Here is a 57,671-nt window from a genome sequence, read left to right as displayed (position 1 = left end):
AAAAGGTAATAGTATTAGTGTTGATGATTGGCTTCAATATGCTCCTGTTGAAAGTATGGCATTATTTATGTATCAAAATCCGACTAGAGCTAAGCGTTTGTTTTTTGATGTAATTCCTAAAAATGTTGATAAATATATTACTTTTAACCAGAAATATCATTTAGAAGAGGATAGGGCAAAGCGTTTTGCAAATCCCGTTTATCACATCCATCACGGAAATGTATCGCAAATTGAGACTTTTGGAATTACCTATTCGTTGCTTTTAAATCTTACTTCTGTGTGTAATCCTTCCGATAAATCGGTGCTTTGGGGATTTATTAGCAAATATGAGCCAAAAGCAACTCCAAATACTAGCCCTTATCTTGATCATTTAGCAGAATTTGCTATAAGATATTATAATGACTTTATTAAAGCACATAAATCATATTTATCTCCTTCTGAAAAGCATAAGGTTATTTTGCAGGATATATTAGATATGTTATCTGATATAGCTGATCAAACCGAAGCTGAAGCAATTCAGAAAGCAATATATGATATAGGAATGAAAGCAGGATATGAAAATCTGCGTGATTACTTCAAAGATTTATATCAAATATTGCTTGGACAGAATGAAGGTCCAAGACTTGGGACTTTTATAAAGCTTTACGGGGTGCAGGAAATGAAAAAGCTGGTTGAAAGGCAGTTGTAGCCTATATATTATTCCCCCATGGGTATCTAAGCGTCATTGCGAACGAACGAAGTGAGTGTGGCAATCTCAGGAACTTTGACAAGATTGCCAAGTCGCTTCGCTCCTTGCAATGACGTTAAAATAAAAACTATTAACAAATGAATGAAATTTTTTGTAGTACGTTACCTATTTTTTTAATTACGCTGCTTGGTAGTATTATCAAAAATAAATGGTTAACTTCAGAAGAATTTTGGCGTGGTATTGAGAAGTTATCGTATTTTGTACTATTTCCTGCCATGCTGTTTAATTACGTATCTACTGCCGATTTAAGTGTTGTATCCATAAGTAAATTAGTAGCAGCTCTTATTATATCCACTATTCTTGTATCAATCGGTCTTATAATTTACCAAAAAAAATACAACATAGATAAAGTCCAATTTACTTCCATTTTTCAAGGATCGATTCGTTATAATAGCTACATTTTTTTTGGCGTAAGTAGCCCCTTGCTTGGTCCTAGCGGGCTTTCAATCGTTGCCGTTATTTCTTCTTATATGATTATTTTTACCAATATTTTATCGGTAATGATTTTCGCTTATTATATCCCTAATAAATCCGTTACTAATACTATTAGAACTAGTTTTGTTTTAATGATGAAATTAATTGTGCGTAATCCGTTAATTATCGCAAGTTTAGTAGGATTCGTTTTTAATTACTCAAATCTTGAATTACATTTAGGGCTTAAGAAAACGTTAGATAGCCTTTCTAATGCCGCTTTAGCTATCGGTATGCTAAATGTTGGGGCAGGGCTTAATTTTACTATTAGACAAGAGCTTTTACATAATGTAATGTTTACAAGCTTTGTTAAATTAGTTGCATTTCCTCTAGTTAGTGTAGTAGTACTATGGTTAATGTCTATTGACGGATTAGATAGATCGGTAGGAATATTATATAGCTGCCTTCCATGTGCGAGTACGGCTTATGTTTTATCTCGTCAACTTGACGGTGATCCTGATTCTATGGCGTCGATTATAACATTTACTACTTTTTTCTCAGTAGTTACTATATCAATTATTATGTATATAATCGGGTGAATTTACCACGTCATTGTGAGCGACTGAAAGAAGCGTGGCAATCTCAGGAATCTTGCCTGAGATTGCTTCGTCGACACCCATTGCGTCTGCTCGTAATGACGAAAAACCAAAACAAACAAATAAAACAGGAATTTCTAAAATGGATGAAATGAATAAAATAAATTATGCTGAGGCCCTTGAATATCATGAAAAAGATAAGCCTGGTAAGATCGCTATTTCTGCAACAAAGTCTTTAGTTACTCAGCAAGATTTATCACTTGCTTATTCCCCAGGGGTTGCGGTTCCTTGCCTTGAAATTGCTAAAAATTTAGAGGATGTATATAAATATACTGCTCGCGGTAATTTAGTTGCCGTAATCTCTAACGGTACTGCCGTACTTGGGCTTGGTAATTTAGGAGCTGCCGCTTCAAAACCGGTGATGGAAGGTAAAGCGGTACTATTCAAAAAATTTGCTGATATTGATGCAATTGACTTGGAAGTGAATACAGAAGACCCTGAAGAATTTATTAATGCCGTGAGGTATCTCAGTTATAGTTTTGGGGGTATTAATCTTGAAGATATTAAAGCTCCGGAATGTTTTATTATAGAAGAAAAATTAAAATCTTTAATGGATATACCGGTCTTTCATGACGATCAGCATGGAACGGCGATTATTACCGCCGCAGGGCTAATAAATGCTGCGTATCTTACTAATCGCAAGCTTGAAGATTTAAAAATCGTAGTTAACGGAGCAGGTGCAGCTGCTATTGCTTGCATTGATTTATTAATTGCTCTTGGAGCCGATAAATCAAAGATTATTGTATGTGATACTAAAGGCGTTGTTTACAAAGGACGCCTAGAAGGTATGAATAAATGGAAAGAGCTATATGCAAGTGATACCAAGTTTAGAACTTTAGCGGAAAGCTTAAATAACGCTGATGTATTTATAGGGTTATCGGTGAAAGGGGCAGTAACTAAAGATATGGTGAGTAGAATGGCAAGTAATCCGATTATTTTTGCTATGGCTAACCCTGATCCGGAAATTACTCCGGAAGATATAAAACTTGTGCGTGATGATGCGATTATAGCAACAGGGCGATCTGATTATAATAATCAGATTAATAATGTTATGGGATTTCCTTATATTTTTAGAGGAGCATTAGATGTAAGAGCTAAGACTATTAATACGGAAATGAAAATAGCTGCAGCAAAAGCCATTGCAGATTTAGCCCGTAGACCTGTACCGGAAGAGGTGTATAAAGCTTACTCAGGGCGTAAGATGGTTTTTGGTAAGGAATATATCATTCCCGTACCGTTTGATCCTCGTTTAATTACCGTAGTAGCAGCGGCGGTTGCGGTTGCTGCAATAGAAAGCGGCGTTGCTAGGGTTAAAGATTTTAGTATAGGTAAATATAAGAAAGAATTAGGTAGCAGATTAAATCCTACTGCTAACTATATGAATTTCTTAGCTGAAAAAATTCATAATGCACCGCTTAAACGGATTGTTTTTGCTGAAGGTGAAGAAGAAGAAGTAATTTCTGCCGCTCTTATGATGCGAGACAAGAAATACGGTCATCCGATTATAATTGGTCGTGTTGAACGAATTGAGGCCACGTTAAAAAAGATAGGTCAAGATATTAGCTTAGACGGAATTCAAATAATGAATGCGGCCTTAAGCAATAGTTTAGAGAAATATACTGATTATTTATATAAAAGACTTCAGAGAAAAGGTTATTTATACCGTGATTGTGCAAAGCTTGTTAAAACTGATAAGAATATTTTCGCTGCTTGTATGTTAGCATGCGGTGACGGTGATGCTCTTTTAACCGGTGTTACGAAAAGTTATATCGATAGTTTAGAAGATATCATGAAAGTCATTTCACCAAAAACTAATCGTAGCATCCTTGGCTATTCAATTATGATTGCTAAAGATAATAATATTATTATTGCCGATAATTGTATTACAGAATATCCAAACAGCTGGGAACTTGCACAAATAGCAACCCAAACTGCAGAAATTGCTAAAAATATGGGAATCACTCCTCGTGTTGCACTTCTTTCTTTTTCAACATTTGGTAATTCTTCTAAGGCAAAAACAGCTCGTATTCGTGAAGCAGTAAATATACTAGATAATTTTAGCAAAGACAAAGAAGAGCTGAGCGGTATGAAGGTAGATTTTGAATATGACGGAGAGATGTCGGTTAAAGTGGCTTTAGATGGTGATTTACGTAAATTATATAAATTTTGTAGATTATCAGGATCTGCAAATGTATTAATTATGCCTGGTTTAAATTCAGCTGCTATTTCTACTGAGTTGTTACAAGAATTTTCGTCAAACAGCTTTATAGGGCCTATAACAAACGGTTTTGAAAAACCAGTTCAAATACTTCAAGCTACAGCAACAGCTAATGAAATACTAAAAATAGCAACTTTTGCTTGCGTTGAAGCTATAAAAGAGGTTTAATTACTATATTTTTAAAATCAATTAACTTGTGAGAGGTAAAGTGGCGCTGATTACAGAACTTCATAAAAATATACAAGAAATTACAAAAGATTTACGAAAACATGATCCTCAAACACCTGATACCAGTAAAAAACCGTTAGCTTCTAGAGAAAATTTTGAAGATCTAATACATTCTGATTTAGGAAAGCCTGTACGAAATAAACCGCTTGCTTTTGATGAAGAGTTAAAGAAAAAAGTTCAAAGCAGACAAGTAAAGGATTCTTTCGAGCAGCAAACAAAGAGTACAGAAGAAAAAATAGATAATCATGCAAAACGTATAGAAGAATTAAAGCAAAAACAGAAAGAACTAGAAGAGAGGAAAAAGGGGCTTGAAGAAAAAAAAGCTAATTCTAATATTACTAGAGAAGAAAGATGGAAAATCGCTGCAGAATTAAAAGCTATTAATAATCAATTTAAGGCTATAGAAAAAGAACATAATACTATTAATAGTGCTTCCGATAGAGAAAAAAAGTTTGATAATAAAAATAAACACTTAACTTCTACAAAAAGAGAGCCGACAGCTGCAGATTTACAGCAACAAGGAGCATTAGCAGCTATAAAACGTATGAAAGAAGAGAAGATAAAGCAGCAGCAAGCAGAAGTTGTTAATCAATCTTCAAAAAATACTCCAACTATGCCTAGCGGTACTATACCGATGCCGCCTCCAATGCCTGGAAGCGGTATTCCTATTCCCCCATCGCCTCCGCCACCACCTATATCGATTCCAAAAACTATAAAAAAAGAGGCAAGGGATATTGGTAAACAAATGCCTCAAGGAGGAGATAAGCATAAAAAAGAACTAGCAAAAGCTATGAAAGCACGAAGAGAAAAAATAGAAAAGCAAAACTCAGGAAGAGGAAGGTAATTATTATAGTATCATAATGGCTCTTTTTTCAAATTTTATCATAAAATGAGCTGTTAGGCTCTATGAAGATTTCTGAGAAGATTTAATTTTGGTTATTTTTTGCTGCAAATTATAAGATTTTTTTGAAATAGGAGTAGCTATTCTTTCAAAAACCTTATCAATTTTCACTAAAAAATACCTCAAAATAGCAAATTAATTAGAAATCTTCATAGAGCCTAGTGAATTAGAACGATTTTACAATTTAATTGCAGTTTAGCCCAAATTTTATCTGCAGTATATATATAGGATAGCTTGTAATTAATCCTAGGCTAATGCAAGCTCTTGTCACCAAGAGATAAGCCAAATTGTTCTGTTTCTTTCTTTAAGCGTCCAATTTCTATAGCTTGATCAAAATCTAAGGCTACAATTTTATTTATTGAAGCTGAGATCATTTCTTTACTTTGAATAAAAGATATGTTCAATTTTTTATCTAGTTCAGCTACTACTTCTGCTATATTTACTGTAGACATAATAGATAACGGTAATAATTCTTCGACCTTGTCACTACCAGTTTCTGAGTTAAATAATGCAAGTAAAGCAGATCAATCTAAAATATATTTATTCATTATTAAATTCCTTTCTTCTTGGTTCAATTAAAGAGTCAACTAATGATATGTTATCTTTATTTCTAGATTTTATTAATGCTTGAAATTCTTTAATTTTATTTTTTAGAGGAATCAATGTTAATTCTTTATCAAGTGTATTAGCATTAACTGCTTCCCTGAAGCAAGATGTAATTGACCACAAATTTTTGCAGGAATATTTATTCTGCCATTTTCAGATATAGTAACTTTATATTCTAAGTACATATTTTTAAAACGGTTAAAAATTGAATATATACCAAATATAAAATATTATAATTAAAACTACAATAGTAAAATAAATATAAAAGATTTCTATATTGAAATTATGCTGTAGTTGTTCCTGTTTCAAAAAAATCTTATAATTTGTAGACAAAAAGAGTAAAAATAGATTAAATTAATTTTCTTTCACACAGCCTAAATAGTTGGTATTATATATATGATGTTGCCACGAAAAGAAAATATTATATGTCTAATTCAGCTTTTTTAGTTGCATTTTTTACAACGATTATCCGTTATTATGATTATGCTCTATTCGGTTTATCGGCTAGTATTCTTACACAAAATTTCTTACCTAATATAGAGCAGGATAAACAACTACTCGTTTTTTTTGCTATTCTTAGTGCAGCCGTTATAGTACGACCTTTAGGGTCCTTAATTTTTGGATTTATCGGAGATAAATACGGGCGTACTAAATCTATCAAGATATCAATGTTCATGAGTAGCATTTCTACCGGATTAATTGCTATTACTCCTTCCTTTGAGATAATAGGTATTTTTGCTACGGTAATACTAACATTATGTCGAATGGTTTTTTTAGCAAGCCTTGCCGGAGAAGTTGACGGAATAAAGGTTTATGTAGCTGAAAAAACAGGAGATAATCGGAAAAATTTAAATATAGGAATAGTTTCATGCTGTAGCCAAATAGGTGCATTACTTGCGGCTATAGCTTATTATTACGCTAGTAATTCCGATATCCAATATTTATGGCGTTTTAATTTCTTTATTGGTGCAATATTTGGTTTATTTGCTATTTTGATGAGAAATTTTTTTAAAGAAAGTAGCAAATTTTTAAGAACGTCATCAAAAAGTACCTTGCGACAAATTATATGGAATAATAAACTATCCGTTATAATAGCATTACTAATAAACGGTGCTATTGGAGGAGTGTATCACTTTTTAGTAATTTTCTTAGGAGTTTTTTTAACAAAAATAGCTTTTATAAATCATCCTGAAATAAGATTTATGAATATAGCTCTTACTACTACCTATGGAATATCAGCTGTTTTTGCAGGGCTGTTTGCCGATAAAATAAACCCTTTAGGACAGATTACATGGGCTTTATTTGCCAGCATTATTGTTGCTTTAGGAATGCAAATAATGTTATACAAACAAATATTTAATATTCTCTGTCCCGTTATATTAATAGGACTTGCAGCATTTTATGCAGTACCGCTACAAATTATTGTTCAATCCTTATTTAAGACTAATGTTAAAATGAGGCTTTATAGTCTATCACATTCTTTTGGCGGTATTATTCTATCCTCAACTACTCCTTTCTTTAGTATGTTGTTATGGCAAAATTTTAAGTCACTATCTCTAACTTTAAGCTTTTTCATATTTTTGCTTATAATATTAATGAGTACAGTGTTGGTTTTACTTAGGATGTCATCCTCACAAAAGTAAAGCCTTGTTGCATGGCTCGAAAAACCTACTCAGTGTCATCCCAGCAGAAGCGGGGATCTAGAAAAATAACTTCAATATTGATACAGAATTTACATATTTGAGAAAATAAATACATAAAAAACTTGTTTTTTATGTGTTTTACTAGATTTCCGCCTCTGCGGGAATGATATAAACGAGCCATGCAACAAGACCCAAAAACAAGAATCAATTGTCTTAGATATTTCTTCCGTCTTTAACTGCAACCTGTAGGTTTTATGCTAGGACTACCTGAAGATTTGGAGCTTTGCTGTGTTTGTGTCCCAATTTGCTCCGTTTCTTTTGCTAAGTTTTCAAATTTGTCTTTTAAGCTTTTTATATTGCCTTTAGCTTTAAATCGTGAGTTATTTCGTTAATATTCAATTTTTCAGAAGTTGGATGATATATAGGCTCTTTAGATTGAGTATGTTTAGAATGTTCTATTGCAAATTTTGTACGAGGTCTTATTAGTTCATTCTCTTTTGCTGTATCTTTCTGTTTTTCTTCCTCCCATTTATCTCATTCCGCCGGTGATGTCCAGTATCTTGTTATTTTACTATCAAAGCCTTGTTCAAATTTGTTTATTAAATTTTTGGTACTATTCTCTTTAATTTCTTTACCTTGATTTTCAAACTTAAAATTTTTCTTAGGAGTTATATAGTCAGATTGAGTATTTTCATGTTGTTTTTCTACAGTCTGTTTCTTTTCTTATGTCCAGTATTTTTTGATTTTGCTGTCAGAGTCTGCTTCAAATTTTGCTATTCTATCTTTTATACCAGTAATTGCTCCTGTAGATATTTTAGGTTGATCTTGGGTTGATTGCTTAATATGTTTCGGAGATGTATTTTTAGATAATTCATAAGTTAAAGATTCTAAATTAGATAAATTCTTTTGAACTTTTTCTATATTGGAATTTAAATATTTTATTTTGGGTCCTTTATATTCTATTATATTTTTTAATGTGGTATTAATTTCTACAAAAGATTCTTTAATCTCTTTATTAAATTTATCGTCATTATTACTTATCTTACTATAATTAGTAGAAATTTTTTGAAGTTTATCTAATATATCATTAATTCTCTTATCTTGTTGAGAAGTTGATACCATACTTGCTAAAAACTCACTTCTTCCTAAATTTCTATTAACATTACTTCAATATAGAGGTATGGTAGAGGCTTTAGTATAATCTTGTGGAAATTTATCGATCTCTTCTTTAAACCTCTTTAAGAACTTTATTGTATCATCGAATATAGGATGAGTATTCCAGGAAAGAGCAGGGGGAGTCGGTATTACTTCCTGCATTGGATGAGTTATTGCCTCAACTTGTTTCGGGGATGTATCTTTAGATAGCTTTTCATTTTGTAGCTCAGATATATAAATCTGCTGCTTCTTTTAATTTATCTAAAACAGCACTATTTGGGGAAGGAGGCAGCATTCCGGTGTCATCCCACTCTAAATCAGTATCAGTAGTTAGCATTCCAGTATCATCCCGCTCTAAAGCGATATTATCGCTTCTATGCTCCTCACAAGGATCAGTTAGCTTATAGTAATTTTTATTTAATAAACGAGGAACACGTGAATTGCCGCTCTTTTCATATTCCTTAATTTCTTCAAATATACCTAGTGTCTTATAAATATTATCTATTTCTTCTTGAGTAAGTCTTTCATTGCTTACTTCTTTTTGTTGGATAGATTTTTGTAGTTCTTTTGTTGCCGTTAACTTATCTTTTGCTGTATTTGAATTTGATATTCGCTTGTGCTAAATCAAGAGCTTCAATTAAATTAGTAGAGCTGCTTTTTCCAAATGTGGTAGATAATTCTTCTTGACTTGAGTCTATTCCTGAATCAATAGAAGAAGATCTAGAAACGGTATTAGATTTATTTGTCTGTTGTACATAAGATTTGCCGGCATCTATTAATATTTTATCAGTGAATTGTGCTAGTTCATTGAATGAATTTTCTAGTTTTGCAAAAAGTTCTGTTGAGGAATGTACTATTGGTGATAACTTAGGTATAGAATTTTCAGGTATAGTTTCTAAAGAAGGAGAATATTTACCTGTTTCTTTTTGTAGTACCGTTTGCGAGATATTATCTGCATGATCTATTAACAACATCTTATATTGTAAATCTAATTCGCTTGAATTATTAGTATTACGGAAGTAATTTTTATTTACTGATGTACTTTTGCTGAGTATATTTTTAGAAGCTTCTATAAGTGCTGTTTCCCCTGTCTCTTCTTTATTTTTTTACTTCTCAAATAAATTTTGTAAACCATCTGAAAAATCCCCGGCATTATCAAGGTATAAAAATTTACTTCTTATAATCTCTTGTGCTTTTTGATTGGAAGCTTGTTGCACTTTTTGTTTCTCTTGCATTACTCCTAGAATGATATTTTTATCTAATGAATTAATCACATCATAAAAATTTTTCATTTGATCTAATTTTTCTCTAGGCTCTTTTATTTTTTGTAATCTCTCTCTTAATTCTTGAAATTTATCCCATTCATGTTGTTCAAGAAAAAATCCCTCTATTTTTGTATTTTTAGTATTAGGGCTTTCTCCGCTACTCAGGATTTTATTTCTAGCTGCCTGTAATCTAGATGGTTGATGAGAGTTGATATTATTAATCAAATCTAAAATTTCTTTTGATGTCTTATTAAATTCTTCATTATTAGTTGGATTTTTGATTATTTCTTCTTTAAGGCTAAGCTCTACTTTTTGTTGACCGTGTGTTATAGCTTGTTCGTTTTTTTGTGAGGTAAGTACTTTTTTATCTTGCTGTATATTTAAGCTCTTTTTCCCTACTTTCTGAACAACTTGTTCCATCAATTGCAGTAGATTAATATTGTCCTTTATTTCTAGTTCTTGCTCATTAGTGATCGGTAATGGATTACTTAGTCTTAATAATGCTGAAAAATCTAAAGGGGGATATGAGGACATCAAGTTGAGCCTTTGTTTTTCTACCTTTTCCGTCTTCCTTAAGCCTTCAACTTTACCAATACTAATAGGTAGATTTTTTAAATAAATTTCTTTACTAGCACCCTGTATATTTTTATCATTTGCTACTTTGAGGTTAGCTTGTTGCTGAGAAACATACGGTCCCGGTGTTCTAGGGTCTCTTTTGTTTATTAGAGCTTCTATAAAATTAGTTGTACGTGTTATAGCTAGTTTATCTATTTCTAAAATATTATTTAAATTAGTATTTTTTATTAAATAAAGATTTCTTATTAGCTGGTCTAATTCATTCTTATGTTTCATAATTTCCCTATATTAATAAAAATAAACCAAAATGTAATACCATTTATGTTCAATTAACAATACTAATAATTAGTATTAATTCAATATTTTAAATCTTGTTGCATTTGTGCTTCAATAATATAATTTTATAATTTATTTTATCGTCTCAATGAGTTTTTTAACTCCCTCGACTGATTTATCAAATAGTGCTTTTTCCTCTGCGGTTAACGGTAGTTCTATTACTTTTAGAACACCTTCTTTACCGATCATAATAGGCACTCCGACATATAAATCATGTACGCCGTACTCACCTTGTAAATGAGCGGCACAAGTTAGAATCTGACGTTTATCTTTTAAATATGACTCAAGCATTTCTATTGCTGAGGCTGCGGGAGCATAATAAGCAGAACCTGTTTTAAGTAATGCAACAATCTCACCGCCGCCGTTTCTAGTACGATCGATTATTTTTTCAATATTTTCATTACTTGATAAGCCCATTTTTATCAAGTCAGGTATCGGCACGCCTGATATTGTAGAATATCTTACAAGAGGTACCATAGCATCGCCGTGACCGCCGAGAACCGTGCTATTAACATTGCTAACCGATACTTTAAACTCTTCAGCAAGAAAAAGATTAAATCTTGATGAGTCGAGTACTCCTGCCATACCGATTACTTTATTGTGAGGCAATCCGCTTTCTTTAAGCATGACATATACCATAACATCAAGTGGATTGGTAATTACTATTACAAAGGCATCAGGAGCGTATTTTTTAACATTTGCTGCAACCGTTTTCATAATACCGGTGTTAATGCTAATTAAATCGTCTCTACTCATCCCTGGTTTTCTTGGTAAACCGGCAGTAATAATTATGGCATCAGATCCTTCAATATCTTTATAGTCGTTTGTGCCTTTTATTTTGATATCAGACCCTGCTATTGTACCAGCTTGCATGAGATCCAATGCTTTTCCTTGCGGTACTCCTTCAGTCACATCAAATAACACGATATTGCCGAGTTCTCTAAGGCTAATTAAGTGAGCAAGCGTACCACCTATGTTACCGCTACCTATTAATGAGATTTTTGGATTTTGTTTCATTACTCCCTCTATAAATATTAAATATGCCTATTACTATATTACAAATAGATTCAAGAAAAAAGAATTTTTAAATTGTATTGTTAATTGGTTAATTCATAAAAATTAACCATTCATATTGACTTTATTAAAATAGATTAATATAATGCTGAGTCGAAAATACCATGAAACATGGAATTTTAATAAAATAACTAAAAAATAATTATGCCTAAAATTTCTAAGTTAATAAATATTTTTAAATCTTGTATAGGAAAGGGGAGTAATACAAAAGAATGTAAAACCGCTCCAGAAATGTTTCATGATTTATGCATTAGTATTAACAATAGTCTTAATAGTAAAACAGTAAAGATGTTAGTTTTGATACGGTAGATAGCCCAGAAAACAAAAGTACCCTACATTGAGGTTACAGGTAATTTTAAAAAAGCCAAAATGTTACTTGAATATGGTGCTACGGTGAATGACTATAAACAGATGGGTGAAGTATTATATTACTGTGGTCTTAACTCAGTAGAAAACAAAATTATTCTTTCACTATTAATGCATAACAATGCTAATACTAATTTTACAAAAGCAAATTTAGTAAGACAATGTAAAGAACCGCATGAAGAGGCAGAGCGGTTAATAAAACAAATTAAAAAAATAGAGGGCTTAATATATCAAAGTAAAGAAGTAGAGACGTTAAGAGTATATGTTGACAGATTACAGAGCTTAAAAAATAAATATGAAAAAGCAAAGGATAGAGTAGCCAAGCTGTTTTAAAAAAAATATTAGATTATATTAAAAATCAATAGAGTGATGGTTTAAAAGCTAAACTTGTTATTACTTGTCAAAATTTAGGGTTAATCGAAGATTATTCGGAAGTAGCTCAAGAAAATGCAGTATATAAGTGCTTGGATGAGGCTTTTGATTGACTTGATCAAGGATTAATAGGAGAGGATGTTCAAAATACAGTAGTTTGATTCATAGCATCAAGCAATTTTTGAAAAGCACTGGTCATTCCTGTTCAGCATTGTATGCATGGAGGGTTTTATGTCATTCCAGCGTAGGCGGAAATCTAGTAAAACCTATAAAAAATTTGTTTTTTTAGGTTTATTTTTTAATAAATAACTTCTATATCGATATTTAAAGTTATTTTGCTAGATCCACGCAACAAGGCTGAGCTAGGAATGACATCGTACGCCTTTTCTGAGTCATGCAACAACGCCTACGTAGCTCATGAAGATTAGGTATCAACGCAAGCAAGCCTTCGCAGGAATGGATATCCTTATCAACGTTGTATCATCTTATTATAATATTTCGATAAAACTTTCACGCCATATAGCCATAATAGACATACGATAATAAAACTAAACATCAATAAACCAGCTATGTCGTTATGTACGGCGTTTGGGGAAATACTAAAGGATATAAATTGAATAATAGCACCTATTGATTTACCGATTTTAGCACCCATAACATCAACTGCAGCTTTACCTTTGGTCTTCATTTCACTATCGAGCGGAATATATACCATTTCTTTAGTAGCATCAAAAAGTGAATATTTTACGGATTTAGAAAGTACATGCCAAAGTCCGCCGATAAAAACTATAACGACAAGCGGCGCACTATAGCCGAGAGTATTTACGATATTTCCTAGGTGATTTTCAAAAACCGTGAATGAAAAGAACATAACACCTGCTCCAAACATCATAATCGGTGTTATAATAGCTCCCCAAAACCAGCCGTATATTCTAATTAAACTACTGCCTAAAAACGCACTAACTAATGTAAGTACTCCCGTCCAAAAAAACACTTTACCGTGATAGGCTATAAAATCCTTTGTAGCGGGATAGAGTTGCTTTACTTTGGACATCCATAATCCTTCTATTAGGCTAATACTTATAGAATAAGACATTACAAGAAGACAAATAAAACCGAGATATCTAGAAGTTAATATTACTTTTGCACTTTCGACCAAGCTTAATTTTAATATATCCGTTCTTTGGTTTTTAAATTTAATACTTTTGTCCGCTTCTACGACTGATTTATCAATAAGTTTATGAAGAGCTAGACAAATTAATCCGGATATTAAAATAACCGTAATAAATGATTTTAAAAGAATTTCATTTGTATCGTTTAGATGAGAAAATAAAGGTAATAAGAAATGCTCACTCTTAGCAAAATAAATAATTACAGTTCCTGAGATGAGTAAATTAGTTTGTCCGAATAAAGTAAAAAATGAGTAAAATCTTGGTGCTTCTTCGACTTTAGTAATTTTATTTGCAAGCTGCCAATATAAAAGAGTAAAGACTATAACCGGCCATAACTCTCCCATAATATAAAATAATACCAAACTCCACTGTCCCCAAATTATTAAAAACCATTTTAAGTAAGGAAGAACAGTGATATAGTGCTTAATTAATTCGGGATCGGGATGAAAAAACTCTCTGTACGGAAATAAAATAAAACCAAAAATTGCGAAGAAAAATAAAAAAGTAACGGTAATTATCCTAAAAACTTGCTCTGTTGTCATAATATTACAGAGTTTAGAATAAAAAATAACAAATAAAATTCCCATCGGCATTTCGCCCCAAAGTTTGATAAAACTCAATACTTCCGAGCTAATTAAGGTAACAACAAAACTATCTTTAATACTACGAACTAAGTTTTGATTAAGTAGAATAAAAAACATTAGTAAAGCCATCGGGATAAACTTGGTTAATTCATACGATCTAATCGGCCATACTATATGTCTAAATTTACTGTTTCTGGCTTTATTCCAAATTGTGAAATTAGAATCTACGCTATCCATTGATTTACTATGAGCTTATTTTTTTAGTACCAGATAGTTTTTAAAAATATTATGTTTTTGCAAGGCTTAGAGCTTTATAGGTCATTCCCGCATATGCGGGAATGACCTCAAACGCTTTTCAGAAACTGTCCGGATATATTATTTTATGCACCCTAGACTATAATAAAAACTATGTCAAGATTTTTTAAAATAGTCTCATATATTGTTGTTAATTACATTTGTTATACTCAATTGCTGCTTTAATAAACTGAATAAATAATGGATGAGCTTCAAAAGGTTTAGATTTAAATTCCGGATGAAATTGTACTCCTACGAACCAACGCAGTGGCGGTAGTTCAATTATTTCTACAATCTCTTCATCTTTTGAAAAACCGCTAAATACTATTCCGTGTTTTTCAAAAATATTTTGAAATTCATTATTAAATTTATATCTATGACGATGTCTCTCATTTATTTCAAGGCTTTTATAAGCATTAGCTGCAATGGTACTTGCGACCAGACTACAGGGATAAGAGCCGAGCCTCATAGTCTTTTTTACATTTTCAATTGTTATTTTTGAGTCTTCACAGTTTTTATTTATTTTCTCAATAATTTTTGTACCGTCTACTTTAAATTCTTCCGTTACTGCATCTTTAATACCGATTAAATTCTGAGCTATTTCGATCGTCGCAAGTTGCATACCGAAACATATTCCAAAAAAAGGTATGTTATTAGTACGGGCATATTTTATTGCTATAATTTTTCCTTTAGTCGCCCGTTCTCCAAATCCGCCTGGTACTAAAATCCCATCTACATCTAATAATTTTTTATTAATATTCTCTTCAGTTAGATTTTCAGCATTTATCCATACTAAATCAATTTTGTATTTGTAATAAATACCTGCATGATCAAGTGCCTCGATTACTGATTTATAAGCATCTTTTAATTTGTGATATTTAGCTATTATAGCGATTCTTACTTTTGAATTAGAATCTTTTAGCCTATTAATTATATCATGCCATTTATCTAATTTAGACGGCATGATATTAATATTAAAAAATTTTAATACTTTATTGTCAAGACCTGAATTATGATATGCAATCGGTACTAAATATATATTTTTTTGATCTATTGCCGGAACAACATACTCAGATTCTATATTACAAAATAAAGCTATTTTATCTATTTCGCCTTTTGAAATGTTACGTTCTGCACGACACACTAGTATATTAGGTGAAATACCTATAGCGCGTAATGCTTTAACTGAGTGTTGGGTAGGTTTTATTTTTAATTCACGGGCGGTTTTAACATAAGGTAATAATGTTAAATGAATAAATAAACAATTTTCGCTTTTTAATTTGTTACCAATTTGCCTTATAGCTTCAAAAAACGGTAGACCTTCAATATCACCGACTGTACCGCCTATTTCACAAATAATAAAATCAAAACCCTTGGTGTTTGAAAGTATAAAATCTTTTATTATATTTGTAACATGCGGGATGACTTGAACAGTAACGCCGGCGTAATTTCCTAAACGTTCATCTTTAAGTAATTTTGAGTATATCGCACCTGTTGTGATGCTATCAAATTTGCATGCGGCAACTCCGGTAAAACGTTCATAATGTCCAAGATCTAGATCGGTTTCTGCTCCGTCATCGGTTACATATACCTCACCATGTTCGTGAGGATTCATAGTTCCCGGGTCAATGTTAAGATAAGGGTCTAGTTTTCGTACACTTACTCTAAAACCTTTCGCTTGCAATAGCATAGCAAGAGATGCTGCCGTTAGACCTTTACCGAGTGATGAAACAACGCCGCCGGTAACAAAAATGAAATGTACCATTATTATAAACCTAGTTTACTAATATTTTCGTAAAATTTTACTGCTTTTTTTAAGTCTTCTTCCGTATCTACGGAAATAGGAACATTCTCAACTAAACATGTACCTATAGTCATGCCGTTTTCAAGGGCACGTAATTGTTCTAAACGTTCTGTTTTTTCTAAAAAAGTTGGCTTAAGAGATACAAATTTTTCTAAAGCGTTTTTGCGAAAACCATACATGCCTACATGATATAAAAATTCTTCTGCACCGTTTGGGATAAGACTACGCGAAAAATACAACGCTGTCCCCGCCGAGTCAACCGCTACGGTAACATTACTACTAGCTTCCACTGATTCCCTATCTACTTTTATTATCGGTGTAACAATATCGTATTCGCTGTTTTTTAAATATTCTATAATTTTCAAAATAGAGCTAGGTTCAATAAAAGGCATATCTCCCTGTACATTAACTATGTAATTAATGTTTTGATTATTTGGAATTAATTTAAAAGCTTCATAAGTACGATCAGTACCGGTTGAGATAGCACTATCCGTGAATATTACTTTTCCTCCGACTTTTTTAATAACGCTTGCTATCTCTTCCGAGTCGGTCGCAACATATGTATGCTCAAGAGCAGTTTGATTTACTTGTTTGAATACCCGCTCGATTAAAGTTATAGAGCCGATAAGCTGCAGCGGTTTTTGTTTAAGCCTAGTTGAACTTAGCCTTGAGGGGATAATTATAGCTACGTCCTGATGCTGCATAAACTTCCTACATTTAAATTAAAAAATAATTGTTGACAGATTAGCCTTTTTCGGCGATAAAGTAAAACATAATTTTTGAATATATGCAATATATTTAAGAGCTCGTAGCTCAGTTGGTAGAGCATTTGACTTTTAATCAAAGGGTCCCGGGTTCGAATCCCGGCGAGCTCACCATACTTCTGCACTGTGGGTTTGTAGCTCAGCTGGTTAGAGCACACGCCTGATAAGCGTGAGGTCGGAAGTTCAAGTCTTCTCAAACCCACCATTCAATCCGCTACAACAAAATCTGTATTATCATAATTATAAATTAAGGTGATTATTTATTAATATTGCTATAGTTAGGATGATATTGTCAAACTAAGGTTTAGATTATGAAAAAATACAAATTTACTGAAAAAGAACAAGAAATACTAGATTATTTTGAACAAGATGAGCTTTTAGAGTTACCTAAAAAAGCACTAGAGAGCCAAAAAAATATAGCTAAAATTGCCGCAGCTAATTTTTTTAAAAAATCGGAAAGAATTAATATTAGATTGCCGTTATATGATTTAAATCATATAAAAAGAATTACAACACAAGAAAGAATGCCTTATCAAACTCTTATTGCTAGTGTTTTACACAAATACGCGTCCGGATATTTAAAATTAGATAAACTTAGTTAATCAATACTTTTTTTATATAAATAATATTTTTTCTCAATGAGTCTTTTTAGAGGTAGAAAAAGGTTAGAGGGTAAATTATCAAGAGCAAACCACTACCAGCTTTCTACTTTATGAGGCTCAAAATTCTGTAATTCATGCTCATTTAAACAATGAGCTTTAAGGAAAATCAAGGCGTAATGCTTTTATTCTTTTTCAAAAATATCGTTAGTTACCGCTATAAATTGTGGGTTTTCAATGATCAGATTTGTTTCTTCTAAAACTTCACGGATAGCACATTCTTTAAATGTTTCTCCAAATTCCAAATGTCCACCGACACAGGAGCATAACTAGACTCACCATGGGAACTAATACGTTTACCTAATAAAATTTCATTCCTGTTATTAAAGATTAAAATACCGATACCGATGCGTAGGTGGTTAGTCATATCTAACTATTAACTCTTGATTGACTTATTAATATCGTATGTTAGTTTTTAAAGCAAATAAAAAAATATTGCTTATTTAAATAACGTGAGCTATTTGTAGATTATATTTAATATTTACCTGTAGTTATGAATTCTACCAATCAATTACAAAATAATAGCTTAACTAATTCTTGGCTTAAGCTTGGTATTTTATCCTTGGGATTTGCGGGTTTATATTCAATTATTTTGGTGGTACTACGTACCCCGCAATTATCAAGCTTTTTCCCAAATCCGCATATTTTCAAATCTGCTTTAATTATTCATGTTAATTTATCGGTATTGATTTGGTTATTGTCCGTTACGGCTAGTGTTTGGGGGAGTGAAACGTCATTGCGAGGAGAGGCAAAGCCTCGACGCGGCAATCTCATGAAACAATACAAAATTCCTGAGATTGTCACGCTCTCTACGTTCGCTCGCAATGATGTGTTTCGCCTTTACCCCAAACTTGCTTTTCTAGCTACTCTTCTAATCGCCATCTCCCCAATAGCCGGGCATAATCCGGTGATGAATAATTATATACCGATGCTTGAAAATATCGTATTTATTTTGGGGTTAAGCTTATTTGGTGTTACGTTGCTATTGTACGCTATAAATATTTTATATTTCTTCGATTGGACGAATTTAAATAGTCTAGTTAATTTTACCGTATTATCGACTATTATAATGTTTATTTTAAGCTTTGTTTGTTTTGGATGGTCTTATAATGGCTTGCAAAACATCATTCAAATTATTCCAATCGAGATAGAATTTTATTATGAATTACTTTTTTGGAGCGGAGGTCATTTACTGCAATTTATATATACTCAAATATTAATATTTATTTGGGTTAGTTTATTTGGAGAGTTAATAGGTAGAGAATTAAAATTTCAAAAATTCTGTCTTTTCGTACTTTATTTAAATTTTATTTTCGGAATTCTTACACTTTTCGGTCATATATTTTATGATATTATCGATGGAGCCTTCAAAGTATTCTATACAAATCATATGAAATATCTAGGCGGCATTGCTCCTGTTTTATATTTAATAGGTATGGGGGTTGAGTTGGTGTGGGTATTTGTCATCCCGCGACTTGATCGTGAGATCCAAACAAAATATCAGAATAATGTTATAGATCTCGCGATCAAGTCGCGGGATGACACGGTTACAATAAATGATAGAGTAATCAAAACCATCTTACTTTGCTCTATTACTTTATTCTTACTTGGTGGGCTTATAGCAATGAATATCACAGGTATAAATGTAGCAATTCCTGCTCATTATCACGGGTCTATAGTAGGGATTAGCATTGCTTGTATGGGGTGTAGTTATTTGGGTATTGGGAGGTATCAATGTCATTGCGAGCGACTAAAAAGAGCGTGGCAATCTCATGAGGTAATACAAAAACTCCCTAGATTATTGCCGCGTCGGTACTTCGTGCCTCCTCGCAATGACAATATTATTAATTTTATATTTTACCTCCTAACATTCGGGCAGATTCTGCACATACTAGGTCTAGCATTCGCCGGTGGTTATGGTGTTATGCGGAAAGACCCCAATAGTGTAATGCCGATGTCAGCTAAGCTATTAATGGGAATGATGGGCGGAGGAGGGTTTATTGCTATAGTAGGCGGCTTGATGTTTGTATATATTTGTGTTAGAGTAATGTTTTTTAAAAGTATAAAACTAGCACATGAGTAAACCAACTATAGAAGAAGCTAAAGAGGCAGTAAGAACGTTACTAAAATTCATTGGTGAAGATCCAAGCAGAGAAGGGCTGCTTAAAACGCCTGATAGAGTAATTAATAGCTACGCAGAAATATTTTCCGGTTATGGAAAGGATGTAGCAAAAATATTAAATACCAAGTTTTATGAAACTTGTAATTTTCAAGATTTTATCTTACTGAATATAAAATTTACCTCTTTCTGTGAACATCATATATTACCTTTTTACGGTACAGTAGATATAGCTTATGTTCCTGATAATTGTATTGTCGGCATAAGTAAGCTAGCACGAATAGTAAATATTTTTGCTAGAAGACTACAAATCCAAGAAAAAATGACGGTACAGATAGCAGAAAGTGTGCAGGAGAATTTAAAGCCGCTTGGCGTTGCCGTTAAGATTTCTGCCGTACATAGCTGTATGTCAATGCGTGGCGTAATGCAAGATAATAGCGTTATGAATACCATGCATTATATGGGTATATTTGCCGAACAGCAGAAATATCGTCATGAGTTTTTAAACCTTACTGCTAAAAGGTGATACGTTATTAATGTCATTTCTGCGGAAGCGGGAATCCAGTAATTTTGTCATACCGCGACTTGATCGCGGTATCCAGAAAAAAATTTAAAAAAACTGGATCCCGTGATCAAGCCACGGGATGACAAAATTACTGATTATAAATATAGCAAGAAAGTAAATAAAATATGTTATTATCAAAGTATTTTGTACCTGTGTTAAAGGAAGAGCCAAGTGAAGCTCAAGTAACTTCGCATAAATTAATGCTTAGAAGCGGAATGATTAGGCAGCAAGCAGCAGGGATTTATACTTGGCTTCCGCTTGGCTTAAAAGTATTGAAGAATATCGAGAATATAGTACGCTTAAATATGAATAAAGTGGGAGCTTTGGAAATTCTAATGCCTTGTATTCAGCCAGCACATTTATGGATGGAATCAGGACGTTTTGATAATTACGGTAAAGAAATGCTGAAATTTCAAGATCGCCACGATAATACTTTACTATTCGGTCCTACTAACGAAGATATGATTACGGATATTTTTCGTCATAATATTAAGTCATATAAGGATTTGCCGAAAAATCTTTATCATATCCAATGGAAATTTCGTGATGAGATTAGACCTCGTTTTGGTGTTATGAGAGGACGAGAGTTTTTAATGAAAGATGCTTATTCTTTTGATATAAATGAAGAAAATGCCGTTAAAACCTATAATCAAATGTATAAGGCTTATATCAATGCTTTCAGGGATTTAGGCGTGTTTGCTATCCCTGTTATTGCCGATAACGGTCCGATCGGTGGCAATTTAAGCCATGAGTTTCATATAATCGCTGAAACTGGTGAAAGTACTATTTATTACGATAAAAAATTTAAGACATTAAAAGATAATCCTGATATTGATGTAGAGGAAATTAAAAGTTGGTACGCGGCAGCTGAAGAAAAACATGAAGTAAATAAATTACCTATATCTGAACAAGAAATAACCAGCAGTAAAGGAATAGAAGTCGGGCATATTTTTTATATAGGCTCAAAATATTCGGTTAATATGAATGCACTTATTAATGATGAGCATGGTAAACTAACTCCTATAGAAATGAGTTCTTACGGCATAGGCATTTCAAGGTTAGTTGCGGCTATCATAGAAGCAAATTGCGATGAGAAAGGTATCATATGGCCTTCTAGCGTTGCTCCTTTCAAAGTTTCTCTAATTAATTTAAATATTCATGATAGTAAATGCGTAGAGCTTGCGGAAATGGCTTATAAAGAGCTATCAGATAAAAATATAGAAGTGTTATATGACGATACCGAAGCACGTCCAGGCAGTAAATTTGCAACGCATGATCTTATAGGCTCACCTCATCAAATTGTAATTGGTCCTAAAAAAGCCGCAAATAATATTGTTGAATTAAAAGATCGTAAAAGTGGTGTTATAGAAGATATTAAGGTAGGTAGTCTAATGAGTGTATTGTAAAATAAAGAGATATACGTCATTACGAGGAAATTGCATAGCAATTGATGAGGCAATCTCAGGAGTTTGTTATTATTTCATGAGATTGCCACGCAGTCTACCGCTGTTCGCAATGATGATTTTGGAGTCATGCAATAAGGCTAATACCCTATGGGAATGATATAGAAAAAATATTCTTTGGAGACAATGATAGTATCATATGATACTATCATATAATGAATAGTAAACAATAGTAAACCGTCTTTTCAAATAACTAATAAAATCTTGGAGTTATCACAAGATATTTCTTATGAGCTTGGTATTTTAGCCGGTAGCAAGCTCAACCTATAAAACTTAAAAATAATCAAATTAAAACCATCCATTCTTCTTTAGCAATTGAAGGAAATAGTTTAAGCGTAGAGCAGATAACCGATATAATAAACGGCAAGCGTGTACTCGTACCTGAAAAAGATATTTTAGAAGTAAAAAATGCTATAAAACTATACAATAATCTAACTATATTTAATCCCTTCAAAATTGAATCATTATTAAAAGCACATGAGATATTAATGCAATGATTAGTAGAAGATAACAGAAAGTGGCGTAAAGGTAATGCCGCTATATTTAAAGACACAGAGATTATACATTTTGCCCCTACGGTAAGTCGTGTATCTTTATTAATGCAGGATTTATTTGAGTTTATAGCACAAGATAAGAAAATTTCTGGAATAGTTAAAGCTTGTATATTTCATTATGAGTTTGAATTTATCCATCCTTTTTCAGACGGTAACGGACGAATCGGTAGATTATGGCAACAATTATTACTAATGCAAGCTAATAAAATTCTTGAGTATATTTCCGTTGAAAGTTTGATAAGGAATAATCAAAGTGAATATTATAGTGTTTTAAGTAAGTGTGATAAGCTTGGTGAATCGACCTTGTTTATCGAGTTTATGCTTGATAAAATAGTTGCAGCATTAAGATTATATAGTAATAATATTACATATGAGGCAAATACACCTTTATCTAAAATGGAATTTGCTAAGGTTAATTTAATAGATCAATGGTTTTCTAGAAAAGATTATATTACTGTACATAAAAATATTTCTACGGCAACGGCTAGTAGAGATTTGTTATATGGTTTAGAGCGTAAACTTTTAATAAGTAAAGGGGAAAGAATCAAACTTATTATAAGTTTGTGTAGTTTTTAATGTCATTCCCGCTTTCGTGTATGAGTGTTAACTTAAGAGAAGAAAAAACCTCTGATGCCATTCCTGCGAAAGCAGGAATCCAGTATTTTAAAGCTTTTTAAAAGCTCGATTTATCTTGCTTTACCCCTAGATTTCTGCTTTCGCAAGAATAACATCATATCACTGATTCAAAAAGAGATTAACATGAAAAATTTTATAAAATATTTGTTTTTTACCGGTCTATATATAGTAGTGGCGATAATAGTTGCTTATATGGTTTTGGCTCAAACTATTCCTAATGATGGGCAGTGTCATATGATGGATAGACCGCTTGTTATTCATTACATCTTAGCAGCAATTATTACAGCTTTACCGATACTAATTTTAATATATAGTAAAAAGAAAAAGTAAATATATGATCGGTAAGTTAAGCGGTAAAGTTGATTCCCAAGGCAATGATTACGTTATAATTGACGTAAACGGGGTAGGGTACTTAGTCTATGCTTCAGGTAAAACTTTAGGTAAACTTGCTGAAGGGGAGTTTTATAAACTATTTATCGAAACCCATGTTAGAGAGGAACATATTCATCTTTACGGTTTTTTGACTCTAGAAGAGAAGAATTTTTTTAATTTGCTACAATCAGTAAACGGTATAGGTACAAGAATGGCTTTATCTATCTTGTCAAGCCTTACGCCTTGGGATGTTCAAATTGCTGTAAATAATGAAGATAAAAATATATTTAAAGCAATATCCGGAGTAGGGGCTAAACTTGCTGAACGTATAGTGCTAGAGCTGAAAGGTAAAGTAGCGAAAATATCAAGCGGTTCAGCTATTATTAAAGATAGCTTAAATATTAAGAATATCACACCCGTTGCAAGTAATGAAGTAATAAAAGCTCTAGTAAATCTAGGATTTTCTAGATTTGAAGCTCAAAGCGCCGTTCAAGGCATCATTACCCAAAATCCCGAAATCTCTATTGATGAATTAATCAAAACAGCCCTGAAAAATCGAAATTCTAATTTTTAGTTGATAAATTAGCAGTCATTTTATATTAATTTTAATTACTAAAATTAATAGGAAAATATATGTCCAAGTTAATAGAATATTTAGAAAAAATACAGGCTGAAGAAATATTAAAAGAGCTAGAGAAAGAGCCTGCTACTTTTTAAGTATTACCGAGGTTAATTTTGTACCACAATCACCACTATTTGCAGTTGCTGTATACTCTAAAATTCCTGAAGATGCTTTAAAATGGGTTATTTAATGCTTTACAAGGAGACGCTACTATAAAGTACTTAAGCACTGATAGTTTTTCGTGGAGTTTAAAATCAATAAAGTTCTTTGCTGAATTTTTTAAAGATCCGCTATGCCGAATTACGACATTAGTTTTATAAATGTTTTGAATAATGTTAATAAGATAGATGTTCTTTTAGATACCTTAAGAGTAAACGGAACGGAACTATAGAAAATATTAAACTAGCTCATAATTATTTAAGAGATAAGGGATTAGATAGATTAATAAATAATTTATTTAAGAAATCTATAAAAAACTTTAGAATTGCAAAATACAAATATAAGATTAGACAATGGAATAATAAATAATTTTATTAAATTTCTTAAAGAATCTAATATTGAAGCTCTTGATATTTCATCAAATCCTATAACACAAGAAAATTTAATAAAATTACTTGAAGATATAAACGAAACAAAAATAAGCGATTTAGATATAAGTGGGATATTTTTTGATAATAATAGATGTTTCTGCCTGATCCTCATTTGTTAAAAATACTAAACTTGCCGGATTGAATTTTTCATTAAGTACAGAAGTAAGCGAGGAATCAAAGAAAGCCTTATCGGATGCTATAAGAGAGAATAAAAGCTTAATTGGATATAATATTTTAGGTTATAAGAATAAGATAGGAATGAAATCTCAAGATAGACAAGAATTGGACGCACAAATTACAGAAATAGCTGATGAAAATAACCTTACTCTAAAAGATGTAGCAGAAGTTTTGAAAAATTATTATGAAAATCCTAATATAATATTATCAAATGAGATATTTGGTCATTATTTTAAGTTATATAAAGGATTAAATAAAAATTACCTTAAAGAAGAATTATAAAACTTAGGCGTCACTGATACAGAAAAATTTTTTGAAACCGTAGATAAACTTAAAGAAGGAGTAACTAGTTTCTGTGAAGAGGGCTAATATAAAAGTCTAAAATAATTTATAGCATAAAACTATTTTTTAGCTATTATTAGTCATTATATTCGATTTAAAATAATGACTAATATATTATCACCTGAAAAAAGTAAAAATGATCAAGAATTGCCGATAAGGCCGTCATATTTGCAAGAATTTGTTGGTCAACAGCAGATTAAAGAAAATCTTTCGGTATTTATTAAGGCTGCAAAATCTCGAAATGAGCATCTTGATCATACTTTATTTTACGGTCCGCCTGGGCTTGGTAAAACTACGCTTGCTAAAATTATCTCTAACGAAATCGGCGGTAATTTTAAATCTACCTCCGGTCCTGCTATACTTAAGGTAGCTGATCTTGCTGCTATTCTTACCAATCTTGAAAGGAACGATGTATTATTTATTGATGAAATCCACCGCTTAAATACTGCCGTTGAAGAGGTTTTATATCCTGCTATGGAAGATTTTGAGCTTGATATAATTATCGGTGAAGGATCTGCCGCAAGGTCAGTGAAAATAACCTTGCCGAAATTTACCTTAATCGGTGCTACCACACGCCTCGGGCTGCTTAGTAATCCTTTGCGTGATAGGTTCGGTATTCCTATGCGGCTAAATTTTTATAATACCGAGGAATTGAAGAAAGTTCTAAATAGAGCAAGTAAACTACTTGATATTGATTTGACAGATTCTGGTTCTGAAGAAATAGCTAAAAGAAGTAGGGGAACGCCAAGAATTGCATTAAGATTGCTTCGTCGTATAAGAGATTTTGCAGCAGTTGACGGTAAATCAAGAGTAGATAAGGAAATCTCTGATTTTGGGTTAAATCGTTTGGAAGTTGATCGCATAGGACTTGATAGCAATGATTATCGTTATCTAAAATTCATAGCGGATAATTATAACGGCGGTCCTGTTGGAATTGAAACGATCGCAGCTGCCTTGTCTGAACAACGTGACGCACTTGAAGAAACCATAGAGCCTTATCTTATACAGATAGGTTTACTACAAAGAACTCCTAGAGGTAGGGTAATCACGATTGCCGCTTTTGAGCATTTGAAAATGCCTGTACCGAATCAATCACATCATCAATTTAATATTTTTAACGAGAATGAATAACAATAATTTAAATGATAACTACACAGCCGTAGATGTTATAAAAAGGCTGATAAAAGATCATGTTAAACCTTACGCAAATAAAATATATTTTTCGATATTTTGTATGGTTGTTGCAGCACTTTGTACGGCAGTGATCGTACATGCGGCTAGACCTATTATTGATAAGGTTTTTTTAACACATGATAAAAAAATGCTTATAATAATGCCTATAGTGCTTACTGTAACTTTTGTTATAAAAGGAATTTCAGAGTATTATCAGAATTATATAATAAAATTTGTTGGGCAGAGGGTACTAAACGATTTACAGATAAAAATGTATAAGCATTTGTTATTTGCCGATATTTCTTTTATTCAAAACCAATCTTCAGGACGTTTAATATCTCGTTTTACTAATGATATTTCTTTGATGCGTGGAGCTGTTTCTAACTTACTTGTTGGATGTGCTAAACATTTCCTAACTGTAGTATGTTTAATAGCAACAATGTTTCATTTAGAACCGCTATTATCTTGCGTAGTTTTTCTTGTTTTCCCTTTAGCTGTTTATCCGGTGCAAAGGATGGGTAGAAAGATAAGAAGAATATTTGCACAGTCACAAGAAGAGCTTGGGCATTATACCTCTCGGCTTGATGAAACATTTCAGTCAATTAAGATTATTAAATCTTTTGTAGGCGAAAAAATAGAAAGTAATAGAGCATCGTTGATTATTAATAATATCTTAGAGTTCTACAAAAAAACATCTAAGCTAGATGCAATGGTTTCACCGATTATGGAGGGTTTAAGCGGTCTTGCAGTTGGAGGGATGGTATGGTACGGAGGTAATCTAGTCCTTGAGGGGAAAAGTACGCCAGGGGCTCTTTTTGCTTTTTTGGCTTCTTTTGCAGCAGCTTATAGACCGTTTAAAAGTTTGGTATCGTTAAATATTAATTTACAAGAAGGAATAGCAGCAGCTAAGAGGGTATTTAGTATTTTGGATACCGAGCCTCTTATTAAAGATCATGAAGATGTTAAAGACGTAGATTTATATAATCCACAAGTTACTTTTGAAAAACTAGCTTTAAGGTTTGAGGGTAAAATAGCTATAAAATATATAGATTTAAGGCTAGAGCCTAATAAAATTATTGCATTTGTCGGGCGTTCAGGTAGTGCTAAGACTTCGCTTAGTAATTTATTAGTGCGTTTTTATGATCCAAATGAAGGAAGAATTTTAATTAATAATCATGATATTAAAGATATTAAGCTTACTTCACTTAGAAGTCAGATTTCCTTAGTTACTCAAGATACTCATTTATTTGATACAAGCGTTGCAGAAAATATAGCATACGGTCAGGAAAACGCTACAAGAGAAGAAATAATTAGAGCAGCAAAATATGCCGATGCTCATGAGTTTATTATGCATCTGCCGAATGGTTATGACACGCAGATAGGGGGGCAAGGGACGACTCTTTCAGGTGGTCAGCGTCAGCGTTTATCTATTGCTAGAGCTTTCTTAAAAGATGCCCCTATTTTAATTTGGGATGAAGCAACAAGCAACTTAGACCAAGCTTCCGAACAGAAAATTCTAGAATCGTTAAAGAAATTACGCCAAGGAAAAACCACTTTAATTATTACGCATCGTTTAAGCAGTATTACCGATCTTGATAATATTATCGTCATGAAAAACGGTGAGATTTGTGAACAAGGAACTCATACACAATTGCTTAAGAATAAAGATGAATATTATAGGTTGTATAATAAGGAGTTAAGAGAAAATGGTTGATTTATAAAGTAAATAGCTTATATTTCTTAATTTTATTAATTATTATTGCAACACTAATATTTTCGTCATTGCGAGGAAATTATGTAAGTAATTGACTGAGCAATCTCAGGATGCTTGACAAGATTGTCACGTCGGGACTATGTCCCTTCTCGCAATGACGATTTAATGAAATATCACGATGCTCATTACCAAGATTTTTAAAGACTATCGATTATTTGAAATATTTATTTTAGGAATAGTTAGCGGTATGCCGCTGGTTATAATTTTTTCTACTCTTGCGGTATGGTTAAAAGAATCGGGTATAGATATCGTCGTTATTACTACTTTTGCGGTTGCAAAGTTATCATATTCGTTAAAAGTATTTTGGTCGCCTCTAGTCGACAATTTTAAAATACCTTTTTTAAGTAGGTGGGGACATCGCAAAAGCTGGCTTATATTATGTAGCTCTTTAATGGCTTTAGTACTAATTGCTATGAGCAAGGAAAATCCTGAAGTTTCTTTAACTTCTTTATATTTTTTGACTATATTATTAGGCTTTTTATCTAGCACGTTTGATATTGCCGTTGATGCGTTGCGTATAGATAAGTTTGATCAAGAAACACAAAGCATAGCTAGTGCAACCGCCGTATTCGGTTATCGAATCGGTATGCTTATTACAGGGGCAGGTGCTTTGTACCTTGCAGAAATAACTGGAAATAATTGGCAACTAACTTTCTGTATTATAGCTATAATATTTGTCGTTGCAACGATATTTATAATAACCGTAAACGAAAAAGAATTAGTAAGAGAAAAAATTAATATTATTTCTATTACTTCATGGATTTCTACAGTAATTAATCCTTTCAAGGATTTTTTCAAAAGAGAATTTGCCACAACTATTTTACTTACGGTAATATTTTTTAAATTAGGCGATGCTATGCTTGGAGCGGTTGCCTCACCTTTTTATATAGAGCTTGGTTATACAAAAGGCGAAATAGCAATAATAGCTAAACTTTATGGGTTGATTGCAACCTTAGTCGGCGGTTTTGTCGGTGGTATTGTAATGTATAGGGTGGGGAATTTTAAAGGTTTGATTGTTACCGGTATTGCCCAAAGCTTAACGCATTTTGCATTTATTTGGCTTAATCATCAGCCTCCTTCTTTTGAAGCTTTGTTAATTGCTATTACTATAGAGAATTTTGCTGCTGCTATGGGTGCTACTGCTTTAGTCGGATATATAGGTAATTTATGTAATAAAAAATATTCCGCAACACAATATGCTTTACTTAGTAGTGCTAGTAGTTTATGTAACAATACTGTCACTATTTATGCTGGAAAACTTGTAAATATGATGGGCTGGGACGGTTTTTTCATCTTTACTATAATTTTAGCCTTGCCTGCTTTGTTTATATTAATGTATCTTAATAAAAAGGTTAATGTGTAGTAAGTATTATTTTCATCCTCATTGCAAGCGATCGTAGGAAGCGTGACAATCTTAATAAAAAATGCTATGCATTTTTTACTTGATTGCTTCGTCAAAATTTTCAATTTTTCCTCGCAATGACGAAAAATCACACTTGATTTAATTTGAATAATATTTTATTTATTTAAAATGTTTAGGAAATTTTTATTACCTTATATTTTTGTCGTAACATTTTTCTTTGCTCCTATAAGCGAAGCAACAAAAGCCGTAAAAAATACCCATAAACCTCCTGTTCAAACTAGTTTAGTAATTGATGCAAAAAGCGGTAAAGTGTTGCAGGCCCATAATTCACAAATTCGGATTTACCCCGCTTCTTTAACTAAGCTAATGACTCTATACTTAATGTTTGAAGCAATTGAAGCTGGTAAGTTACCTTTAGATAAAAAATTATTTGTATCAGCAAAAGCTTCAAAAATGCCGCCTTGTAAGCTGGGTTTAAAAGCAGGGGAAACTATAACCGTTCGAGAGGCAATTAATGGATTAATTATAAAATCTGCTAATGATGCTGCTGTAACGGTTGCTGAGGGTATGAAAGGTTCAGAGAAAGCTTTTGCTCATTTAATGAATGTTAAAGCTAAACAGCTCGGTATGAAGAATACCTATTTTAAAAATGCTTCAGGTTGGCATGACCCATTGCAGCAAACTACCGCAAGAGATATGGCTAAACTTGCTATGGCTTTGAAGAGAGATTATCCTAAATTTTATCCGTTATTTGCTAAAACCAGCTTTGTATTTCGTGGAAACGTAGTAAACGGACATAATAGGGTTACTAAAAATTATCAAGGTGCAGAAGGGATGAAAACAGGTTTTCATACACCGGCAGGTTATAATTTAGTAACTACTGCTTCTAGGAACGGTAAATCATTGATTGCCGTTGTTACAGGCGGCAAAAGTGCCGCATCTCGTGATCAAAAGATGATGGGGCTACTAGATCAGCATTTTAATATTAAGCCTATAGTCCCTAAACCTTCAATCAAGCTTGCCTCTAATAATAAATCTGCTACAAAAGCTAAATCAAAAATAATAAAGAAAAAGAATATACGTAGTTGATATGTATCGTCATTGCGGGACCACAAAGTGGTTGTGGTAATACAAAAACTCCTGAGGTTGCTTCGTTGAAACTTAAGTTGCTCCTCGCAATGACGTTAAAAATCGAGCCATGCAACAATGCCTACGACTACTGACGATTTAATATTCACACATCTTTTAAGGATTTACTGCCAATTTATACTTTAAATTTACAAGTTTTATATGACAATTAACGCTACATTTATTGTTTTTTGTAACTTTAATAGATGAAGATTTTTTAGAGTTTTTAGCTAAAGTTTTACTTTGTGGTTTTTTTAGATTAATATTTTTTAGAAATTTCTCAGTTTCATTAGGTAAATATTCTATTTTTACTTTAGTTATGCCTTGATTTTTAAATGCTAAAATTTCAGCCGCTTTTTGAGAAACATCTATTATACGATTTTTCTTAAAAGGACCTCTATCATTAACCATTAAAATTACTGCTTTATTATTGGCTCTGTTGGTAACTTTAACTAAGCAAGGGAGCGGAAGAGTTTTATGTGCAGCAGTTAATAAATTTCTATTAAATTTATCGCCGTTAGCTGTTTTTTTACCGTGAAAACCGTCTTTACGTCCACCGTACCATGAGGCATAACCTGTTTCGGTAAAAGATTTAGGGTTGTGAGGTTTGTAAGTCTTTCCTTTTATTTTATAATTTTTACCGATTTTATAATATCCTTTATAAGTTAGATTATGAGGATCATCTTTTGATAATTCTTTGTAAGAATATTTGTGGGAATAAGGTAATCTTTTTGAGGTATTACAACCGCTTAGACCAAAACAAAAAATTAACAAAAGTAATAAACCCTTTGCATAACTTGCTCCTAAAGGTAATTTGTATACCTTTGATACTTCAAGATTTGGTACGTCAAATTTCGGGATTCGCCTGTGTTCAGGTATTTTTATACGCTGTGCAGGCTTACCACTTATTTGATTTCCAACTTTTGAAATATCTGAGGTATACGTCAATCTGGTACTCGCATCCTCACGTACTAAAGTGTACGTTGCGGTGCTACGTGCCGTGTTTCCTTCAAATTTCTCTTTATTAGCTTCGTTCTGCAAGAGGTCTAATTTTAATTTATGATTCTTCACTATTATCATTATTTGTGTTAAAGGTATTTATTATTTTAGCGTAACACACAACTTTTTCAACACCTTTTATTTTTGATGCAATAGAAGCAAGCTTTTCTAGCTCTTCTTCTGATCTTGCAACTCCAAATAAATAAACAGTATTCTCTATAGTTAGAATAGTATAATTAGCAAATTTAATGTCTTTTCTGACTAAATTTTTAGCTTTAATTTGCGTGGTTATCATACTATCTTTAGTATATTGGGCTAAGTCAAAATGATTACTGTTTTTATTTACTTTCAACTCATTAATAACTTCTTTTACGCTTTTTTGATTCCAAGCAATTTCTACGGCTTTTAACGCATCAGATTCTTTTTGAATATTTCCTGTTAATAATACTCTTCCTTGTGATACTTCAACCTTTATTTTAGCACCTAAATCTCTAAAATTGTTTTTTACTAAATCAGCTTTAATGCTGGCAGAAATCCTTGAATCATTTAATGTTTCAGACATTGGTTGATCTTTTGAAGCAACAATGCCGGTAGTGGTTGCTGCGGTAAAAATAGCAGGTAAACAAGCAGATAGACTAAAAGAAAGAGCTATAAAAATTAGAACTTGTAATATCATAACAATAGTACCCTACGATTTTTAAAAAGCCATCGGTGTTATCTCTGTGAAAGCAGGGATCCAGTGCTTTTCTGTATCATCCCGCGACTTGATCGTGGGATCTAAAATACTAATATTATTAGTATTTTAAATTGTTTGTATGGACCCTGTGGTCAAGCCACGGGGTGACACAGTGGATTTTACCGGTCCATGCAACAAAGCCTACGCGGTAATGACATAAAGTAAAAATAGTAAGGTATTATATATCATATCTTACTATCCGGTAATTTATTCTTTAATAAAAGAGGTAATTGCAGTAAAATAAATATAAAAGTAATAGGTATTACACCGAATACTTTGAATTTTACCCATGTTTCATCTGAGAAATTACGCCAAACTACTTCATTAACTACAGCCATAAAAAAGAAAAAAGCCGCTGTTCTATAGCTTAAGGTTATCCAGCTTTCTTCTTTAAGACGTACTATACTCTCTAAAGCATATTTGATAAAAGGATTTTTTCTTATACCGCTCATGAGAAATATTATTCCAAAAATAACATATAATATAGTAGGTTTGATTTTTATATACATTGAATCGCCGCTAATTAAAGTAATGCTTCCCGAAACTAATAAAACAGTCGTAGAAATAATAGAAAGCTTGGATACTTTCTTATCTATAACATAACAAAGGGTAATACAAATAACAGAGGTAATAAGCATATAAAGAGTAGCGTGTTGTATACCGCCTCCATAAAAAAAGCCTGCAAAAAATGCTATTACCGGACCAATTTCTGATAAAAGTTTTAACATATTTAATTGTTCTCTTTGATAAAATTAATTTGATTCATTTTTTTGTACTGATATTAAGTTATTTTTGGAATATCTTAATTTTATTTGTATGATAATATTTATCAGTAATATAGTAGTAAAATAAGCCAGTACTTGTAGCCCGTTAGGTCTTGCAATATAACCGGTAACAATATGTAAGATTTTACCTATCATACTTCTATCTGCTATTAACCATGAACTATCCCAAAGTTGATCGGATAAAAACATAACTAGACCGGAAGAGGTTAAAATACCTGCAGCACTTGCTGCAAATCCGCCTGCTATTAGCATTAATAATATGGTAGAGATTTTAAAAATATATTTTTGATTAGCAATCTTAATGAAACCGAAATATATTATTAAACCAAGTAAGAAGCCACTTGTAGCACCTATTATCACTCCCTGCAGGTAAATACTGCTTGATATTGTTTCAACTGAAGATATGCTATATACTAAAATAATAATTTCTGCACCTTCTCGTAATATAGTAGTGGCAACTAAAAAAACCAACATGAAATAACTGGCATTACCTTCATGAATTTTTACTGATAAGTCGTTTATATGTTGCTTTACTTTTATACCGTAACCTTGCATCCATATTATTGTCCAGCTAATCAGAATTGTTATTAGTATCATAATTCCGGAATCGAATAACTCGTCGCCTATTCCGCCAAAAGATAAAGATAATTTACGTGTAAAAAATGCAAAAATTGAAGCGAATACTACTCCAAGCATTACTCCAGCAATAATATAAAGACGAGATTTTTCTATTTGTTTTGTTACGACGAGTATTACACCAAGTAATAAGGATATTTCTAAACATTCACGAAACACTACTAAAGCAATTTTAAACATATTTTTTATCTAATCATTAACAATTATAAAACCCTGAGCCGTATCTTGATGAAAATCTCCAAAAAATTCATATTTTCCGGGCTTGAGAGGTGCAAGTATAATATGTATTGACTCATTTGGCATAACTATTTTTTCACGATGTAAATCACGACTTTCAAACTCTTCTACCGTATCATCTTCATTATGAACAATTAACCTTATCTTAGTCGATTTTGGTACTTCAACTATATTCGGAACAAATTTATGATCTTGTATAGCTATCTTTACTTCTAATATATTATCATTTGTTTTATTATCGGAACTCTTACTTGTAGAGATATAAATAATTACTGCTAAAAATATTAAACCTACTAATATAATAATATTTTTGTTTTTTTTAATAATGTCCATACTCATAGCGTAATTAAAGTTTAAAGTAAGATGTTTATATACTCGTTTAATTTGAGTGTTAAATTTTTAATAATTACAAAATTTACCCTACAATTTTTATTAATGCTATAAGATATACAATTATTATCATTATGACAAGGATAGATAATAAAATATAATTTTTTTGTCTTTGAATTTTATTTTGTTTCATATTTATTTAATTTTGTTTAAAGTCTCCTAGTTCAAGCAAAAGATATTCATTTATTGGTAACGATTCATGAGAAATAATTTTATTTATGTTAGAACCTAAAGTTTTAAATGTTTTGCCTTCAGCAATAACACTGCGTGTTCCAACCGTTACTTTACCTTGCAAGGCGTAAGAAAAAATTAAAGGATATGTAATATCGCCGATTTTCATATCTATTTGTTGTCCTTTTGTTTTCGAATCATATAGTATTTTACCGTTTGATAAGCGAGTAATTTTAGCATTAAAGCTTACTTTTTCACCACATAATAAAGGAACACGATAAGCTATCTCATCGTCATAAATTTTAACTTCATTACTTTTAACAAAATTTTGCGGTAATATGGATTTTAAAATTACATTAACTTTATAATTATAAGCATCATCGAAGATAATATTATTACTATTATTAACGGCATATTTTGCCGGAATAATAGCTTCTCGTGCTTCTCCTACCATCATACCGATTATTACATTATCTAAGCCAAGCATTACAGGAGTAGAGCCTAAAGTAAAAGTCTTAGTATCTTCAGATATTAAAGTATTATTCATATCTGATATTTGATAAAATACGGTAACTACATGTCCGCAAGAAGCGGGACCGATATTACCACCGCTACCGAGCGTATTAATTTTGAACAGTGTTTTTACTAAATCCTTACGTACTTCAATAGTGTAATCATTAGGATTGATAGGTCCATTTAACGGTTGTAAAATATTTTCAAAAAATGCTTTCCCTTCTTCGGTTTTAAGAGCATTTATTACTATTTTTGAAACCATACGTTCAAATAAGTTACCGTTTAATGAAATAGGGGGTTCATTATTTATACTAGTGTGGTTTTCATTGGTAGATGAATTATTTGAAGCCGTTTGCTCTACAGCTATAGTTGTAGGATTATTGTTGTCGGGAGATATTTTTAACTTTACTATATTGTAAAGTATTAGAATTACAATTATTAAAGATAAAAATTTTTGCATATATATTAATATTTTAGTATAACAAAGTTTACTATAACAATCAATTACTTAATAATCAAATGAGAATAAAAATAATTTGATTAATAAAAATGATTGATTTAAATTTAGTTAGATGCAGAATTTTATAAATATAGTGGTGAAAAATGAAAAAATTTATATTTTGTTTTTTATGTTTATGGACATTAAACATATTTGCTGCTTTTAAAACTTACCCTAATAAGCTTAATCGTTGTAAAATTACTAGAAATATATTTAATGATTATGAACCGAAAGTTTTTGAAACTACTAATAATTTATTACGTAAAACAGGAAGATTATCAAAATTTTACGGTGAAAGGATATTAATTAAAGGAAAAGTATTAGATCAAAATTGCGTGCCGGTTGCGGATGCTAAAGTTTATTTATGGCAAGCAGGAAGCGGAGGTAAATATCCTTACGAACCTTTAAAAACTAGAGTTGATAAAAGAAGATTTACAAGTAAAAGCGATTCAAGCTTTACCGGTTCCGGTATTGCTACTACTAATAATAAAGGAGAATATTACTTTATTAGCATGTTACCTTATAAATCTTCTCGTTATTTGAGAAGTGCAAATATAAGAATAGAGCATCCTAGTCTTACTACTCTCGAAACACGCTTAGACTTATCTGATAAAAATATGTGTGATAATGAGTGTGGTGAAGTAAATCCGATATTGATCGAACCGCAAGAAAATATGCCGTCTTATTGTTTTGACTTAGTTTTGCAAGGTACGACGCTTAAGAGGTATTGATACAGTACGTCATTGCGAGGAAAATTACGAAGTAATTTGACGAAGCAATCTCAGGATATTTGACGAGATCGCCACGCAGTCTACGACTGCTCGCAATGACGTTTTGCCTCTTTCTGCGGTGCTTCTAAAGGCTTTTTTATACCACAACTACATAATGTAAATGCTAATACGAATAAATAAAATGTCTTCATTACTATAAATTATTATATGACCTTAAGAAATTATAATAAATATCTTATATGTATTATAGTATTTTTATTATCTATAATAATTTTTATTCCTAAAATTCATGCTAGGCTCTATGAGAAGCCTAAGGATAAATTAGCATTTTTAAGAGGTTCAAGCGTTCCTGATAATATAATTTTTTTTGATGAAGAAAAAAATCAATATTCTCTTGATCAGTTTGAAGGAAAGACTATATTGTTAGTGTTTTGGGCTACTTGGAGTGCTCCTTGTGTCAAAGAAATGCCTGATCTTGATATGTTGCAAAAAGATTTTAGGAAATTACCTTTTTCAGTAATGCCGATTTCAGAAGATTATCAAGACATAAAAGTTGTGAAAGAATATTTTAAAAGCTATCAAATAAGATATTTGCCGATTTATCATGATTATAGAAATGAATTATTTAAAGCCTTAGGGGTTGTTAGTTTACCGACTAGTATATTAATAGACCCAAACGGCAAAATAGTAACTAGCTTTGTCGGCAATACAAATTGGTATGACGAAAAAGTTAGAGATACTATTTTATCTGCCATTCCTGGAAATTATCCTGAACCTAAAAATAGCTATAACGAGCAATCTCTGAATAAACTGGCTAAGCCTTTGCCGCCAATAAAAAAGGATGCTATAGTAACTCCAAGTAAATAGACGAAGTGTAATTTGGAAAAGAGCAAGGAGTCTATAAATAAGGCGAGGAGCGGAGCGTATACTTAATAGGTGAGTACCGCAGATCTTATAAGACTACGTAGTCAATTTTTCAAATTAAGCGAGTATGAGTATATTAAATTAAAAATGAGTAAAATTAATGAATGAAGTAAATAAATCAACTATGGCGAATGCTGAATTTGATCAGATAATAACCAAACGGCAGATAAGTAAATTAGATCAACTATTTGCTTCGGTTTTTGGTAATTCTAAAGAGGTGATTGCCGTTTTACGCCTTAGCGGTGTTATCGGTAAAGTAAGTACTATGCAATCGGGACTTACGTTAGAATCATTAAATGAACTAATAGAAAAAGCTTTTAAAATAAAGAAATTAAAAGCATTATGTTTAATTATTAATTCTCCCGGTGGTTCTCCGGTACAATCTGAACTTATTGCAAAACGTATTCGTGACCTTGCTAAAGAAAATAAAATAAAAATTTATAGTTTTATTGAAGATATGGCGGCTTCAGGCGGATATTGGCTTGCTTGCAGCGGTGACCGGATATATGCTTTGCCGAGTTCGGTTATCGGTAGTATTGGAGTAGTATCAAGCGGATTCGGTTTTCATGAAGCAATTAATAAACTTGGGATAGAAAGAAGAGTTTATACGGAAGGCAAGAATAAATCAGTATTGGATCCGTTTAAACCTATTAATAAAGATGATCTTAAAATTATCAAAAATTTGCAAAAGCAGGTTTATGAACATTTTATAGAATATGTAAAAACAAGAAGAGCAGGGAAGTTAACTCAGCAAGACGAAATTTTATTTAACGGTGAATTTTGGGCAGGGCAAACGGCGCTTGATTACGGCTTAATTGACGGCATAGGTGATATGTATAGCGTAATGAAAGAAAAATTCGGTGATAATATTAAGTTTCAATATCTGTATGCTAAGCAGTCTTGGCTTAAAAAGAAACTTGGCATGGGAAGTAAGATATTAACAGATAATCTTGCTAATTCTTTAATTGATGCGGTAGAAAATAAAATTATTAACGATAAATTTGATATGAAATAATATGACAATAACACAAGTTAAAATTAAAAAACTAGAAAATTTTTCCGGCAGTCTGCCGGAATATGCTACAGAGCATAGTGCGGGGATGGATTTAATAGCCGTAAACGAGCAACCTATAACAATAAAAGCAGGCGCAATACAGCTAATTCCAACAGGTATCGCTATAGCACTACCGGATTCGTTTGAAGCCCAAATAAGACCCCGTTCGGGTCTTGCCGTTAAACACGGTATCACGGTTGCTAATTCACCCGGTACTATTGATGCAGATTATCGAGGTGAAATAAAGGTCATTCTTATTAATCTCGGTAAAGAAGATTTCATTATAGAAAAAGGCATGCGAATTGCACAGATGATAATCGCAAAGTACGAACGTATATTATGGGAAGAAAGTAGTAGTCTTATGGAAACGATGCGTGGTAGCGGTGGCTTTGGTTCTACCGGTATTTAGTTGGTCTCTATGTCATTCCTGTGTAGGCGGGAATCCAGTAAAACCTATAAAAAACTTATTTTTTATAGGTTTTACTGGATTCCTGCTTTCGCGGGAATGACATAAACGAGTCATGCAACAACGCTTTTAGGAGCCCGTAATGACTATTAGGTATCCACGCAACAAATCATAAAACTTATGAAAATCACAATAAAATTATTAACTTCTATATTCTTGTTATTAGTTTTGAAAGTAAATGCTAATTCTGATTCTGTAGATAATGTTAAGCAAGTTTTTACCTATATCGATCAAAAAAATTGGTCACAAGCCGAAGATTTAGCTCTAGAAGTAAATAATAAAATTTTAACAAAAATTGTACTTTCTCAGAAATATTTAGATAATAAATATTTAGATAATAGTTTTGAACATGTAATAAGGTTTTTATGCAATAACCCGGATTGGCCTCAAAATAAGCTGCTTGAAGAAAGGGCGGAAGAATATCTAAATAATAATACAAATAAAAAAGTAATTTTTGATTGGTTTAGTAAACATCCTCCTCTTACCGGCAAAGGTTATAAATTTTATGCGGCAGCTGCAAGTAGTTTAATCAAAGATCAGAAGATATTACTACCTATTATTAAAGAGGCTTGGGTATACGCCAATTTCACTCCTGAAGAAGAAAATGCATATTACAATAAGTGGCATAAATATTTAACTGCGAGTGATCATTTAGAGCGAATAGAAGAACATTTATGGAAAAATGATATTAGATCTGCTGAGCAATCCCTGAAATATGTAGATCAAGGTTACCGTAATTCTTTTAAAGTCCAAATTGCGATTATAGGTAAATCGCCAAATGCTGAAAAGCTTTTTAAAAGTGTTCCTGAAAAATACTATACTTCTGGTTTATTATATCGTTATTTAGATTTTAAAAAAATGCAAAAGCCGACAAAGGAAATTATTACTTTGTTTAAGAAAGCTAAAAATAACCGTAAACATTTTGCTAAGTGGTGTCGTGTTCAGTCCTATTATGCTCGTGAATTCATCGATTACAAAGATTTTGCTAATAGTTATAGAATTGCAACGCTTCCTTTTGCTACTTGTCCTGAAACTATAAGAGAGCAGGAGTGGCTTGCGGGCTGGCTTTCTTTAAGTTTTTTAAAAAAGCCTGATCAAGCATTAGTACATTTTAATAAGTTTATCAAAGTTGTTAAAACTCCGATTAGTTTGGCACGTGGGTTTTATTGGCTCGGTCGTACTTATGCAGTAAAAGGCGATAAGCAAACGGCTAGAAAATTTTATAAGCAGGCAGCCAAATATTCTTTTACCTTTTATGGGCAGGCAGCAAATATTGAATTAAATAGGAAAAAGTTAGTTTTACCTCCTATTCCCGTAATAACTTCTGAAGAAAGGAAAATTATAGAAAATAAAGAGATTATTAAAGCAATAAGGTTATTGGTTAAATATAATAAAAACTACTTAGCACTGATATATTCCAAAGCAGCAATGAAAAACACTAAAAATTCTGCAGAAATTCAAATAATTGCAAATATTATTAAAGCAAATAATAATACTAATCATATGGTTGAGGTGGCAAAAATTGCCGCCCAAAATAATGCTTTTATTCCGGATTGTGCTTTTCCAACGCCTTATAATCTAGTAGGTTTGCCTATCCCACCTCATTTAACTTATGGAATAATTAGACAAGAATCGGTTTTTGATCATAAAGCAGTAAGTTATGCAAATGCTATGGGGCTCATGCAACTTATTAAAGGTACTGCTTGTGATACCGCAAGAGCCATAAATGTTAAATGTAATGTAGCAGACTTAACTAGAAATCCGGTATATAATATTAAACTTGGTTCGCATCATTTCAAAAAATTATTAGATGATCATAAAGGTTCTTATATTCTATCCATTGCCTCTTACAATGCCGGAAGTCATAATGTAGTAAAATGGATAGATAGGTTTGGTGATCCAAGGGATATAAAAGATACAAGAAAAGTTATTGATTGGATAGAACTTATACCTTATCGAGAAACAAGAGATTACGTTCAAAGAGTACTTGAAAATGTTCAGATTTATCGGGTAATCTTAAATAAGAATAGTAGTTTGTACTTTAAGCGTGACTTACATGCTTGTGATATAGCAAAAAGTTAATTTCTATTAGTGCTTTATTGTGACATATAGTGATATATAAGTATAATATGGACACTAATTAAAAATATGAATTAAGGAGGAGAGTATGAAAAAATTAGAGCAACACTTTAAAAAACAGCGTAATGATATCGATATTCAAGTAAATAAATATAAAAACGATCTTAATGTAATCGGCATTAGATATGACCATAAATCTGCACATGTTGAAGTTCCAAATCATGCTACCGGCGGGTTTGAATATTTTAAATGGGATTGGATGACAAGCACTACGGGTAGTCATTCAGAAATAGTACCAAAATTTAAGAAAATAGTAAGCACTTTAAAAGAAGCTAAAAGTAACCCAGCCCAGTATGAAAACTTAGTATCTAACTTGGATGCTAGTACTAAAAATGCACTTGAGGCTACTATTACTATTAAGAGTAATAATATTACTGTACCGACACAAGACACTAATAAGATAATGTCAGAAATATTATCAGGAATGCAAACATGGCTAGATACAAAAAGTCATATCCCTATGGACCTTAAACAAAAATTCTTAGATTTAGGTTCTAATAATTTAGAACTATTCATAAAAGCTGCTTATAACAAATTTAACAATAAGTGGATAGTTAAAGAGTTTCTTGAAAATGCTGTAAAAACTGGAGAAGAAGGTAGAAAATATCTAGCCGATTGTGATTGTAGTTCAACTGACCAGCTATGGACAAAGCTTGTTGAACCTAAAATAGAAAATCTTAGAATAAGCGAAAATTCAACTGATAAATCTGAAGATGATGAAATATTAGAGGCTTCGGCGAATAAACTTGGAGAAAAAGTAAAGACTTTAGCACTATTTGATACTCATGAACTACCAGCACAAAAAGAAGCATTAAAGCTTGTATATGATATGAGGAAAGCTAATATAGATAAAGCAACTGTTGTTAAGAACATTAATTTTTTTGGTCAGGACGCTACTTTATTAGGTCGGTTTGTAGAATATAGTGGCCTTACTATTGACCAAATCAAGGCTAAAGCAGTAGAGCTTACCGGTGATGCTGCTGCTGCTTTTTATTTAGAATAGTTTCTTAAGGTTATTCTCATTTTCTATGTCATTTCTGTTCCCTTTTATGTCATTCCTAGCTAAAATGGGGATCCAGTGCTTGCCTCTGTCATAGCGTGGCTTGTCCACGGTATCTAGAAAAAATAAAATAAAGACTGGATACCGTGGTCAAGCCACGGCATGACAGAGTAGGTTTACCTGTTCATATAACAATATCTATCAACTATATTCATGATTCTTAAAAATATATCTTTACTAATAATATTATTTTTTTCAATATCAACTTTTTCTGCTGGTCATAGTCTAAAAAATATCTCTATTACTGTTGTTGCTCCGGCAACAGGAGCGGATAATAAAACCTTGTCGGATTTAAAAAATATTAATGGACTAAATTTACAAATTCCTTCTAAGTGTTGTGCTAAAGGTAAGCTACCCTTTCTTGCAAGTAGCGATGAAGTAAGATTTAATTGCCTGCGGGATGCATTATTTGATGAGTCTGATAATATAGTATGGAGTTTACGAGGTGGTTACGGCTCTGCGAGAATGATTCCCGATTTACTAAAGCTATCAAAACCAAATAAAGAGAAATTCTTTATAGGATATAGCGATATAACGGCGTTACATCTTTTTCTATCACAAGAATGGGGCTGGAAAACTATTCACGGCAGTAATATAGTTGATCTCTTAAAGCCGGAACAAGATCAAGGTAATTTTACCAAGCTTGCTGAAATATTAAAAGGTAAAGTAAAGCAGGTTACTATAGATAATTTAGTGCCTCTTAACGATATAGCAAAATCAAGTGATCTTGTTAACGGCAAACTAACAGGCGGTAACTTAACTATGGTGCAGACTAGTATAGGAACGAGTTGGCAAATAAAGACTAAGGGCAAAATTCTTTTTTTAGAAGATGTGAATGTAGTTCCTTTTAGATTAGATCGTGAGCTTTTACACTTAAAGCAAGCAGGGTTACTTGAGGATGTTAAGGCGATAATATTTGGTTCATTTGGTAAAGATCTTGATGCCACAATGTTAGTGCTTCGTAATTTTGCAGATAGTTTAGATATACCGGTATTTAAAACAAATAGATTCGGTCATGAAAAAATTAACGATCCGATTATTTATAATACGAATAGTAAGATTATTAAAAGTAAAGAATTTAAGTTAGTGATGGGGTTGTAAGCACTATTGTGAGCAGTTAGTTGCTAAGCCGTCATTGTGAGCGACTGAAAGCCTTGTTGCATGGTTTGTTTATATCATTCCCGCGTAGGCGGGAATCTGGGGTAAAGCGAGATAAATCGAGCTTTAAAAAAAGTTTTAAAGTACTGGATTCCCGCCTATGCGGGAATGATATTGAGTCTTAAGTTGACACCCATGGACCTTTGCAGGAATGACATAATTAGCCTATCGACTCAAATGCAAATAATCATTATACTTTGATAAATTCAAATCATAAGAAAAGAATTTATTTGTAATATAATGTTCAAGTAATTTTACTAATCCTGCTTTATGTTTATTTAAAGTCTCGATGCTTAAAGCTATTTCCGTTGTTTGCACATAAGGTTCGGTACTAGTTATTTTTACGTAGGCGATAGTAATATTGTTATTCATAACTGGATTCCCGCTTTCGCGGGAATAACACAAAAGGGGCTGGGGATGACATAAAAGGGACAGAGAATTACATTGCGTAAATCCGTTTTCTAGTAACATCAAACTTTCTATGATAAGTTGCGGAGAGAGTCCAAGCTCTATTTCTTTCTTAGTCGGAATAGTACCGGTCTTATAATCTAGTATAGTTATATTGTTTGATTTACTTATTTCAATTCGGTCAGCTATACCGATTATTTTTATATCTTGACCTACAATATTTAGCCGTAACTCCCCTTTAGTTTCAAAATATATTTCTTTGCAGTTTTTTCGGCGTTCTATATCAAATAAAATAAAAGCTTTGCTGAAAGCCGTGAGTTTTATTTGCCAAGTTTTTTTTGTGTAGCTTGGTAAAATAGTGCTATATAAAATATGATTACCGATATTTATTAAAGCATTTTGTTTATCAAGCAAATTTAAATTAATATATTGTTTGTCATAATTTTTAGAATATTCCTCTAAAACTTTATGAATCAAATTACCGAAATCCGATATTTTAGGCTCTTCCCATATATGATCTTTTTTACGTAGTCCAAGAATTTTCTTAGCATAAAAACCGTATGGGTTTCTTATTAATGTTTCTATTTCGGTTACTGATAAGGTGGTTGGAAAAGAGGGGCTGTGGATCTCAATACTCTTGTCATACCGTGGTTTGACCACGGTATCCATATAATTACTGGATCCCGTGATCAATTCACGGGGTGACACAGAACCTTTTTCTAGTTTCAAAAATAAATTACTCGGTACTGACAACTTCCCATCATATTTTTTAGCATTCAGTATAACTATTTGTTTATTTTGTAGAAATAAATTGAAGTAATCTGAATATAGAGTATGGGCGATTTCATCGTAATCTATATTTAGTATCTGCAAGGCTTTCTTGCTAAGCCATGGGTGAGCTTTAGCACTAAGTGTCCAGTTTTCATTATTAAAATGCGGTAATATAATTAAGTCAAATTCACATAATGCTAAATCTTCAGGCCGTCCTATAATAATACTAGCAGTGTTGGTATTTTTGTAATATTTGATATTAGAAAGTAAAAAAGAAAAAATTTTAGGAAAATCCTTTTTATCCGTTGAATTTATATATTTACTATATGCGGTTAAATTTGTTAAAAACTCAAGTAGTTCTGCTCCTCCTTCTTTTGCCCAAATAGTAGGCAAAAGTTTTTCAGTTATTTCTTTAGTTAAGGTTAGAATAGCTTGTATATTATGTGGAGTATCGGTAAATAAAATATCTATTAAGTTACGGCAATACTCTCTTATATCCTCATTATCAAATTGTAATTGCAATAAATATTTCGGTGAGGATATAAAACGGTTTTTATTAGACAGCATTAACTCTAACTGCTGCACAATAGGGCAGTTAATTAAAGGATTTTTAAGTAATAAAAATAGAAGTTTTAAATCAAAATTATTACATAATATTTTAACAATGGAAGTTAGTAATTCACCTATATTAGTAAGCCTTAAGTCATTACCTAATAGATCTTCATATTTGTCTAAAAAATTACAATATACTCTTTTAAGCTTATTATTATTTGTAACGATTGCAATCCGTCTGTCTTTATTACGGCTACATATATAAGCTATTTGTTTAGTTTCTTCATAAATGTCATTAGGTTCATAATAAGACATACCATCGCTAATCTGCTTGGAGGCAGGATTATAGTGAATTATGTAATCCTTTAATTCTTCTTCAAATCTTTTTAAAAAAACATTAGGCTTGAATATTCCGGTGAGTATTACCTGCTTATGTCCCTTTTTTATTTTTATTATTTCTTCTTGTAATAGCTTTAATTTATAAACTGCTTTAGTTTGTTTTTGAGTAAACGATATTTCTTCTTGCCATCTTAAAAAGCAATATTCTAGAAATTTATAAATCTTTTGCCAATAGTTAGAATTGTTATAGACTTCAATTAATTTTATATCGATATTATTGATTATAAGATCATTAAACAATTTTCTTAAAAGTTCTGCAGCTTTTAATGATTCATTTTTATTAAAAGGTAATTCTTTTTTATATTCGGTGATAATGGATGATAAAATAAGTAATTCTTCTATTTTAGATATATAATCCGAATCAGTTTTTTTTGAAATAAGAGAATTAAAAGGAATAATTATAGGTAATTTAATTTTATATTTATCGGTTAAAATCTTCTTTAATTCTAGGCATGAGAAATTATTAGGCAATATTATTTGAACTTCTGTACCTTTACCTAATTTATCAATGATATACTCAGCAAAACTTTTCAAAAAAGAATAATCAGCAGTCATAAATAATGTTTTTGACGATAATATAGCAGATCAAAGATCCGAAATCTTGTTTAAAATGATAATATAGTACAATAAATAATATTTGATTATTAGTTTCTTATTAAGTATCTTAAAATATATTAATTTAAATTTAATAAATAAGGTATCATATGAAAATTTTTATTATATTATTTACTATTATAGTCTCTATAACATGAGCTTATGCTACTAATAATTTAAACTCACATATAGCTTATTGTGATAATATACAAGTAGAACAACAAGAAGATTTGGTAATACAAAAATTGGTTAAACTATTTGTGATTGAAATGAATTGTATTAATTAGCGGCTGTTTACAACAATGGGATGTGCAAGATAATCGAGTAAAATATTCAATTGCTTGGCAAGAACAATGTGGACTTGTAATTTATGGTCAGTATCAACTAGAAGACAATGGTAGAGGTTCTACTTTCGTATATGAACGCTCTAAAAATTCCGTATGTTGTTGGCTGCTTGGATATGAATATAATAAAGCGTTTGTAATATGTTCATCTAATGATGTTAAAAACTAATATTTACTTACTAACTTTTACGAATTCTTTAAATAATTCTAAATCTACTCCATTATCGTTAAGATATTCAGGATGCCATTGAACGCCGATAACAAATTTATGTTTCGTTGATTCAATGGCTTCAATTATACCGTCTTCTGCTTTTGCAGATACGATAAGATCATTACCAAGTTGTTTAGCAGCCTGGTGATGAGTCGAATTAACCATAGTTTGTAGCTGATTATTAGCTATTTTAGCAAGTTTAGTATTTGCTTCTATATTAATTGCATGCGAAACGATGTTTTTAGGCGAAGGTTGTATATGATTAATTACAGTTTCAATATAATCAGGAATATGTTTAATAAGCGTACCCTTAAAAATAACGTTTAATAACTGCATACCTCGGCATATTCCTAAAACCGGAATATCTCTCTCTAATGCTTTCTTTAAAACTAATATCTCAAAATTATCACGTTCTTCATTGGAAACTACTACATTTTCGGTGTATTCCGGCTCATAAAATTTAGGATGTATGTCCTCATCACCGCCTGGTATTACAACACCATCAACAAGTTCCATAAGCTGATTTATTGTATCACTTTGATAAGGTAATAATAGCGGTACACCGCCGGCTGCAATAATCGCATCGGTATAGTTTCTTCGCAAGGCATACCATGGAAAAGCAGCGTAAGTATATTTTTCACAATTTTGAGCTAAATCAGGTGTAACACCTATTATCGGTTTTTTATACATTTTATTATCGTTTTATTATTTTTCTGTCAGCTATGTCATTCTTCATAGTACTGAACAGTTCATAAAGATCCCATCATTGCGAGCCAGAATTTATGCTGACGTGGCAATCTCAGGAGTTTTTTTTATATTATCTTATGAGATTGCCGCATCGTTGCTAACGCAACTCCTCGTAATGGTGACTTGGCATCCACGCAGCAAAGCCACTATTACCTCTCAATATGCGGTGGTGTTTCAAAAGTATGGAACGGCGGTGGTGAGGTAAGTGTCCACTCTAATGTGTCTGCTCCTTCTCCCCAGGGATTGTTGGGACAATCTTTGCCGTATTTTAGCGTATAGAAAACGATAAATACAAAATAAAGGGCAGCAAACATAGAAATACCTGCTCCTATCGATGAAACCATGTTCCAGCCGGCGAAAGCTTCAGGATAGTCGGGTATTCTTCTTGGCATGCCCGCAAGACCTAAGAAATGCTGCGGGAAGAAAGTTAAATTAACGCCTATAAAGGTAATCCAAAAATGAATTTTGCCTAAAATGTCCGGATATTGTTTACCAGATATTTTGCCAAACCAATAATAAAAGCCTGCAAATGCCGTAAATAAAGCACCGAGCGACATCGTATAATGGAAATGTGCAACAACATAATATGTATCGTGCAAAACTCTATCAAGTGCCGAATTTGATAGGATTATGCCGGTTACGCCGCCGATCGTGAATAATATAATAAATCCTATCGAAAATAGCATAGGAGTTGGAAATGTAATCGAACCACCCCACATAGTCGCTATCCAGCTAAATATTTTAATACCCGTCGGAACTGCTATAATCATCGTTCCGGCAGTGAAATATATAAGTGCATTATAAGAAAGCCCAACAGTAAACATATGATGAGCCCATACGATAAATCCAACAAAGCCTATTATTACCATAGCCCCGACCATACCTTGATAGCCGAATATAGGTTTGCGTGAAAAAGTTGAAATAACTTGACTTATTATACCAAAGCCTGGAAGTATTACGATATATACTTCAGGATGACCGAAAAACCAAAATAGATGCTGAAATAATACAGGATCACCGCCGCCGTCAGGCTTAAAGAAAGTAGTCCCAAAATTACGATCTGTAAGTAGCATAGTAATAGCTCCACCAAGTACCGGCATAGCAAGAATTATTAGAAATGCGGTAACTAAAATAGACCAAACGAATAACGGCATCTTGAAAAGTCCCATTCCCGGAGCTCTCATATTAAAGATAGTAACGATTAAGTTAATTGATCCAAGGATTGAAGATAGACCGGTTAAATGTAAACTGAAAATAGCCATATCAACGGCTGCACCGGGGTGACCACTTAAATTACTTAAAGGAGGGTAGAGCGTCCAGCCCGTTCCCGGCCCACCGTCAACAAAAGCTGATCCCATGAGTAAAAGAAAAGCAGGAACTAGTAGCCAAAAACTGATATTGTTAAGGCGTGGAAATGCCATATCGGGAGCCCCTATTAACAGAGGTACGAAATAGTTACCAAAGCCACCGAACAAAGCCGGCATAATCATAAAGAATACCATAATAACCGCATGTGCTGTGATAAGCACGTTATATAGCTGGAAATCATGATTTAAGAAAGTGCCGCCGGGCATTGCAAGTTCTAACCTAAAAAGTAGTGAGAACAAACCTCCGACAATTCCAGCAAAAACGGCAAATATAATATACATAATGCCGATATCTTTGTGATTGGTAGAAAAAAGCCATCGCCTCCAACCGTGTGGGGTGTGGTGGTCATCGTGATAAATTTCGGTAGTAGTTATATCCATAATTATTATTTTGCCTGTTTTAATTTTTCGATATCTGTGCCAACAATTGCCGGAGTATTCCGAGTGATTTTATCATAATCTCAATCCCACCATTTAATTTCAAGTAATTGCTCAACTATCTCATCAGGAAATCTATAGTGTACTATCTTTGCAGGATTACCGGCAACAATACTATACTATACGGTGGTACATCTTTAGCTACTACTGAGCAAGCACCGATAATTGCTCCGTCACCTATATTAACTCCGGGCAAAATGGTAGAGTTTGTACCAAGCCATACATCATTTCCTATAACGGTGTCTCTTTTTTTGTCAGGTGAAGGCGTGTAATTATTCCAATTTTCAAAAATAAAGAAAGGATAAGTAGAAAAGCCGTCCATAGGATGATTCATATCATCGGTTATAAAACTAGTAGTACCCCATAGCAATAGCACAAAATTTTCCTATAATCAATTTAACAAAATAAGCTCCTCTAACATTTTTATATTCAAATTTCTCAGGGTGATTAGCGTCATTGTAATAAGTGTAATCTCCGACTATTATATTTGGATTATGGATAAAATGTTTTAAAAATATCGTTTCTTTCGCTTGTTTAGGAAAAAGATGGGGATAAGGGTTATTGTGGTTAGTCATATATTAAAAATTTAAAGTAATAGTTTTAGTTTATAAAATACTTTCTTTATAAATTACCATGCTTCTTTACCTGCTGAATCATCAATACTTAATAATTTCTTGATGGAATCGGTTATATCGTTTAGTAATTTATCTAGTTCAGATATTTTTGTATTATAATTGTCCATAGAACTTCTAAATATAATTAGTTAGTTGCCAATTTTGTCTTCTTGCCATTCATAGCCGTCTTATTCTTGCTTGCAATCCAATTGTTAAAATCCTCTTTACTTACTACTTCTATAGCAATCGGCATGAAGCCGTGATGGATACCGCATAGTTCGGAGCATTGCCCGTAATATACGCCTTTTTTAGCCACTCTTGTCCAGGTTTCGTTTATTCTGCCTGGGACTGCATCTATTTTAAACCCAAGTGATGGAACGGCAAAACTATGTATTACGTCACCTGCGGTAATGAGAAACCTTACGGTAGCATTTTCAGGGATAACAATTCGATTATCAACATCTAATAATCTTTTTTGGTTAGGTTTTAAATTCTCATCAGAGATTATTACGCTATCAAATTCTAAATTATCATGATCAGGATATATATAATGCCAATACCATTGATAACCTACTACTTTAATAGTTAAATCCGTTTCGGGTATTTTTTCGGCATGATGCAATATTTTAAAAGACGGCACTGCAATAATAACTAAAATTATTATAGGTATTACAGTCCAAATTATTTCTATTAAAACATTATGTGAAAATTTTGCCGGTACGGGATTATTTTTTGCATTAAATCTGATGCATACAAAGCCAAGTAATCCGGCAACAAATAAAACAATAGCTGTTGAGATATAAAGCAGAAAATTATGAAAATGATGTAATTCTTCCATAATCGGACTTGCCGGCGGTTGGAATGTTACTTGCCAAGGTAACGGCTCGGAAGCAAAGCAATTACTACTAATAATCAAAAAACAAATTAAAGCAATAGACATCTTTCCAAATTTCGCTTTTGGAGGTAATTTATACGTCGATCCGGTACTCGAATCCTCACGTACGCTTTTGTACGCTGCGGTTCGAGGGGAAGTGTCTCCTTTAAATTCCTCTCTATAAGTTGGTTTGGAAAGATGTCTAATAATATTTTTCATAGCACATATAAAGTTATTTATATTTAATATAAATGGATATACAGTTTTATTAAAGTAAAAATCGATAAATTTTTGTAAAAACTACATATTTTTAATAATATTTGAGCTAGAAAGTGTACCTATATTAGGATGTTGCAGTAAGTCAATAACTTCTATTACTTTCGCATTTATTAATTTTGCTTGAATTGATTTATTTATTAACTGAGGATCGTGCTTTGTTACGGCGATTACAGAAGGACAAATATTTTGCACTAACCGAGCGTAATCATTAAAATCTTTTAGTTTAGGTAATATAAGTACTTTATCAACAAATGTGAAAGAACTTAAAATTTTTGCTCGTTGTAATTGATTATGGATAGGTTGACGTTTTTTATATTTAATAATTGTTTCATCCGGTTCTAAAGCAACGATTAAGTATTTACCGTGTTTTTTAGCTTTGCGTAGAAATTCTATATGACCGTAATGTAATAAATCAAAACAACCGCCTACTAGAACTATTTCACTATTTATAGGACAGTTTTTATTTAAAGAAATATTCTCATAATATTCTATTTTGGGTAATTTGATAGTATTATGGCTAGATGAGCAGGACATAAGATTTATAAAAATTAATAAAAATAGGAAAAGTCTAGGCATAGTATTTATCTATATAAGTTAATGAAAATTAACTTATATAAAAAATTAAATTTTAATCAATAAAAAACTAATAAGACAGAAATAAAGCAAAATTTTACAATTTTCTATTGTAATTTGTTTGTATATAGGTCATAGTTATTATTAGTAATGAAAAATTGATTCAAATAATCTTCAGAGCAATTTTAATGAATGATACCGCACTATCTTATGATTTTAATGGCATATTACCATCATCTTTTATTAGTGCACGTCTCAGGAAAATCCTCACCTCTGCCTCCTTATTATTATTTATAGGATTAGTTGTTTTTGTCTCTTTTGCCGTTAATAATTATGTTAACGACACTTTATCCATAACTTTAGTACAACCTGATAGTAGTGAAGAAGAAACAATTTCATTTAAAGAAGTAGTAGTAAAAAAAGGCGATACTATAAAGTCAATTTTGATAGAACAACATATCCCTAAAAATGAAATAGACAAAATTGTAAGTTTAATAAAAGAGGGGAAATTATCTTCTGCTCTTAAAATAGGGCAGCAAATTACTTTTGAATATGAAACAAAAATTACCGAAAACGAGGATGAAGATTTAACCTCAGAGGTAGCATTCTTAAATAAAATCGTTATAATTATCGATAAGCTAAAAACTATTGAAGTAATTAGAGAAGGTGATAATTTTAAAGTTGAAGAAATTGTAGTACCTTTAAGTAAAAAAGTCGCTAAATCGTCGGTAAGTATTGAAGCAAATTTTATGTCAGCTCTTAAAAAACTGGGCTTATCGAATAACAGTATAATAGAGCTGATTAATGCTTATGCTTATCAAATCGATTTTCAGCGTCAAATAAAAAGCGGTGATACTGCAATCGTAATAACGGAAAAATACGTGACAGAAGACGGTAAATTTTCCCACCACGGTAAAATTCTATATGTTTCATTAAATCTTTCAGGGAAAGAATATAATATATATCGTTATTCTCATGACAATAACACAAATAATCATGCATTTTTTTCCGAAGATGGTAAAAGCGTAAAAAGAAGCTTACTTAAAACTCCGCTAAAAGTTATAAAAGTTTCTTCACATTACGGTAATAGAAAGCATCCGATACTCGGTTATACTAAAATGCATAAGGGGGTTGACTTTGCAGCTCCAACCGGTACGCCTATATATGCCGCAGGAAACGGAGTTATAACAGAAATAGGTTGGAAGTCGGGTTATGGAAAATTTATTCAGGTAAAACATAGCGGTACGCTATCTACTGCTTATGCGCATGCTTCAAATTTTGCAAAAAATTTAAAAGTGGGAAGTATCGTAAAACAAGGACAAATCATCGCATATGTCGGAAGTACCGGCAGAGCTACAGCTCCACATTTACATTATGAAGTTAAAATTGATGGCAAACATGTTAATCCTATGTCAGTTAAAACAACACCGGGTATAGAATTAAGCGGAAAAAGTTTAGAGAAATTTAAACAATTTAAAAAAGAAATAAAAACTTTAAATGTTAAGCTTGATAAGGAATTGCAAGCTGATAAAGCAGCCACAGTTTCATTGTAGAGTGAATCCTTGTCATACCGTAATCAACTTGGTGTTGTACGACTCTTATGTCATTCCCGCGAAAGCGGGAATCTAGTAAAATCTATAAAAAACTTGTTTTGTATAGGTTTATTTTATCAAATATATAATTTTGTATTAATATTAAGGTTGTTTTTTCTGGATTCCCGCTTTCGCGGGAATGACATTTACAATTATGCTCCCACTACTAAAAAAACTATATCTCACATTTGCTCGTAGTAGTCGTATAATAATAACCTTAGTGATTATTGATCAGTTAAGTAAATGGTGGTTTATTGATAATTTGAGATGGAAGCCTGGCTTAATGCTTAAGGTTACTTCTTTCTTAAATATGGTTTATACTTGGAATTACGGTATTAGCTTTGGTCTAATGCGTGAATATTATCAATATAGCAATGCTATTTTCTTAATAACGAACACGATTATTGTCTGTTATTTATATTATTTGATGATACGTTCAAAAACGATCGGAAGCTTTGCCGGTTATAGCTTTGTAATCGGTGGAGCTGTTGGTAATCTAATTGATAGATTTTTTAGAGGAGCCGTTTTTGACTTCATCCATTTTCATTATCAGAATTATAGCTTCCCCGTATTTAATTTAGCTGATTGCTTTATTACAATAGGAGTAATTATCTTAATAGAAGATTATTATAGTACTAAAAAAGTTATTGAAGAAAAGGCTAAAGGGAATTATAATAATGCTAAAATTGAAGCTATAGCTGAAAAAATTCGTAATACCGATAAGGGTGGTAACGATAAAATAGACTCCTTGCAAAATTAAACTTATAGAGAGGAATTTGAAGAAAACACGGAACGCAGAACCGTAACGTAGTAGACCTACGTGAGGATTCGAGTACCGGATTGACGTACAAATTACCTCTAGAAGTTCATTTTGCAAGGAGTCTATTATAATTTTAATTTATAGGTGTTTAAGTGAAAAAGATTTTTTTATTATTTACTGTTTTATTAATTACTTCTGCTTGTAGTAAAAAGTTAAAAGAAACCGTAGGTATATCAACAGCTGGACCTAATGAGTATCAAGTACAGCGTGCTAAAGCACTAGAAGTTCCGCCTCATTATTATTTACCTGATCCTGGGCATAGCAAAACAACTTACAGTAATGTAAAAGGACAAGGTGAATTTAATGAAGGTGAACAAGCATTAATGCAGGACATGAATTAGTATACTCGATCAACTTCAAAAAGAGCAAGGGGTTTACAAGTCGAGGAGCGGAGCGTATACTTAATACGTGAGCATCGCAGATCTTGTAAAACGATGTAGCCAATTTTTGAAGTTGATCGAGTATACCTGTTCTTGAATACTAAGACTACAATGTTCTTTCAAATTAATTCATGAATTCTCATACAAAACAAAAAATAGGTGTTTTTGGGCTTGGTAAAACCGGTATATCGGTTTACGAGGAATTGCAAAATAAATATGATGTAATTGTTTATGATGATTTAAAAGCAAATAGAGATATATTTGAAGAATTATATAGTAAAACCGCTATCGCTGCTTTATCTGATTCAAGATGGCAAAATTTAGATACAATTGTTTTAAGTCCTGGAATTCCTTTAACGCATGAGATAGTCAATATTGCAAAAAATTTTAATATTCCAATCACTTCCGATATAGACTTATTATTTGCAAAATCAAAAAACTTAAAATTTATAGCTATAACCGGTACAAATGGTAAAAGTACTACTACTGCTTTAATAAGCCATATCTTAAATAGTAGCGGTTTAGACTATCCGGTTGCCGGTAATATTGGAGTTTCTGCTTTGCAAGCTAAAGCAAGTAAGGATGGATATGTACTTGAATTGTCTTCTTTTCAGCTAGATCTAGTAAAAACCTTTACAGCTAAAATAGCCGTGCTTCTTAATATAACTCCTGACCATTTAGATAGACATCAGGATATGACCTGCTATATTGCAGCAAAATCTAAGATCTTTGATCGAATGGATCAAGAGAGTTATGCGGTAATTAATATCGATAATGATTATTGTCGTGAAGTCTTTATAAAATTGCAGCAAGAGCAGCGTATAAAGCTAATTCCTTTTTCGGTTACTAAAATTCTTGAAAACGGTATTTCGGTAGTTGATGATAAAATTAGCGATAATTTTTTTGATGATATAAGTTTTGAATTACAGCGTAATTCAGAAAGTTTTAGACAAGATGAATTTCAAGGTGAGCCTGCGGAGCGTATAAAAATACGTGAACACAGGCGAGATCTGCAAAATTTGCTTGTATCAAGCTTTATGCATTATGCTGTTGTACCTTTTAATAAAAACCTGCAAGGAGTTCATAATTGTGAGAATATTGCAGCAAGTTATGCAGTAGCTAAAATAATAGAAGTAGAACCTAAAAAAATACTTGAATCTATAAGTAGTTTTCAAAGTTTACCTCATAGAATGCAATATATAGGTAGTATAAATAATATAAGTTTTTACAATGATAGTAAAGCAACAAATGCCATATCTGCCATGCAATCAATTAAAGCACTCGATAATATTTACTGGCTTGCGGGAGGAATCCCTAAAGAGGGTGGTATTGAGGAAATAAAGCCTTATTTCAGTCAAATTAAGAAAGCTTATTTTTATGGTCAAGCTAAAGAAATATTTGCAAATACTGCTAAGAATATAGTAGATTTTGTAATATGTGATAATCTTGAGCAGGCTTTCGATCTTGCTTATAAGGATGCAGTAGGTGATAACTCGGAGGTAAAAAATATCTTGTTAGCACCTAGTTGTAGCTCATATGATCAGTTTAAAAATTTTGAAGAGCGTGGCGAGTTGTTTATAAAATTGTGTAATATCCTGTCACCCCGTGGCTTGACCACGGGGTCTAGTTAAAAATACTAAATAATATTAGTATTTTTTATTGTTTTTCTGGATACCGTGGTCAAGTCACGGGGTGACATCGAGGGTGTTTCCCAATCCATGCAATAACATTATAAATATAGCCATAATTGAATAACTATAGTATGAATAACGAAATATCTAATAACTTTATAAAATTATGGTGGCGTAGTACCGATAGGCAAATAATAATTTCTTTAATTATCTTATTTGCTTTTAGTCTAATGCTTGTTACTACCTCAGGTTCAGCAGTAGCAAGTAGAATAGGTCTTGAAGAAAGTTATTTTGCATCTAGACAAATATTTTATTTAGCTGCCGCTTCAGGACTTATATTATTATTTTCATGTCTTAATAAAAAATGGTTAAGGCGTTTTGCAATAGTTGGATTTATTGCTAGTATAGTTTTATTAATAGTAGTTAAATTTTTTGGCTATGAAGTAAAAGGCGCAGTGCGATGGATTGATATTCTAGGTCTATCTATTCAACCTTCGGAATTTATCAAACCGTTTTTTGCAGTTGTTACGGGCTGGATATTATCGCTAAAATTTAATGATGATTTTCCAAGTTTTACGATTTGTGTAATACTTTATTCTATTGTTGCTATTCTCTTAATTATTCAGCCGGATTTTGGAATGCTTGTAATGATTACGGCAGTTTTCGGTATTCAACTGTTTATTGCGGGTATGCCGATATTTTGGATTGTTTTAGCCGGTTTTTTAGGAATGATGGGAGTAACTATTGCTTATTTTTGGTTACCGCACGTAACGCAAAGAATTAATTCGTTTTTAGATCCAGATAGTAGCGAGAATTATCAAGTTAGTAAGTCTCTTAAGGCTTTTGAGTATGGCGGGTTATATGGACGAGGTCCAGGGGAAGGGGCAGTAAAGCAGGTACTACCCGACTCGCATACGGATTTTATTTTTGCTGTAGCAGGTGAGGAGTTTGGAGCTATTATTTGCCTTATTGTTATAGGTATATTTGCTTTTATAGTATTAAGAAGTCTTATTAAGTTATTAAACGAAACAGATAAATTTATACAATTCGCTGCTAGTGGTATAATTGCACAATTAGGGCTTCAGGCAATAATTAATATGGGCGTGACTTTACATTTACTTCCTACTAAAGGTATGACATTACCGTTTATTAGTTACGGTGGTTCTTCAACGCTTGCAATAGCTATCGCTACCGGCATGCTTCTTGGCTTTACAAGACACCGAACGCCGTTAGATTCGTACAAAATTCGTAATATTGAAATATGAAAAAAATCATTTTGGTAGCAGGAGGGACGGGGGGACATTTTTTCCCGGCAGTTGCTCTTGGAGAAGAATTAATCAAACGTGGCTATGAAGTTCATTTTATTACTGATTTAAGATGCAAACAATATATAAAGCAGGATATGAAAGTAATTTTTCATATCCTAGATTTAAAACGCTCAGGTAATATTTTCTTGTTTTTACCTAGGTTATCAATTGCAGTTTTAAAGGCTATTAAATTATTATATAATATGAAGTCTTCCGTCACTGTAGGGTTTGGCGGTTATCCTGTTATAGCTCCAATGTTTGCGGCAATTTTTTTAAGAGTACCGATTATAATTCATGAACAGAATTCTTACCTTGGAAAAGTTAATAAATTTTTTGCAAGCTTTGCTAAAAAGATAGCTATTTCTTATGAAACAATAAAAAATTTACCGGAATTTGCAAAAAGTAAAATAGTAGTTACCGGTGGGGTAGTTAGAGAGAATATTAGGGAATTAAAGGTTATAGAAATGTCGTCCCGTGGGGTTTGAACCGGGGGCAAAAAAAGATTATAAAAAAAAAAAGGACCCCCGGTCAATCCACCGAAAATTAAAAATTTTTAAAAAAT

Annotated in this window: 48 protein-coding genes, 2 tRNA genes and 10 pseudogenes (1 of these 60 running past the window's edge); 35 read left to right on the top strand and 25 right to left on the bottom strand. The window is 32.2% G+C overall.

Annotated elements, in window-relative coordinates; all coding sequences use genetic code 11:
- From AB4K15_RS02765 to AB4K15_RS02750, 4 genes are all read left to right on the top strand, one after another.
- A protein-coding gene (locus AB4K15_RS02765) for a lysine--tRNA ligase (RefSeq protein WP_032074123.1) crosses the window boundary here: on the top strand, window positions 1-688 show its 3' portion. Its footprint begins 881 nt before the window's first position; only the last 688 of its 1,569 coding nucleotides appear in the window; its start codon lies beyond the left edge, outside the window; its stop codon occupies window positions 686-688.
- A gap of 137 nt (window positions 689-825) precedes the next feature.
- Complete coding sequence (locus AB4K15_RS02760; RefSeq protein WP_500224384.1) at window positions 826-1,758, top strand: AEC family transporter; 933 nt, start codon at window positions 826-828, stop codon at window positions 1,756-1,758.
- Window positions 1,759-1,897: 139 nt separating this feature from the next.
- Window positions 1,898-4,201 carry an NADP-dependent malic enzyme gene (locus tag AB4K15_RS02755; protein ID WP_032074139.1) on the top strand — a complete coding sequence of 768 codons (2,304 nt, stop codon included), beginning with the start codon at window positions 1,898-1,900 and terminating at the stop codon, window positions 4,199-4,201.
- Window positions 4,202-4,241: 40 nt separating this feature from the next.
- Window positions 4,242-5,105 (top strand): hypothetical protein, encoded by an 864-nt coding sequence (locus tag AB4K15_RS02750; RefSeq protein ID WP_032074125.1) that lies wholly within the window; start codon window positions 4,242-4,244, stop codon window positions 5,103-5,105.
- Window positions 5,106-5,320: 215 nt separating this feature from the next.
- On the opposite strand, the pseudogene AB4K15_RS02745 reads toward AB4K15_RS02750, so the two are convergent.
- A pseudogene (locus AB4K15_RS02745) lies at window positions 5,321-5,710 on the bottom strand (type II toxin-antitoxin system VapC family toxin).
- Window positions 5,703-5,953, bottom strand: a pseudogene (locus tag AB4K15_RS02740) (AbrB/MazE/SpoVT family DNA-binding domain-containing protein). The pseudogenes AB4K15_RS02745 and AB4K15_RS02740 overlap by 8 nt, the downstream one beginning before the upstream one ends.
- 240 nt (window positions 5,954-6,193) lie before the next feature.
- On the opposite strand from AB4K15_RS02740, the gene AB4K15_RS02735 reads away from it, so the two are divergent.
- A complete protein-coding gene (locus AB4K15_RS02735) occupies window positions 6,194-7,411 on the top strand; it encodes an MFS transporter (protein WP_500224382.1) in 1,218 nt (405 codons plus the stop codon).
- Window positions 7,412-7,624: 213 nt separating this feature from the next.
- On the opposite strand, the pseudogene AB4K15_RS02730 reads toward AB4K15_RS02735, so the two are convergent.
- From AB4K15_RS02730 to mdh, 7 genes and pseudogenes are all read right to left on the bottom strand, one after another.
- Window positions 7,625-7,810, bottom strand: a pseudogene (locus tag AB4K15_RS02730) (hypothetical protein).
- Between the two features lie 135 nt (window positions 7,811-7,945).
- A pseudogene (locus AB4K15_RS02725) lies at window positions 7,946-8,332 on the bottom strand (hypothetical protein).
- A pseudogene (locus tag AB4K15_RS02720) lies at window positions 8,321-8,533 on the bottom strand (hypothetical protein); the annotation flags it as partial. The pseudogenes AB4K15_RS02725 and AB4K15_RS02720, both read right to left, overlap by 12 nt.
- A 45-nt stretch (window positions 8,534-8,578) precedes the next feature.
- The gene (locus AB4K15_RS02715) at window positions 8,579-8,728 is read right to left on the bottom strand and encodes a hypothetical protein (RefSeq protein WP_500224379.1); all 150 of its coding nucleotides are present in this window, start codon (window positions 8,726-8,728) and stop codon (window positions 8,579-8,581) included.
- A 419-nt stretch (window positions 8,729-9,147) separates the two neighbouring features.
- Window positions 9,148-9,540 carry a hypothetical protein gene (locus AB4K15_RS02710; RefSeq protein ID WP_500224377.1) on the bottom strand — a complete coding sequence of 131 codons (393 nt, stop codon included), beginning with the start codon at window positions 9,538-9,540 and terminating at the stop codon, window positions 9,148-9,150.
- 132 nt (window positions 9,541-9,672) lie between these two features.
- Complete coding sequence (locus tag AB4K15_RS02705) at window positions 9,673-10,683, bottom strand: hypothetical protein (protein WP_500224376.1); 1,011 nt, start codon at window positions 10,681-10,683, stop codon at window positions 9,673-9,675.
- Window positions 10,684-10,815: 132 nt separating this feature from the next.
- Window positions 10,816-11,760, bottom strand: a complete 945-nt coding sequence (gene mdh, locus AB4K15_RS02700; RefSeq protein ID WP_032074127.1) for a malate dehydrogenase — start codon at window positions 11,758-11,760, stop codon at window positions 10,816-10,818.
- A 426-nt stretch (window positions 11,761-12,186) separates the two neighbouring features.
- On the opposite strand from mdh, the gene AB4K15_RS02695 reads away from it, so the two are divergent.
- Window positions 12,187-12,516 (top strand): hypothetical protein, encoded by a 330-nt coding sequence (locus AB4K15_RS02695; RefSeq protein ID WP_048751049.1) that lies wholly within the window; start codon window positions 12,187-12,189, stop codon window positions 12,514-12,516.
- Between the two features lie 508 nt (window positions 12,517-13,024).
- Here AB4K15_RS02695 and tlc2 read toward each other — a convergent pair.
- From tlc2 to AB4K15_RS02680, 3 genes are all read right to left on the bottom strand, one after another.
- The gene (tlc2, locus tag AB4K15_RS02690; RefSeq protein WP_500224373.1) at window positions 13,025-14,548 is read right to left on the bottom strand and encodes a nucleotide exchange transporter Tlc2; all 1,524 of its coding nucleotides are present in this window, start codon (window positions 14,546-14,548) and stop codon (window positions 13,025-13,027) included.
- A 208-nt stretch (window positions 14,549-14,756) separates the two neighbouring features.
- Window positions 14,757-16,370: a CTP synthase gene (gene pyrG, locus AB4K15_RS02685; protein ID WP_032074129.1), complete on the bottom strand. Its 1,614-nt coding sequence runs from the start codon at window positions 16,368-16,370 to the stop codon at window positions 14,757-14,759.
- A gap of 2 nt (window positions 16,371-16,372) precedes the next feature.
- Window positions 16,373-17,113, bottom strand: a complete 741-nt coding sequence (locus tag AB4K15_RS02680) for a 3-deoxy-manno-octulosonate cytidylyltransferase (protein WP_032074130.1) — start codon at window positions 17,111-17,113, stop codon at window positions 16,373-16,375.
- 98 nt (window positions 17,114-17,211) lie between these two features.
- Between AB4K15_RS02680 and AB4K15_RS02675 the strand changes: the two genes are divergently transcribed.
- The 3 genes from AB4K15_RS02675 (at window position 17,212) to AB4K15_RS02665 (ending at window position 17,775) form a co-directional block, all read left to right on the top strand.
- Window positions 17,212-17,287, top strand: a tRNA-Lys gene (locus tag AB4K15_RS02675).
- A gap of 14 nt (window positions 17,288-17,301) precedes the next feature.
- Window positions 17,302-17,378, top strand: a tRNA-Ile gene (locus AB4K15_RS02670).
- A 106-nt stretch (window positions 17,379-17,484) separates the two neighbouring features.
- Window positions 17,485-17,775 carry a hypothetical protein gene (locus tag AB4K15_RS02665; RefSeq protein ID WP_032074131.1) on the top strand — a complete coding sequence of 97 codons (291 nt, stop codon included), beginning with the start codon at window positions 17,485-17,487 and terminating at the stop codon, window positions 17,773-17,775.
- 92 nt (window positions 17,776-17,867) lie between these two features.
- Here AB4K15_RS02665 and AB4K15_RS02660 read toward each other — a convergent pair.
- Window positions 17,868-18,199 (bottom strand): annotated as a pseudogene (locus AB4K15_RS02660) (nucleotide triphosphate diphosphatase NUDT15).
- 126 nt (window positions 18,200-18,325) lie between these two features.
- On the opposite strand from AB4K15_RS02660, the gene AB4K15_RS02655 reads away from it, so the two are divergent.
- The 12 genes and pseudogenes from AB4K15_RS02655 to AB4K15_RS02600 all read left to right on the top strand — a co-directional run bounded on the left by AB4K15_RS02655 (window position 18,326) and on the right by AB4K15_RS02600 (window position 30,671).
- Complete coding sequence (locus AB4K15_RS02655) at window positions 18,326-19,915, top strand: hypothetical protein (protein WP_500224368.1); 1,590 nt, start codon at window positions 18,326-18,328, stop codon at window positions 19,913-19,915.
- Window positions 19,908-20,477, top strand: coding sequence for a GTP cyclohydrolase I FolE (folE, locus tag AB4K15_RS02650; RefSeq protein WP_032074146.1), 570 nt, complete (start codon window positions 19,908-19,910; stop codon window positions 20,475-20,477). Before AB4K15_RS02655 ends, folE begins: the two co-directional genes overlap by 8 nt.
- Window positions 20,478-20,641: 164 nt before the next feature.
- On the top strand, window positions 20,642-21,922 hold the full coding sequence (gene proS, locus AB4K15_RS02645) for a proline--tRNA ligase (protein WP_500224364.1): 1,281 nt from the start codon (window positions 20,642-20,644) through the stop codon (window positions 21,920-21,922).
- A gap of 216 nt (window positions 21,923-22,138) precedes the next feature.
- Window positions 22,139-23,102, top strand: a pseudogene (locus tag AB4K15_RS02640) (Fic family protein).
- Between the two features lie 190 nt (window positions 23,103-23,292).
- Window positions 23,293-23,499 (top strand): hypothetical protein, encoded by a 207-nt coding sequence (locus tag AB4K15_RS02635; protein WP_032074148.1) that lies wholly within the window; start codon window positions 23,293-23,295, stop codon window positions 23,497-23,499.
- 4 nt (window positions 23,500-23,503) lie between these two features.
- Window positions 23,504-24,115 (top strand): Holliday junction branch migration protein RuvA, encoded by a 612-nt coding sequence (ruvA, locus tag AB4K15_RS02630; RefSeq protein WP_032074149.1) that lies wholly within the window; start codon window positions 23,504-23,506, stop codon window positions 24,113-24,115.
- A gap of 532 nt (window positions 24,116-24,647) precedes the next feature.
- Window positions 24,648-24,872: a hypothetical protein gene (locus AB4K15_RS02625; protein WP_032074150.1), complete on the top strand. Its 225-nt coding sequence runs from the start codon at window positions 24,648-24,650 to the stop codon at window positions 24,870-24,872.
- 139 nt (window positions 24,873-25,011) lie between these two features.
- A pseudogene (locus tag AB4K15_RS02620) lies at window positions 25,012-25,299 on the top strand (hypothetical protein).
- Window positions 25,300-25,374: 75 nt separating this feature from the next.
- Complete coding sequence (ruvB, locus tag AB4K15_RS02615; RefSeq protein ID WP_032074151.1) at window positions 25,375-26,403, top strand: Holliday junction branch migration DNA helicase RuvB; 1,029 nt, start codon at window positions 25,375-25,377, stop codon at window positions 26,401-26,403.
- The gene (locus tag AB4K15_RS02610; protein WP_500224361.1) at window positions 26,396-28,159 is read left to right on the top strand and encodes an ABC transporter ATP-binding protein; all 1,764 of its coding nucleotides are present in this window, start codon (window positions 26,396-26,398) and stop codon (window positions 28,157-28,159) included. Before ruvB ends, AB4K15_RS02610 begins: the two co-directional genes overlap by 8 nt.
- 178 nt (window positions 28,160-28,337) lie before the next feature.
- Complete coding sequence (locus AB4K15_RS02605) at window positions 28,338-29,582, top strand: AmpG family muropeptide MFS transporter (RefSeq protein ID WP_032074153.1); 1,245 nt, start codon at window positions 28,338-28,340, stop codon at window positions 29,580-29,582.
- Window positions 29,583-29,750: 168 nt separating this feature from the next.
- A complete protein-coding gene (locus tag AB4K15_RS02600; RefSeq protein WP_032074154.1) occupies window positions 29,751-30,671 on the top strand; it encodes a D-alanyl-D-alanine carboxypeptidase family protein in 921 nt (306 codons plus the stop codon).
- Window positions 30,672-30,827: 156 nt separating this feature from the next.
- Here the strand turns inward: AB4K15_RS02600 and AB4K15_RS02595 are convergent, their stop codons facing one another.
- The 6 genes from AB4K15_RS02595 to AB4K15_RS02570 form a co-directional block, all read right to left on the bottom strand.
- The gene (locus AB4K15_RS02595; protein ID WP_032074155.1) at window positions 30,828-31,790 is read right to left on the bottom strand and encodes a septal ring lytic transglycosylase RlpA family protein; all 963 of its coding nucleotides are present in this window, start codon (window positions 31,788-31,790) and stop codon (window positions 30,828-30,830) included.
- The gene (locus AB4K15_RS02590) at window positions 31,768-32,385 is read right to left on the bottom strand and encodes a BON domain-containing protein (protein ID WP_500224356.1); all 618 of its coding nucleotides are present in this window, start codon (window positions 32,383-32,385) and stop codon (window positions 31,768-31,770) included. The genes AB4K15_RS02595 and AB4K15_RS02590 overlap by 23 nt, the downstream gene beginning before the upstream one ends.
- Before the next feature lie 245 nt (window positions 32,386-32,630).
- Window positions 32,631-33,173, bottom strand: a complete 543-nt coding sequence (locus AB4K15_RS02585) for a septation protein A (RefSeq protein ID WP_014392169.1) — start codon at window positions 33,171-33,173, stop codon at window positions 32,631-32,633.
- Window positions 33,174-33,197: 24 nt separating this feature from the next.
- Window positions 33,198-34,046, bottom strand: coding sequence for an FTR1 family protein (locus tag AB4K15_RS02580; RefSeq protein WP_032074157.1), 849 nt, complete (start codon window positions 34,044-34,046; stop codon window positions 33,198-33,200).
- A gap of 9 nt (window positions 34,047-34,055) precedes the next feature.
- Window positions 34,056-34,436: a cupredoxin domain-containing protein gene (locus tag AB4K15_RS02575; RefSeq protein WP_032074158.1), complete on the bottom strand. Its 381-nt coding sequence runs from the start codon at window positions 34,434-34,436 to the stop codon at window positions 34,056-34,058.
- Window positions 34,437-34,632: 196 nt separating this feature from the next.
- Window positions 34,633-35,637 carry an FKBP-type peptidyl-prolyl cis-trans isomerase gene (locus AB4K15_RS02570; protein ID WP_500224353.1) on the bottom strand — a complete coding sequence of 335 codons (1,005 nt, stop codon included), beginning with the start codon at window positions 35,635-35,637 and terminating at the stop codon, window positions 34,633-34,635.
- Window positions 35,638-35,780: 143 nt separating this feature from the next.
- Between AB4K15_RS02570 and AB4K15_RS02565 the strand changes: the two genes are divergently transcribed.
- The 7 genes from AB4K15_RS02565 (at window position 35,781) to AB4K15_RS02535 (ending at window position 43,151) form a co-directional block, all read left to right on the top strand.
- Window positions 35,781-36,407, top strand: a complete 627-nt coding sequence (locus AB4K15_RS02565) for a dioxygenase family protein (RefSeq protein ID WP_032074160.1) — start codon at window positions 35,781-35,783, stop codon at window positions 36,405-36,407.
- A 207-nt stretch (window positions 36,408-36,614) separates the two neighbouring features.
- A complete protein-coding gene (locus tag AB4K15_RS02560; RefSeq protein WP_032074161.1) occupies window positions 36,615-37,274 on the top strand; it encodes a TlpA disulfide reductase family protein in 660 nt (219 codons plus the stop codon).
- Between the two features lie 157 nt (window positions 37,275-37,431).
- On the top strand, window positions 37,432-38,346 hold the full coding sequence (locus tag AB4K15_RS02555) for a S49 family peptidase (protein WP_032074162.1): 915 nt from the start codon (window positions 37,432-37,434) through the stop codon (window positions 38,344-38,346).
- Window position 38,347: 1 nt separating this feature from the next.
- Complete coding sequence (gene dut / locus AB4K15_RS02550) at window positions 38,348-38,794, top strand: dUTP diphosphatase (RefSeq protein ID WP_032074163.1); 447 nt, start codon at window positions 38,348-38,350, stop codon at window positions 38,792-38,794.
- Window positions 38,795-38,971: 177 nt separating this feature from the next.
- Complete coding sequence (locus AB4K15_RS02545; RefSeq protein WP_032074164.1) at window positions 38,972-40,933, top strand: lytic transglycosylase domain-containing protein; 1,962 nt, start codon at window positions 38,972-38,974, stop codon at window positions 40,931-40,933.
- An 85-nt stretch (window positions 40,934-41,018) separates the two neighbouring features.
- Complete coding sequence (srfF, locus tag AB4K15_RS02540; protein WP_032074165.1) at window positions 41,019-41,993, top strand: SrfF family effector protein; 975 nt, start codon at window positions 41,019-41,021, stop codon at window positions 41,991-41,993.
- A 210-nt stretch (window positions 41,994-42,203) separates the two neighbouring features.
- Window positions 42,204-43,151 carry a S66 peptidase family protein gene (locus AB4K15_RS02535; protein ID WP_032074166.1) on the top strand — a complete coding sequence of 316 codons (948 nt, stop codon included), beginning with the start codon at window positions 42,204-42,206 and terminating at the stop codon, window positions 43,149-43,151.
- Between the two features lie 222 nt (window positions 43,152-43,373).
- On the opposite strand, the gene AB4K15_RS02530 is transcribed toward AB4K15_RS02535, so the two are convergent.
- Complete coding sequence (locus tag AB4K15_RS02530) at window positions 43,374-45,893, bottom strand: PD-(D/E)XK nuclease family protein (RefSeq protein WP_500224342.1); 2,520 nt, start codon at window positions 45,891-45,893, stop codon at window positions 43,374-43,376.
- Between the two features lie 348 nt (window positions 45,894-46,241).
- On the opposite strand from AB4K15_RS02530, the gene AB4K15_RS02525 reads away from it, so the two are divergent.
- On the top strand, window positions 46,242-46,445 hold the full coding sequence (locus tag AB4K15_RS02525; RefSeq protein WP_500224340.1) for a hypothetical protein: 204 nt from the start codon (window positions 46,242-46,244) through the stop codon (window positions 46,443-46,445).
- Between the two features lie 3 nt (window positions 46,446-46,448).
- On the opposite strand, the gene AB4K15_RS02520 is transcribed toward AB4K15_RS02525, so the two are convergent.
- From AB4K15_RS02520 to AB4K15_RS02500, 5 genes and pseudogenes are all read right to left on the bottom strand, one after another.
- Window positions 46,449-47,177, bottom strand: a complete 729-nt coding sequence (locus tag AB4K15_RS02520; protein ID WP_032074168.1) for a gamma-glutamyl-gamma-aminobutyrate hydrolase family protein — start codon at window positions 47,175-47,177, stop codon at window positions 46,449-46,451.
- Between the two features lie 206 nt (window positions 47,178-47,383).
- Entirely contained in the window at window positions 47,384-48,982 is a 1,599-nt protein-coding gene (gene ctaD / locus AB4K15_RS02515) for a cytochrome c oxidase subunit I (protein WP_032074169.1), read from the bottom strand.
- A 5-nt stretch (window positions 48,983-48,987) separates the two neighbouring features.
- A pseudogene (locus tag AB4K15_RS02510) lies at window positions 48,988-49,614 on the bottom strand (CatB-related O-acetyltransferase).
- A 184-nt stretch (window positions 49,615-49,798) separates the two neighbouring features.
- Window positions 49,799-50,746 carry a cytochrome c oxidase subunit II gene (coxB, locus tag AB4K15_RS02505; protein ID WP_032074170.1) on the bottom strand — a complete coding sequence of 316 codons (948 nt, stop codon included), beginning with the start codon at window positions 50,744-50,746 and terminating at the stop codon, window positions 49,799-49,801.
- Between the two features lie 81 nt (window positions 50,747-50,827).
- Window positions 50,828-51,340 (bottom strand): FAD synthase family protein, encoded by a 513-nt coding sequence (locus AB4K15_RS02500; protein ID WP_500224333.1) that lies wholly within the window; start codon window positions 51,338-51,340, stop codon window positions 50,828-50,830.
- 227 nt (window positions 51,341-51,567) lie between these two features.
- On the opposite strand from AB4K15_RS02500, the gene AB4K15_RS02495 reads away from it, so the two are divergent.
- From AB4K15_RS02495 to AB4K15_RS02470, 6 genes and pseudogenes are all read left to right on the top strand, one after another.
- Window positions 51,568-52,932, top strand: coding sequence for a peptidoglycan DD-metalloendopeptidase family protein (locus tag AB4K15_RS02495; protein WP_032074172.1), 1,365 nt, complete (start codon window positions 51,568-51,570; stop codon window positions 52,930-52,932).
- Between the two features lie 193 nt (window positions 52,933-53,125).
- On the top strand, window positions 53,126-53,731 hold the full coding sequence (lspA, locus tag AB4K15_RS02490) for a signal peptidase II (protein WP_032074173.1): 606 nt from the start codon (window positions 53,126-53,128) through the stop codon (window positions 53,729-53,731).
- Window positions 53,732-53,883: 152 nt separating this feature from the next.
- Complete coding sequence (locus tag AB4K15_RS02485; RefSeq protein ID WP_014365878.1) at window positions 53,884-54,132, top strand: DUF3035 domain-containing protein; 249 nt, start codon at window positions 53,884-53,886, stop codon at window positions 54,130-54,132.
- A gap of 170 nt (window positions 54,133-54,302) precedes the next feature.
- Window positions 54,303-55,802 carry a UDP-N-acetylmuramoyl-L-alanine--D-glutamate ligase gene (gene murD / locus AB4K15_RS02480; protein ID WP_032074174.1) on the top strand — a complete coding sequence of 500 codons (1,500 nt, stop codon included), beginning with the start codon at window positions 54,303-54,305 and terminating at the stop codon, window positions 55,800-55,802.
- A gap of 131 nt (window positions 55,803-55,933) precedes the next feature.
- Window positions 55,934-57,067 carry a putative lipid II flippase FtsW gene (gene ftsW / locus AB4K15_RS02475; RefSeq protein WP_032074175.1) on the top strand — a complete coding sequence of 378 codons (1,134 nt, stop codon included), beginning with the start codon at window positions 55,934-55,936 and terminating at the stop codon, window positions 57,065-57,067.
- Window positions 57,064-57,561: pseudogene (locus AB4K15_RS02470) on the top strand (glycosyltransferase); the annotation flags it as partial. The gene ftsW and the pseudogene AB4K15_RS02470, both read left to right, overlap by 4 nt.
- Between the last annotated feature and the right edge of the window lie 110 nt (window positions 57,562-57,671).

The sequence above is a fragment of the Rickettsia aeschlimannii genome (genome assembly GCF_047973405.1).
Taxonomy (GTDB): Bacteria; Pseudomonadota; Alphaproteobacteria; order Rickettsiales; family Rickettsiaceae; genus Rickettsia; species Rickettsia rickettsii.
The sequence above is the reverse complement of the archived record's forward strand: the minus strand, read 5'-3'. Positions and strand labels throughout refer to the sequence as shown.

Coding starts and splice junctions, on each gene's coding strand:
- AB4K15_RS02760 (WP_500224384.1), top strand. CDS start 826: ATGAATGAAATTTTTTGTAGTACGTTACCTATTTTTTTAATTACGCTG.
- AB4K15_RS02755 (WP_032074139.1), top strand. CDS start 1,898: ATGGATGAAATGAATAAAATAAATTATGCTGAGGCCCTTGAATATCAT.
- AB4K15_RS02735 (WP_500224382.1), top strand. CDS start 6,194: ATGTCTAATTCAGCTTTTTTAGTTGCATTTTTTACAACGATTATCCGT.
- AB4K15_RS02715 (WP_500224379.1), bottom strand. CDS start 8,728: ATGCAGGAAGTAATACCGACTCCCCCTGCTCTTTCCTGGAATACTCAT.
- AB4K15_RS02710 (WP_500224377.1), bottom strand. CDS start 9,540: ATGTTGTTAATAGATCATGCAGATAATATCTCGCAAACGGTACTACAA.
- AB4K15_RS02705 (WP_500224376.1), bottom strand. CDS start 10,683: ATGAAACATAAGAATGAATTAGACCAGCTAATAAGAAATCTTTATTTA.
- mdh (WP_032074127.1), bottom strand. CDS start 11,760: ATGAAACAAAATCCAAAAATCTCATTAATAGGTAGCGGTAACATAGGT.
- AB4K15_RS02695 (WP_048751049.1), top strand. CDS start 12,187: ATGTTACTTGAATATGGTGCTACGGTGAATGACTATAAACAGATGGGT.
- tlc2 (WP_500224373.1), bottom strand. CDS start 14,548: ATGGATAGCGTAGATTCTAATTTCACAATTTGGAATAAAGCCAGAAAC.
- pyrG (WP_032074129.1), bottom strand. CDS start 16,370: ATGGTACATTTCATTTTTGTTACCGGCGGCGTTGTTTCATCACTCGGT.
- AB4K15_RS02680 (WP_032074130.1), bottom strand. CDS start 17,113: ATGCAGCATCAGGACGTAGCTATAATTATCCCCTCAAGGCTAAGTTCA.
- AB4K15_RS02665 (WP_032074131.1), top strand. CDS start 17,485: ATGAAAAAATACAAATTTACTGAAAAAGAACAAGAAATACTAGATTAT.
- AB4K15_RS02655 (WP_500224368.1), top strand. CDS start 18,326: ATGAATTCTACCAATCAATTACAAAATAATAGCTTAACTAATTCTTGG.
- folE (WP_032074146.1), top strand. CDS start 19,908: ATGAGTAAACCAACTATAGAAGAAGCTAAAGAGGCAGTAAGAACGTTA.
- proS (WP_500224364.1), top strand. CDS start 20,642: ATGTTATTATCAAAGTATTTTGTACCTGTGTTAAAGGAAGAGCCAAGT.
- AB4K15_RS02635 (WP_032074148.1), top strand. CDS start 23,293: ATGAAAAATTTTATAAAATATTTGTTTTTTACCGGTCTATATATAGTA.
- ruvA (WP_032074149.1), top strand. CDS start 23,504: ATGATCGGTAAGTTAAGCGGTAAAGTTGATTCCCAAGGCAATGATTAC.
- ruvB (WP_032074151.1), top strand. CDS start 25,375: ATGACTAATATATTATCACCTGAAAAAAGTAAAAATGATCAAGAATTG.
- AB4K15_RS02610 (WP_500224361.1), top strand. CDS start 26,396: ATGAATAACAATAATTTAAATGATAACTACACAGCCGTAGATGTTATA.
- AB4K15_RS02605 (WP_032074153.1), top strand. CDS start 28,338: ATGCTCATTACCAAGATTTTTAAAGACTATCGATTATTTGAAATATTT.
- AB4K15_RS02600 (WP_032074154.1), top strand. CDS start 29,751: ATGTTTAGGAAATTTTTATTACCTTATATTTTTGTCGTAACATTTTTC.
- AB4K15_RS02595 (WP_032074155.1), bottom strand. CDS start 31,790: ATGATAATAGTGAAGAATCATAAATTAAAATTAGACCTCTTGCAGAAC.
- AB4K15_RS02590 (WP_500224356.1), bottom strand. CDS start 32,385: ATGATATTACAAGTTCTAATTTTTATAGCTCTTTCTTTTAGTCTATCT.
- AB4K15_RS02585 (WP_014392169.1), bottom strand. CDS start 33,173: ATGTTAAAACTTTTATCAGAAATTGGTCCGGTAATAGCATTTTTTGCA.
- AB4K15_RS02580 (WP_032074157.1), bottom strand. CDS start 34,046: ATGTTTAAAATTGCTTTAGTAGTGTTTCGTGAATGTTTAGAAATATCC.
- AB4K15_RS02575 (WP_032074158.1), bottom strand. CDS start 34,436: ATGGACATTATTAAAAAAAACAAAAATATTATTATATTAGTAGGTTTA.
- AB4K15_RS02570 (WP_500224353.1), bottom strand. CDS start 35,637: ATGCAAAAATTTTTATCTTTAATAATTGTAATTCTAATACTTTACAAT.
- AB4K15_RS02565 (WP_032074160.1), top strand. CDS start 35,781: ATGAAAAAATTTATATTTTGTTTTTTATGTTTATGGACATTAAACATA.
- AB4K15_RS02560 (WP_032074161.1), top strand. CDS start 36,615: ATGACCTTAAGAAATTATAATAAATATCTTATATGTATTATAGTATTT.
- AB4K15_RS02555 (WP_032074162.1), top strand. CDS start 37,432: ATGAATGAAGTAAATAAATCAACTATGGCGAATGCTGAATTTGATCAG.
- dut (WP_032074163.1), top strand. CDS start 38,348: ATGACAATAACACAAGTTAAAATTAAAAAACTAGAAAATTTTTCCGGC.
- AB4K15_RS02545 (WP_032074164.1), top strand. CDS start 38,972: ATGAAAATCACAATAAAATTATTAACTTCTATATTCTTGTTATTAGTT.
- srfF (WP_032074165.1), top strand. CDS start 41,019: ATGAAAAAATTAGAGCAACACTTTAAAAAACAGCGTAATGATATCGAT.
- AB4K15_RS02535 (WP_032074166.1), top strand. CDS start 42,204: ATGATTCTTAAAAATATATCTTTACTAATAATATTATTTTTTTCAATA.
- AB4K15_RS02530 (WP_500224342.1), bottom strand. CDS start 45,893: ATGACTGCTGATTATTCTTTTTTGAAAAGTTTTGCTGAGTATATCATT.
- AB4K15_RS02520 (WP_032074168.1), bottom strand. CDS start 47,177: ATGTATAAAAAACCGATAATAGGTGTTACACCTGATTTAGCTCAAAAT.
- ctaD (WP_032074169.1), bottom strand. CDS start 48,982: ATGGATATAACTACTACCGAAATTTATCACGATGACCACCACACCCCA.
- coxB (WP_032074170.1), bottom strand. CDS start 50,746: ATGAAAAATATTATTAGACATCTTTCCAAACCAACTTATAGAGAGGAA.
- AB4K15_RS02500 (WP_500224333.1), bottom strand. CDS start 51,340: ATGTCCTGCTCATCTAGCCATAATACTATCAAATTACCCAAAATAGAA.
- AB4K15_RS02495 (WP_032074172.1), top strand. CDS start 51,568: ATGAATGATACCGCACTATCTTATGATTTTAATGGCATATTACCATCA.
- lspA (WP_032074173.1), top strand. CDS start 53,126: ATGCTCCCACTACTAAAAAAACTATATCTCACATTTGCTCGTAGTAGT.
- murD (WP_032074174.1), top strand. CDS start 54,303: ATGAATTCTCATACAAAACAAAAAATAGGTGTTTTTGGGCTTGGTAAA.
- ftsW (WP_032074175.1), top strand. CDS start 55,934: ATGAATAACGAAATATCTAATAACTTTATAAAATTATGGTGGCGTAGT.